General features: G+C 46.7%; 65 protein-coding genes and 1 riboswitch (2 of these 66 cut by a window edge). Of the genes, 62 read left to right on the top strand and 3 right to left on the bottom strand.

The window, feature by feature from the left end; translation table 11 throughout:
- Nucleotides 1-105, top strand: a riboswitch (FMN riboswitch); it begins 29 nt to the left of the window's first position.
- A gap of 155 nt (nucleotides 106-260) precedes the next feature.
- Complete coding sequence (locus tag ACH97_RS20110) at nucleotides 261-842, top strand: ECF transporter S component (protein WP_048350045.1); 582 nt, start codon at nucleotides 261-263, stop codon at nucleotides 840-842.
- A 139-nt stretch (nucleotides 843-981) separates the two neighbouring features.
- Here the strand turns inward: ACH97_RS20110 and ACH97_RS20105 are convergent, their stop codons facing one another.
- Nucleotides 982-1,230 (bottom strand): ferredoxin, encoded by a 249-nt coding sequence (locus ACH97_RS20105; RefSeq protein ID WP_003183064.1) that lies wholly within the window; start codon nucleotides 1,228-1,230, stop codon nucleotides 982-984.
- 263 nt (nucleotides 1,231-1,493) lie between these two features.
- On the opposite strand from ACH97_RS20105, the gene ACH97_RS20100 reads away from it, so the two are divergent.
- The 17 genes from ACH97_RS20100 (at nucleotide 1,494) to fni (ending at nucleotide 17,876) form a co-directional block, all read left to right on the top strand.
- Nucleotides 1,494-2,552: a YpbB family protein gene (locus tag ACH97_RS20100; RefSeq protein WP_035338508.1), complete on the top strand. Its 1,059-nt coding sequence runs from the start codon at nucleotides 1,494-1,496 to the stop codon at nucleotides 2,550-2,552.
- Nucleotides 2,545-4,041 (top strand): RecQ family ATP-dependent DNA helicase, encoded by a 1,497-nt coding sequence (locus tag ACH97_RS20095; RefSeq protein WP_035338510.1) that lies wholly within the window; start codon nucleotides 2,545-2,547, stop codon nucleotides 4,039-4,041. The genes ACH97_RS20100 and ACH97_RS20095 overlap by 8 nt, the downstream gene beginning before the upstream one ends.
- Complete coding sequence (locus ACH97_RS20090) at nucleotides 4,035-4,679, top strand: CPBP family intramembrane glutamic endopeptidase (RefSeq protein ID WP_020451986.1); 645 nt, start codon at nucleotides 4,035-4,037, stop codon at nucleotides 4,677-4,679. The genes ACH97_RS20095 and ACH97_RS20090 overlap by 7 nt, the downstream gene beginning before the upstream one ends.
- A gap of 1 nt (nucleotide 4,680) precedes the next feature.
- Nucleotides 4,681-5,409: a LysM peptidoglycan-binding domain-containing protein gene (locus ACH97_RS20085; RefSeq protein ID WP_025811217.1), complete on the top strand. Its 729-nt coding sequence runs from the start codon at nucleotides 4,681-4,683 to the stop codon at nucleotides 5,407-5,409.
- A 121-nt stretch (nucleotides 5,410-5,530) separates the two neighbouring features.
- Nucleotides 5,531-5,920: a YpbF family protein gene (locus ACH97_RS20080; RefSeq protein ID WP_229029999.1), complete on the top strand. Its 390-nt coding sequence runs from the start codon at nucleotides 5,531-5,533 to the stop codon at nucleotides 5,918-5,920.
- Nucleotides 5,921-6,000: 80 nt separating this feature from the next.
- Nucleotides 6,001-6,786: a metallophosphoesterase gene (locus ACH97_RS20075; protein WP_035338511.1), complete on the top strand. Its 786-nt coding sequence runs from the start codon at nucleotides 6,001-6,003 to the stop codon at nucleotides 6,784-6,786.
- Nucleotides 6,787-6,939: 153 nt separating this feature from the next.
- Nucleotides 6,940-7,524 carry a genetic competence negative regulator gene (locus tag ACH97_RS20070; RefSeq protein WP_020451981.1) on the top strand — a complete coding sequence of 195 codons (585 nt, stop codon included), beginning with the start codon at nucleotides 6,940-6,942 and terminating at the stop codon, nucleotides 7,522-7,524.
- Nucleotides 7,525-7,719: 195 nt separating this feature from the next.
- Nucleotides 7,720-8,994 carry a Glu/Leu/Phe/Val family dehydrogenase gene (locus tag ACH97_RS20065; protein WP_020451980.1) on the top strand — a complete coding sequence of 425 codons (1,275 nt, stop codon included), beginning with the start codon at nucleotides 7,720-7,722 and terminating at the stop codon, nucleotides 8,992-8,994.
- An 89-nt stretch (nucleotides 8,995-9,083) separates the two neighbouring features.
- Nucleotides 9,084-10,049: a YpdA family putative bacillithiol disulfide reductase gene (locus ACH97_RS20060; RefSeq protein WP_048350049.1), complete on the top strand. Its 966-nt coding sequence runs from the start codon at nucleotides 9,084-9,086 to the stop codon at nucleotides 10,047-10,049.
- 107 nt (nucleotides 10,050-10,156) lie between these two features.
- Nucleotides 10,157-11,125: an asparaginase gene (locus tag ACH97_RS20055; protein ID WP_048350046.1), complete on the top strand. Its 969-nt coding sequence runs from the start codon at nucleotides 10,157-10,159 to the stop codon at nucleotides 11,123-11,125.
- Nucleotides 11,126-11,204: 79 nt separating this feature from the next.
- Complete coding sequence (gene prsW, locus ACH97_RS20050; protein WP_048350047.1) at nucleotides 11,205-11,873, top strand: glutamic-type intramembrane protease PrsW; 669 nt, start codon at nucleotides 11,205-11,207, stop codon at nucleotides 11,871-11,873.
- A 185-nt stretch (nucleotides 11,874-12,058) separates the two neighbouring features.
- Complete coding sequence (sleB, locus tag ACH97_RS20045) at nucleotides 12,059-12,976, top strand: spore cortex-lytic enzyme (RefSeq protein WP_371268733.1); 918 nt, start codon at nucleotides 12,059-12,061, stop codon at nucleotides 12,974-12,976.
- A gap of 16 nt (nucleotides 12,977-12,992) precedes the next feature.
- Nucleotides 12,993-14,345: a germination protein YpeB gene (ypeB, locus tag ACH97_RS20040; RefSeq protein WP_023857463.1), complete on the top strand. Its 1,353-nt coding sequence runs from the start codon at nucleotides 12,993-12,995 to the stop codon at nucleotides 14,343-14,345.
- A gap of 162 nt (nucleotides 14,346-14,507) precedes the next feature.
- Nucleotides 14,508-14,684, top strand: coding sequence for a YpfB family protein (locus ACH97_RS23635; protein ID WP_023857462.1), 177 nt, complete (start codon nucleotides 14,508-14,510; stop codon nucleotides 14,682-14,684).
- Nucleotides 14,685-14,764: 80 nt separating this feature from the next.
- Entirely contained in the window at nucleotides 14,765-15,445 is a 681-nt protein-coding gene (gene cmk, locus ACH97_RS20035) for a (d)CMP kinase (protein ID WP_025811219.1), read from the top strand.
- 217 nt (nucleotides 15,446-15,662) lie between these two features.
- Nucleotides 15,663-16,811 (top strand): 30S ribosomal protein S1, encoded by a 1,149-nt coding sequence (gene rpsA, locus ACH97_RS20030; RefSeq protein ID WP_023857460.1) that lies wholly within the window; start codon nucleotides 15,663-15,665, stop codon nucleotides 16,809-16,811.
- Nucleotides 16,812-16,826: 15 nt separating this feature from the next.
- Nucleotides 16,827-17,876: a type 2 isopentenyl-diphosphate Delta-isomerase gene (fni, locus tag ACH97_RS20025; protein WP_173636689.1), complete on the top strand. Its 1,050-nt coding sequence runs from the start codon at nucleotides 16,827-16,829 to the stop codon at nucleotides 17,874-17,876.
- Between the two features lie 29 nt (nucleotides 17,877-17,905).
- Here fni and ACH97_RS23220 read toward each other — a convergent pair whose 3' ends face one another.
- Complete coding sequence (locus ACH97_RS23220; RefSeq protein ID WP_075213454.1) at nucleotides 17,906-18,037, bottom strand: YpzI family protein; 132 nt, start codon at nucleotides 18,035-18,037, stop codon at nucleotides 17,906-17,908.
- A gap of 72 nt (nucleotides 18,038-18,109) precedes the next feature.
- Between ACH97_RS23220 and ACH97_RS20020 the strand changes: the two genes are divergently transcribed.
- The 37 genes from ACH97_RS20020 (at nucleotide 18,110) to ypjB (ending at nucleotide 50,014) form a co-directional block, all read left to right on the top strand.
- Nucleotides 18,110-18,712, top strand: a complete 603-nt coding sequence (locus ACH97_RS20020; RefSeq protein WP_048350064.1) for a YphA family membrane protein — start codon at nucleotides 18,110-18,112, stop codon at nucleotides 18,710-18,712.
- Nucleotides 18,709-19,608 carry a YIEGIA family protein gene (locus ACH97_RS20015; protein WP_020451970.1) on the top strand — a complete coding sequence of 300 codons (900 nt, stop codon included), beginning with the start codon at nucleotides 18,709-18,711 and terminating at the stop codon, nucleotides 19,606-19,608. The genes ACH97_RS20020 and ACH97_RS20015 overlap by 4 nt, the downstream gene beginning before the upstream one ends.
- Nucleotides 19,605-19,799 (top strand): capping complex subunit for YIEGIA, encoded by a 195-nt coding sequence (locus ACH97_RS20010; protein WP_023857457.1) that lies wholly within the window; start codon nucleotides 19,605-19,607, stop codon nucleotides 19,797-19,799. The genes ACH97_RS20015 and ACH97_RS20010 overlap by 4 nt, the downstream gene beginning before the upstream one ends.
- Nucleotides 19,800-19,960: 161 nt before the next feature.
- Nucleotides 19,961-21,271 (top strand): ribosome biogenesis GTPase Der, encoded by a 1,311-nt coding sequence (gene der / locus ACH97_RS20005; protein WP_020451968.1) that lies wholly within the window; start codon nucleotides 19,961-19,963, stop codon nucleotides 21,269-21,271.
- Between the two features lie 15 nt (nucleotides 21,272-21,286).
- Nucleotides 21,287-22,327, top strand: a complete 1,041-nt coding sequence (locus ACH97_RS20000) for an NAD(P)H-dependent glycerol-3-phosphate dehydrogenase (RefSeq protein ID WP_020451967.1) — start codon at nucleotides 21,287-21,289, stop codon at nucleotides 22,325-22,327.
- A gap of 325 nt (nucleotides 22,328-22,652) precedes the next feature.
- Complete coding sequence (locus ACH97_RS19995; protein ID WP_020451966.1) at nucleotides 22,653-22,856, top strand: DUF2768 domain-containing protein; 204 nt, start codon at nucleotides 22,653-22,655, stop codon at nucleotides 22,854-22,856.
- Between the two features lie 22 nt (nucleotides 22,857-22,878).
- Nucleotides 22,879-23,595: a hypothetical protein gene (locus ACH97_RS19990; protein ID WP_020451965.1), complete on the top strand. Its 717-nt coding sequence runs from the start codon at nucleotides 22,879-22,881 to the stop codon at nucleotides 23,593-23,595.
- A 201-nt stretch (nucleotides 23,596-23,796) separates the two neighbouring features.
- Complete coding sequence (gene spoIVA / locus ACH97_RS19985) at nucleotides 23,797-25,275, top strand: stage IV sporulation protein A (protein WP_048350065.1); 1,479 nt, start codon at nucleotides 23,797-23,799, stop codon at nucleotides 25,273-25,275.
- A 417-nt stretch (nucleotides 25,276-25,692) separates the two neighbouring features.
- Nucleotides 25,693-25,971, top strand: a complete 279-nt coding sequence (hbs, locus tag ACH97_RS19980) for a non-specific DNA-binding protein Hbs (protein WP_003183006.1) — start codon at nucleotides 25,693-25,695, stop codon at nucleotides 25,969-25,971.
- Nucleotides 25,972-26,180: 209 nt separating this feature from the next.
- On the top strand, nucleotides 26,181-26,750 hold the full coding sequence (gene folE / locus ACH97_RS19975) for a GTP cyclohydrolase I FolE (RefSeq protein ID WP_020451963.1): 570 nt from the start codon (nucleotides 26,181-26,183) through the stop codon (nucleotides 26,748-26,750).
- A 27-nt stretch (nucleotides 26,751-26,777) separates the two neighbouring features.
- Complete coding sequence (gene mtrB, locus ACH97_RS19970; protein ID WP_023857455.1) at nucleotides 26,778-27,008, top strand: trp RNA-binding attenuation protein MtrB; 231 nt, start codon at nucleotides 26,778-26,780, stop codon at nucleotides 27,006-27,008.
- A 143-nt stretch (nucleotides 27,009-27,151) separates the two neighbouring features.
- Nucleotides 27,152-27,928 (top strand): heptaprenyl diphosphate synthase component 1, encoded by a 777-nt coding sequence (locus ACH97_RS19965; RefSeq protein ID WP_023857454.1) that lies wholly within the window; start codon nucleotides 27,152-27,154, stop codon nucleotides 27,926-27,928.
- A gap of 2 nt (nucleotides 27,929-27,930) precedes the next feature.
- Complete coding sequence (locus ACH97_RS19960) at nucleotides 27,931-28,629, top strand: demethylmenaquinone methyltransferase (protein ID WP_020451960.1); 699 nt, start codon at nucleotides 27,931-27,933, stop codon at nucleotides 28,627-28,629.
- Nucleotides 28,630-28,658: 29 nt separating this feature from the next.
- Nucleotides 28,659-29,621, top strand: a complete 963-nt coding sequence (hepT, locus tag ACH97_RS19955) for a heptaprenyl diphosphate synthase component II (RefSeq protein ID WP_020451959.1) — start codon at nucleotides 28,659-28,661, stop codon at nucleotides 29,619-29,621.
- Nucleotides 29,622-29,745: 124 nt separating this feature from the next.
- Nucleotides 29,746-30,192, top strand: a complete 447-nt coding sequence (gene ndk, locus ACH97_RS19950; protein ID WP_026579377.1) for a nucleoside-diphosphate kinase — start codon at nucleotides 29,746-29,748, stop codon at nucleotides 30,190-30,192.
- A 140-nt stretch (nucleotides 30,193-30,332) separates the two neighbouring features.
- A complete protein-coding gene (locus ACH97_RS19945) occupies nucleotides 30,333-31,100 on the top strand; it encodes a CheR family methyltransferase (protein WP_020451958.1) in 768 nt (255 codons plus the stop codon).
- 71 nt (nucleotides 31,101-31,171) lie between these two features.
- Complete coding sequence (gene aroC / locus ACH97_RS19940; protein WP_025811222.1) at nucleotides 31,172-32,344, top strand: chorismate synthase; 1,173 nt, start codon at nucleotides 31,172-31,174, stop codon at nucleotides 32,342-32,344.
- Complete coding sequence (aroB, locus tag ACH97_RS19935) at nucleotides 32,344-33,432, top strand: 3-dehydroquinate synthase (RefSeq protein ID WP_035338513.1); 1,089 nt, start codon at nucleotides 32,344-32,346, stop codon at nucleotides 33,430-33,432. Before aroC ends, aroB begins: the two co-directional genes overlap by 1 nt.
- Nucleotides 33,429-33,812 (top strand): chorismate mutase, encoded by a 384-nt coding sequence (gene aroH, locus ACH97_RS19930; RefSeq protein WP_023857449.1) that lies wholly within the window; start codon nucleotides 33,429-33,431, stop codon nucleotides 33,810-33,812. Before aroB ends, aroH begins: the two co-directional genes overlap by 4 nt.
- A 247-nt stretch (nucleotides 33,813-34,059) precedes the next feature.
- A complete protein-coding gene (trpE, locus tag ACH97_RS19925) occupies nucleotides 34,060-35,607 on the top strand; it encodes an anthranilate synthase component I (RefSeq protein WP_023857448.1) in 1,548 nt (515 codons plus the stop codon).
- On the top strand, nucleotides 35,579-36,595 hold the full coding sequence (trpD, locus tag ACH97_RS19920) for an anthranilate phosphoribosyltransferase (protein ID WP_035338514.1): 1,017 nt from the start codon (nucleotides 35,579-35,581) through the stop codon (nucleotides 36,593-36,595). Before trpE ends, trpD begins: the two co-directional genes overlap by 29 nt.
- The gene (gene trpC, locus ACH97_RS19915) at nucleotides 36,588-37,346 is read left to right on the top strand and encodes an indole-3-glycerol phosphate synthase TrpC (protein WP_048350066.1); all 759 of its coding nucleotides are present in this window, start codon (nucleotides 36,588-36,590) and stop codon (nucleotides 37,344-37,346) included. Before trpD ends, trpC begins: the two co-directional genes overlap by 8 nt.
- Nucleotides 37,346-38,002 carry a phosphoribosylanthranilate isomerase gene (locus ACH97_RS19910; RefSeq protein ID WP_023857445.1) on the top strand — a complete coding sequence of 219 codons (657 nt, stop codon included), beginning with the start codon at nucleotides 37,346-37,348 and terminating at the stop codon, nucleotides 38,000-38,002. Before trpC ends, ACH97_RS19910 begins: the two co-directional genes overlap by 1 nt.
- Nucleotides 37,983-39,209, top strand: coding sequence for a tryptophan synthase subunit beta (trpB, locus tag ACH97_RS19905; RefSeq protein ID WP_023857444.1), 1,227 nt, complete (start codon nucleotides 37,983-37,985; stop codon nucleotides 39,207-39,209). Before ACH97_RS19910 ends, trpB begins: the two co-directional genes overlap by 20 nt.
- Nucleotides 39,178-39,981, top strand: a complete 804-nt coding sequence (trpA, locus tag ACH97_RS19900) for a tryptophan synthase subunit alpha (protein WP_026579384.1) — start codon at nucleotides 39,178-39,180, stop codon at nucleotides 39,979-39,981. The genes trpB and trpA overlap by 32 nt, the downstream gene beginning before the upstream one ends.
- Before the next feature lie 9 nt (nucleotides 39,982-39,990).
- On the top strand, nucleotides 39,991-41,076 hold the full coding sequence (hisC, locus tag ACH97_RS19895) for a histidinol-phosphate transaminase (protein WP_020451948.1): 1,086 nt from the start codon (nucleotides 39,991-39,993) through the stop codon (nucleotides 41,074-41,076).
- A gap of 54 nt (nucleotides 41,077-41,130) precedes the next feature.
- Nucleotides 41,131-42,246, top strand: coding sequence for a prephenate dehydrogenase (locus tag ACH97_RS19890; RefSeq protein WP_020451947.1), 1,116 nt, complete (start codon nucleotides 41,131-41,133; stop codon nucleotides 42,244-42,246).
- 10 nt (nucleotides 42,247-42,256) lie between these two features.
- On the top strand, nucleotides 42,257-43,543 hold the full coding sequence (gene aroA, locus ACH97_RS19885; RefSeq protein WP_020451946.1) for a 3-phosphoshikimate 1-carboxyvinyltransferase: 1,287 nt from the start codon (nucleotides 42,257-42,259) through the stop codon (nucleotides 43,541-43,543).
- A gap of 232 nt (nucleotides 43,544-43,775) precedes the next feature.
- The gene (locus tag ACH97_RS19880; protein ID WP_020451945.1) at nucleotides 43,776-45,050 is read left to right on the top strand and encodes a tetratricopeptide repeat protein; all 1,275 of its coding nucleotides are present in this window, start codon (nucleotides 43,776-43,778) and stop codon (nucleotides 45,048-45,050) included.
- A gap of 68 nt (nucleotides 45,051-45,118) precedes the next feature.
- A complete protein-coding gene (locus ACH97_RS19875) occupies nucleotides 45,119-45,658 on the top strand; it encodes a ReoY family proteolytic degradation factor (protein ID WP_020451944.1) in 540 nt (179 codons plus the stop codon).
- Between the two features lie 82 nt (nucleotides 45,659-45,740).
- Nucleotides 45,741-46,187 carry a YpiF family protein gene (locus ACH97_RS19870; protein ID WP_020451943.1) on the top strand — a complete coding sequence of 149 codons (447 nt, stop codon included), beginning with the start codon at nucleotides 45,741-45,743 and terminating at the stop codon, nucleotides 46,185-46,187.
- 146 nt (nucleotides 46,188-46,333) lie between these two features.
- Nucleotides 46,334-46,840 carry a QcrA and Rieske domain-containing protein gene (locus ACH97_RS19865; protein WP_003182954.1) on the top strand — a complete coding sequence of 169 codons (507 nt, stop codon included), beginning with the start codon at nucleotides 46,334-46,336 and terminating at the stop codon, nucleotides 46,838-46,840.
- Nucleotides 46,841-46,842: 2 nt separating this feature from the next.
- Nucleotides 46,843-47,517: a menaquinol-cytochrome c reductase cytochrome b subunit gene (qcrB, locus tag ACH97_RS19860; protein ID WP_003182952.1), complete on the top strand. Its 675-nt coding sequence runs from the start codon at nucleotides 46,843-46,845 to the stop codon at nucleotides 47,515-47,517.
- Nucleotides 47,518-47,549: 32 nt separating this feature from the next.
- On the top strand, nucleotides 47,550-48,317 hold the full coding sequence (locus tag ACH97_RS19855; RefSeq protein WP_020451942.1) for a menaquinol-cytochrome c reductase cytochrome b/c subunit: 768 nt from the start codon (nucleotides 47,550-47,552) through the stop codon (nucleotides 48,315-48,317).
- Nucleotides 48,318-48,352: 35 nt separating this feature from the next.
- Nucleotides 48,353-48,502, top strand: a complete 150-nt coding sequence (locus ACH97_RS23865) for a hypothetical protein (RefSeq protein WP_165583466.1) — start codon at nucleotides 48,353-48,355, stop codon at nucleotides 48,500-48,502.
- Between the two features lie 52 nt (nucleotides 48,503-48,554).
- On the top strand, nucleotides 48,555-49,139 hold the full coding sequence (gene lhaT, locus ACH97_RS19850) for a lipoprotein heptaprenylglyceryl N-acetyltransferase LhaT (RefSeq protein WP_020451941.1): 585 nt from the start codon (nucleotides 48,555-48,557) through the stop codon (nucleotides 49,137-49,139).
- Nucleotides 49,140-49,213: 74 nt separating this feature from the next.
- The gene (ypjB, locus tag ACH97_RS19845; protein ID WP_020451940.1) at nucleotides 49,214-50,014 is read left to right on the top strand and encodes a sporulation protein YpjB; all 801 of its coding nucleotides are present in this window, start codon (nucleotides 49,214-49,216) and stop codon (nucleotides 50,012-50,014) included.
- A gap of 43 nt (nucleotides 50,015-50,057) precedes the next feature.
- Here the strand turns inward: ypjB and ACH97_RS19840 are convergent, their stop codons facing one another.
- Nucleotides 50,058-50,930: a YitT family protein gene (locus ACH97_RS19840; protein WP_020451939.1), complete on the bottom strand. Its 873-nt coding sequence runs from the start codon at nucleotides 50,928-50,930 to the stop codon at nucleotides 50,058-50,060.
- 138 nt (nucleotides 50,931-51,068) lie between these two features.
- On the opposite strand from ACH97_RS19840, the gene ACH97_RS19835 reads away from it, so the two are divergent.
- The 7 genes in view from ACH97_RS19835 to ACH97_RS19805 are tightly spaced (at most 19 nt apart) and all read left to right on the top strand, a layout consistent with a single transcriptional unit that may run on beyond the window.
- Entirely contained in the window at nucleotides 51,069-51,407 is a 339-nt protein-coding gene (locus ACH97_RS19835; protein WP_020451938.1) for a nucleotide pyrophosphohydrolase, read from the top strand.
- Between the two features lie 12 nt (nucleotides 51,408-51,419).
- Nucleotides 51,420-52,223 (top strand): 4-hydroxy-tetrahydrodipicolinate reductase, encoded by an 804-nt coding sequence (dapB, locus tag ACH97_RS19830; RefSeq protein WP_020451937.1) that lies wholly within the window; start codon nucleotides 51,420-51,422, stop codon nucleotides 52,221-52,223.
- Nucleotides 52,224-52,242: 19 nt separating this feature from the next.
- Complete coding sequence (mgsA, locus tag ACH97_RS19825; RefSeq protein WP_020451936.1) at nucleotides 52,243-52,656, top strand: methylglyoxal synthase; 414 nt, start codon at nucleotides 52,243-52,245, stop codon at nucleotides 52,654-52,656.
- Complete coding sequence (bshB1, locus tag ACH97_RS19820; protein WP_020451935.1) at nucleotides 52,649-53,350, top strand: bacillithiol biosynthesis deacetylase BshB1; 702 nt, start codon at nucleotides 52,649-52,651, stop codon at nucleotides 53,348-53,350. The genes mgsA and bshB1 overlap by 8 nt, the downstream gene beginning before the upstream one ends.
- Nucleotides 53,350-54,531, top strand: coding sequence for an N-acetyl-alpha-D-glucosaminyl L-malate synthase BshA (bshA, locus tag ACH97_RS19815; RefSeq protein ID WP_023857430.1), 1,182 nt, complete (start codon nucleotides 53,350-53,352; stop codon nucleotides 54,529-54,531). The genes bshB1 and bshA overlap by 1 nt, the downstream gene beginning before the upstream one ends.
- Nucleotides 54,491-55,684 carry a CCA tRNA nucleotidyltransferase gene (locus ACH97_RS19810; protein ID WP_048350231.1) on the top strand — a complete coding sequence of 398 codons (1,194 nt, stop codon included), beginning with the start codon at nucleotides 54,491-54,493 and terminating at the stop codon, nucleotides 55,682-55,684. The genes bshA and ACH97_RS19810 overlap by 41 nt, the downstream gene beginning before the upstream one ends.
- Nucleotides 55,669-55,732, top strand: partial view of a bifunctional biotin--[acetyl-CoA-carboxylase] synthetase/biotin operon repressor gene (locus ACH97_RS19805; protein ID WP_035338526.1) — the 5' portion only. It continues 920 nt past the right edge of the window; 64 of the gene's 984 nt are visible here — the first part of the coding sequence; its start codon is at nucleotides 55,669-55,671; its stop codon lies beyond the right edge, outside the window. Before ACH97_RS19810 ends, ACH97_RS19805 begins: the two co-directional genes overlap by 16 nt.

Below are 55,732 nucleotides of genomic sequence, written 5' to 3'. Positions count from 1 at the left end.
TACCGGCGGTGATGAGCAAGCGCTCTAAGCCCGCGAGCCTCTTTAGGGGCAGGATTCGGTGCGATTCCGAAGCCGACAGTATAGTCTGGATGGGAGAAGATGGAGGTTCCGTGCGTTTTGAAATGATATTTTCAAACGTTTATTTGACCTGTCTGTAAAACAGCCCCGCTTTTTCAATAAAGCGGGTTTTTTGTTTAGGGCAGGGGGAAAGAACCATTCCTCTTTTCGTGAGATGTGATCGAAAAGGAGAGAGTGACAAAATGAAACACAACAAGGTGAGACGTCTCGTCTCAATCAGCATGCTGAGCAGCATCGCATTTATTTTAATGATGCTGAGTTTTCCGATCTTGGGGGCATTCCCGTATTTAAAAATCGATTTTAGTGATATCCCGGCACTGCTCGCTGTTATTTTGTATGGTCCGGGAGCCGGAATTGCTGTTGAAGCGATCAAAAACGTGCTGAATTACTTTATTGCCGGAAGCGCCTCAGGCGTTCCGATTGATCAGGCGGCTAACTTCATTGCCGGAACATTGTTTATCCTGCCGGCGGCTGTGCTGCTTAAAAAATCAAGTTCTGCCAAAGGGTTTGTCGCAGCTCTTTTCGCAGGGACGCTTGTGATGGCCGTTTCGATGAGCATTTTAAATTATCTATTATTTCTGCCTGCCTACACTTGGTTTTTAAATGCTCCAGTGCTGTCGGGAGAAGCGCTCAAAACCACAGTTTTGGCCGGAATCCTGCCATTTAATTTCATCAAAGGCATCGCTGTGGCTCTCGTGTCCACGCCGATTTTCCTTTCGTTGAAGCCGCGGCTGAAGGAAAACGTCCGCATGGCCGCCAAATAAATAGACATGAAAAATGCCCGGCACAGTGCCGGGCATTTTCAGCTGCAGAAGGAGCCGGCTTCTTTTTGCTTGTTGGCGAAGCAGTGCTTATCTGGATAAAAAAACATCCGGCACTTTGTGCACCGGATGTTTTTTTGCTTTATTCGTGTTTAAGCGGGTCGCCTTCGAACGGCTCATCCGCAACTTTGATCGAATCTGTAGGACAGCCTTCAAATGCGTCCATCATGTCTTCTTCCAAGACGTCAGGGACTTCGACGACACCCTGATTGTCGTCAAGGGTGACAAACGCGATTCCCTCATCGTCGTAATCATAAATATCAGGAGCCGCAGCACCACAAGCTCCGCATGCGATGCACGTATCTTTGTCTACAATTGTATATTTTGGCATGAATAAAAAACCTCCCAGATTGTTCTTCGTTGGAACAAATGGTTTAACCCTCTATCTATCCGATATGAAACCTATTCCCATTCCTTATTGTAATGGTGTTAATCTTACATTTCAACTCAAAAATATTGAGAATGCTTATCACACAAGGGTTCTACTGCTAACATACCCCTTTTATATGAGTTTAAACGTCGATTTCTCCGCAAAATCTGTTAAAATAAAAAGAAGAAAAGATCGAATGTTGCCGGAAGATTGTAGGTGATGATATGCCGGTTCATTTTTTTGACGCCATTGTGCTCGACATTCTGTCATCCATGAAGGGTGAGCGTTCTTCAAGCGCGGTCTATCATTTATTAAAAGGAAAAAGGTCGTCACAGACGATACAGGACGCCGGTTTATTTGCCGTTTCAAAATACTTTGGCTTTTGTTCGGCTCTATCCAGAGAGCAGGTGACAGTCAGCGTTCAACAATTGAAACAGGAGTCTTTGGTCAGAGAAAAAGCGGAAAGCGGCGCTTACATCGTCACCGAAAAAGGAGAAGCGGAACTTGCCGGCTTTTTTGCCCTTTACCCGTGGCCCCGCCATTTTCACGGCGGCTATTATCAGGCGGCAGCCAAAATCATGTGGGCAAGGATGTCGCTTTTGATTCAGGTGCTCTCCAACAAACTTTACCGCGAACGCGTGTATTTACCGATCGTAAAAGATTATCAGATTCAGAACTGGGTTAAACAATATTTAAGAAGTCGGAATGCCGCTGAAACAGCAGCCCAGTTTCACCATGAGCTGAAAGAGAAGCTGTCTGTTTTGAACGATGATGAACAGGCCGCTATTTTTGTCCACTCCCTGACTTCCGGGGCAAAAGCGGGCTATACATTTAGACAGCTTTCCGAAAAAATGGACCTTGATGAGTGGTACATATATGCACTGTTTTGGGATGTTCTGCATTATTTTATTCAATCCGCCCAAAATGGTGAAAGTCCGCTTTTTCAAACGCTTATTCAGGACATTCCTTTGAATGATGGCTTGACACAATCGACGAGAAAAACGCTTTTTCTTATAAAAGAAGGGCATACAATAGACCGGATCGCAGACATTCGAAAGCTGAAAGCGGCGACGATCGAGGATCACATTGTGGAAATTGCCATTCATGATCCGTCTTTTTCCATCGATCAGTACGTGTCGAAAGAGGAGCAGAAAATCATTGCCGATTATGCGAAAGCGAACCAAACCAATAAAATCAGACAAATTAAAGAGGGGCTCGGCGGCCGATACAGCTATTTTAAAATCCGCCTGGCCTTGTCGAAAACGGTGATCAGGAATGGATAAACTTCATCAGGCGCTCCGCCGGTACTTTGGTTATCATACTTTTAAAAACGGCCAGGAAAAGATCATCAAAAGCGTGCTGGAGGGGCGGGACACGGTGGCGATGCTTCCGACAGGAGGCGGGAAATCGCTGTGCTACCAGCTTCCCGGATTGTTGAAAGACGGAACCGTCCTGATCGTCTCACCGCTTTTGTCTTTAATGGAAGACCAGGTGCAGCAATTAAAAATGCGCGGAGAGAAGCGGGCCGCGGCCTTGAACAGCGCTTTGACACACCAGGAAAAAAATGACGTATTAAGTCGGCTTCACAGCCTCAAATATCTGTATATTTCACCAGAAGCCCTCCAATCCGGCCAAGTGCTAAAAAAGCTTCAATTGCTCAATGTCAGCCTTTTTGTCGTTGATGAAGCTCACTGCATTTCACAATGGGGGCATGATTTCAGGCCTGATTATTCGAAGCTTGGAGACATCAAGGCGCTCCTCGGTCATCCCGTCACCCTGGCGCTTACAGCGACGGCAACCGAAGCGACATTGAAGGACATTTCTAATATGCTGGGGCTTAAAGGCGCCAATTATTTGATCCATTCCGTTGATCGCCCGAACATTGCGCTTCATATTGAAAAGTTGCGGGATACCGCTGAGAAGACGGAGCGACTGACAGGGCTGGTTCAAAAGCTACAAGGTCCCGGTCTTGTTTATTGCCCGACAAGAAAATGGGCTGAAGAACTGGCTGACAAGCTTCGTGATGAGACAAAATTGAGAACGGGATTTTATCATGGCGGGATGGAGGCAAGCGACAGGATGCTGATTCAGCAGCAGTTCATTCGCAACCAGCTTGATGTAGTCTGCTGCACGAACGCCTTCGGTATGGGAGTTGACAAGCCTGATGTCAGATATGTGATCCATTTCAGCCTCCCGCAGACGACAGAGGCGTATCTACAGGAAATCGGACGTGCGGGCAGGGATGGAAAGCAGAGCGTCAGCATTTTGCTGAAAGCTCCGGGAGACGAGGAAATCCAGGAGCAGCTCATTCAAATGGAAGCACTCTCTCAAAGTGATATCGGCTTTTTATACGAAAAGCTTGCCGGAGTGAAAGATGAGCGAAACCGGCGGGAAGTTCTACAGCAGGCCGGTTTATCGGAAACGCAAGCCCGCCATTTTCTACATCTTTATCAGAAGGTGCATCACCTTGGCGATGACGGCCGGGAGGTCATTCAGAGGGAGATGGACAGCCGCAGGGAGCTCAAGTTGAAAAAAGCGGCTGGGTTCGCCGCCGTCACCGAAAGCGAAGGGTGTTTCAGGGAAAGCTTGCTCGCTTATTTTAATGAACAAAAAGAACCGCTGGAAACGGATGACACAGCGTGCTGTACATCCTGCGGTTTAAGTCTTGAAGCATACGAAGCCAAAGGAGACCGTCCGTCTATGAACAAATTGACAGCGTGGGAAGAAGAATTAGATGCCATATTTGCCGCCAGCTGTGATCGTGTATGCTGAAAAAGCAGTCGGAAATCATACGTCGCCTGTCAGACAGGGAAATGCTGAAACAGCTCTATTTTTCCCAGATGCTGATGCTTTTTACCGCATTATTGATGGGCATCTTTTTATTTGATGATGCAGACGATTTTTTGTCGCTTTGGAATCCATCGGACTTGAGCATCTTGAAATACGGGGCGCCGCTCGCGGCTCTCGTGATTATCGCCGACCTGATGGTGATGAAATGGGCTCCGAAGCATATGTATGACGATGAAGGGATAAATGAAAAGCTTTTTCGTGAACGCTCGTACCCGCATATCGTGATTCTTACCCTTTTCATTGCATTTGCAGAGGAAATATTGTTCAGAGGCGTTATTCAGACGCATTTCGGTCTCTGGGCAGCGAGCATTATTTTCGCGATTTTGCATTTTCGTTATTTGAAAAAATGGCTGCTGTTTGTAATGGTTGTGTCCATCAGCTTTTTGCTCGGATTGAGCTTTGAATGGACAGGGAATTTATTCGTTCCTGTGACGGCACACTTTTTGATCGATGTTGTATTTGCGTGCCAGATTCGTTTTCAACACGTAAGGAGGAGTTCGCATGACGGAGATGTCAAGGATAGAGAGGAAGAAGAAGGAGCAGGAGAAGACCCGTGCTGAAATGAGCCGGGAGGCGGCCGCGGCTGTTGAACTGAAGACACCTGATGATGACATTCCTTCCAGGCAGACGTATCACAAAAAAAAGAAGCACAGCAAAAAAAAGAATAAAGACAGAAATCCGCTATTCACGTCACTTGCAGTCATGTTTGTTTTCATTCCGATCATCGTCTTCGTGGTGTTTATGTACATGCTGAACCAAGACAAAGGCGGCGATTCCAACTCTGATCAGTATGATAATGTGTTTTATGAAAACAAATCCGGTGAGACGGGAATGACGAATGAAAATCAAAACGGTGAACAAGAAGCGGATCAAAAGGCGGCTTCGCAGCATACAGCCGCCGCCCTTCAAGAAGAAAAGCTGAAAGAGAGCAAACAATCGGAAAATAAAGAGAATGAACCGTCAAAAAAAGACGAGCAAAAGGAAAAAGAGCAGCCTAAAGAGGCAAAAAAAGCTGAGGAGAAGCCTGTCGCTGCAAAGAAGCCTACCGCGCCGAAGCAGCCTGCGAAACAAGAGAAGAAAACGGCAAGCGCAGCTCAAACGCCGCCCGTTCAGCAAGCGCCGCAGCCCAAAAAGGTGCTGAAGCACACGGTTGGCGAAAAAGAGACGCTCTATCGGATTTCGATGAAATATTATAAGAACCGGTCAGGAGAGGAAAAAATCCGCAATTATAATCAATTATCAGGCAACAATGTCTACACCGGCCAGATTCTGAATATCCCGATTTATTAACAATGGCATCATTTTGCCCGCGAATACATATACATTGTACTATCAAATAGGACAAGGTGTGAGGACTGTGGGAAGCGAGCTTGAAGAGCTGAACCGTTTTACGGACGAACCGACGAAACAAATGCTCCGCGCCTTAATTAAAAGGAAGAAAAAGTACGAAAACTATGCCAGACAGACATTCAGGTGGCAGGCGCTGGCGGCGATATGCGCGGTTTCGTTTTGTTTGTTTGCAGCGTCAAAAGGGCTCGGGCAAAACGGCTTCCTTTCCGGCTTGCTGAATGACTCCGTCTACCTGCTTTGGATTTTGTCGGCCGCTTTTGCATACAGCACCGCTTACTATTTTAAAAAGAAGGAAGAAAAAGCAGAAGGGGAATTTCATAAGCTGAGATGCGAGATTATTCAGAAAAGCACGGATTTATGGCCCCAGCCTGAAGAGTGGAAATCAAGGGAAACGGTTTTTAAGATCATGAAACAGCAGTATGACATTAATCTTTATTTCGAAAGCAAATAAAAAAGACGTTTTCTTATTAAAAGAAACGTCTTTTTGCATAAAGCCGTCTTATGATAAACAAAACAGATTGGAGAATGCACATGATCTATTGGCTCAGTCTGGCTTCGGCCGTTTTCATCGGTTTTGCTGCTTTAGTGTGGAAAATGTCAGGTATCGCACGAGAAAACCGGGTATTGAAAGCCGAGTTTTTGCTCAGGCGCCTAAATAACGAATTGACCGTCTTTTTTATTTCGGATATTCATAGGCGGACAGTCAGTGAAGACATTATTCGTGAAGTGAAAGAACACGGGGTTCAGCTCGTCTTGATCGGCGGCGACTTAGCGGAGGGCGGCGTTCCTTATTCGAGAATTGAAGAAAATATCAAAAGGCTTTCAAGTTTGGGAAAAACGTATTTTGTATGGGGAAATAACGATTATGAAGTTGATCAGGAAAGGCTGCAGGAAATATTCAGGGCACACGGCGTAACGCCTTTGCGCAATGCTTCGGTTTTGCATGACCATCAAGGACAAGCCGTCAATATTTGCGGAGTGGATGACATCAGGCTCGAATTGGATGATTACCCGGCAGCGCTCAGAGGCGTGCAACAGGATTTTCCGACCATCCTTGTGTCACATAATCCGGAGATTCATCATCAAATACAGGAGACGGACGGTATTGATCTCATATTGAGCGGTCATACCCACGGAGGACAGATTCGCCTCGGCAGATTCGGGCTCTGTGAAATCGGAGGAAACGGAACCGTTCATCAGGCGCCGTACTTGATCAGCAACGGCTATGGCACATCGAAGCTTCCGCTGCGGCTGGGAGCGAGGCCGGAAACCCATCTGATTAAGCTGGTCCCGGGACCCTGCATGGACGGAAACTGATGCTTTTTCACTGAAAAGGAACGAAAAGGCGGCATTGTGCTTGTCTTCCGCCCAAACACAGTGTAAACTGGTATCAAAATTAAGAACCTATGACTCATCATCTCCATATAATAAGATATATGATGTGTGCAAGAAGAGGCAGGAGGGAACGTTATGCGGCTTGAGCGTCTAAATTATAATAAGATCAAAATCTTTCTGACACTTGACGATCTGACAGACCGGGGGCTGACGAAAGAAGACCTTTGGAAAGACTCATTTAAAGTTCAGCAGCTGTTTAAAGACATGATGAACGAAGCGAATACAGAGCTCGGGTTCGAAGCGAATGGCCCAATCGCTGTTGAAGTGTATTCTCTTCAAGCACAGGGAATGGTCATCATTGTCACAAAAAATCAAGAAACAGATGAAGACGATAATGAGTATGATGAGGACTATATTGAAATGCAAGTCAAACTTGGCGAAAGTGTTGACATTATATATGAATTTCAAACGTTTGAGCATCTGATTGAACTTTCCAAAAACCTGGACCGCATCGGTATTCAAGGCGGGACAGTCTACCACTATGAAGACAGATATTTCTTAAGTCTCGACGATTTTGACTCCCATGAGGCTGACGGCGTGATTTCGATTTTAGCCGAATATGGGAATCCGACGACTTTAACGATTTACAGGCTTCAGGAATACGGAAAGAAAATCATGGAAAACAATGCCGTTCAGACCATTCAGACATATTTCAAATAGCCCGCATTCAAAAAAGATATTCTGCTGTGTTAAACAGCAGTTTTTTTCTGCCGAAAATAAGAATATAACAAAAAAGATTTTTCTCGAATATTTTCACGAAAAATGGTTGATTGTTCTTTGCATGATTAGTGCAAGGGTGTATACTATTCTCTGAAAGGACAACATGCCAGAAAGACTTTAGGAGGTTAACTTATAATGGTAGCCGATCAAAACACCGGTCATACTGAAGAAAACACACATGACGTTTTGAAATCAACGCAAACGGTGATACATAAGGCGCTTGAAAAATTGGGGTATCCTGAAGAGGTGTATGAATTACTAAAAGAACCGATCCGTTTTTTAACGGTGAAAATTCCGGTTCGCATGGACGATGGATCTGTTAAGATTTTCACGGGCTACCGAGCCCAACACAATGATGCAGTAGGGCCGACAAAAGGCGGCATCCGTTTTCATCCGGGAGTTACAGAAAAAGAAGTTAAAGCGCTTTCTATTTGGATGAGTCTGAAATGCGGCATCATCGACCTTCCATATGGAGGCGGAAAGGGCGGGATCATCTGTGATCCGCGGGATATGTCCTTTCCTGAACTGGAACGTTTAAGCAGAGGGTACGTCCGGGCGATCAGCCAAATTGTCGGACCGACAAAAGACGTGCCGGCTCCCGATGTATTTACCAATTCTCAAATCATGGCATGGATGATGGACGAATATTCAAGAATCGACGAATTCAACTCGCCGGGCTTCATTACCGGCAAACCGCTCGTTTTAGGTGGTTCTCACGGCAGAGAATCTGCGACAGCAAAAGGGGTTACAATCTGCATTAAAGAGGCGGCGAAAAAGAAAGACATCGACATTGAGGGAGCTTCTGTCGTCGTGCAGGGGTTCGGAAACGCGGGAAGCTACCTTGCGAAATTCATGTATGACGCGGGTGCAAAAGTTGTCGGCATTTCTGATGCATACGGCGGCCTGTATGATCCTGAAGGGCTTGACATCGATTACCTGCTTGACCGCCGGGACAGCTTTGGAACGGTCACAAAGCTGTTTAATGACACCATTACAAACAAAGAACTGCTGGAGCTGGAATGCGACATTCTGGTGCCGGCTGCAATAGAAAATCAAATTACTGCGGAAAACGCCCATAACATCAAGGCGAAAATCGTTGTTGAAGCAGCCAACGGCCCGACGACGCTCGAAGCGACGAAAATTCTTTCCGACCGCGGCATTCTTCTTGTACCGGACGTGCTGGCAAGCGCCGGCGGTGTAACCGTATCCTATTTTGAGTGGGTGCAAAACAACCAGGGATTCTACTGGACTGAAGAAGAAGTTGAAGAACGTTTGGAAAAAATGATGGTCAAGTCGTTCAACAATATTTACGAAATGGCGCACAACCGCAGAATCGACATGCGGCTTGCAGCCTATATGGTGGGCGTCCGCAAGATGGCGGAAGCATCCCGCTTCAGAGGCTGGATATAGGTTCAAACATTTGCAACAACCCAAAAAATCTCCTATCATAAAATAGGAGATTTTTTGATTTGCCGGATATGACAGGAGATGAACGGAACATGAAAGAAGAAAAAGTGATCATTATCGGCGGCGGCCCCTGCGGGCTTTCAGCAGCTATTCACATGCAAGAGATCGGAATAGATGCACTCGTCATTGAAAAAGGAAACATCGTCAACAGCATTTATCAATATCCTACACACCAAACCTTTTTCAGCTCAAGCGAAAAACTGGAGATTGGCGATGTGGCTTTTATTACTGAAAATCACAAGCCGGTCAGAAATCAGGCGCTTTCTTATTACAGGGAAGTCGCCAAGCGGAAAAATTTGCGGATCAACGCGTTTGAGAAAGTTCAATCCGTAACAAAAACAGAGAATAACCAATTTATCGTGGAAACATCAAAGGATACGTATTTGTCGTCATTTTGCGTTATCGCAACGGGATATTATGACAACCCGAACTATATGAACGTCCCGGGAGAAGACCTTCCGAAAGTATTCCATTATTTTAAAGAGGCTCATCCGTATTTTGATAAAGATGTTGCGGTTATCGGCGGGAAAAATTCAAGCGTCGACGCGGCGATGGAGCTCGTTAAAGCAGGCGCAAGAGTGACCGTGCTGTACAGAGGGAACGAATATTCCTCCAGCATCAAACCGTGGATCCTTCCCGAATTCCTTTCGCTTGTTAAGCACGGAAAAATCAGAATGGAATTCCGAGCGGTCGTCAAAGAAATTACGGAAGACGAGCTGATTTTTTCTGTCGACGGAAAAGAGACCAAGATTAAAAATGATTTTGTATTCGCTATGACAGGCTATCACCCTGATCACGGCTTCCTTCAAAAAATGGGAGTCGAAATTGACGCGGATTCGGGCCGTCCTTCCTTTAATGAAGAAACGATGGAGACGAACGAAGAAGGCATCTTCATCGCCGGCGTTATTGCGGCCGGGAACAACGCAAATGAAATCTTTATTGAAAACGGACGTTTTCACGGCGGCTTAATTGCAGCTGAAATTGCTAAACGAATATAAAACCGATATTTTATGATTTGTATCAGGCAAAAGAGAGCATATTCTATATATAGATGTGCTCTCTTTTTTATCGGCACACAGATCAACACGAAAAGGGGCAGCCTGACATGGAAAAGAAAGTAGCTCTTATTACAACGGGAGGAACGATCGCCAGCCGGAAAACCGAAAGCGGCAGGCTTGCGGCAGGGGCGATCAGCGGTCCTGAATTAGCCGAAATGTGCAGCCTGCCGGAAGATGTCCAGATCGATGTCTATCCGGCGTTTCAGCTTCCGAGTATGCATATTACATTTCAGCATTTACTAGAACTCAAACAAACCGTCGAACGCGTTTTTCAGGACGGCAGCTATGACGGCGCGGTTGTGACGCATGGGACGGACACGCTTGAAGAAACCGCTTATTTTTTGGATTTAACCTTGCAGGATGAGAGGCCGGTCGTTGTCACAGGTTCACAGCGAGCCCCCGAGCAGCAAGGGACAGATGCATATACAAATATCAGACACGCCGTTTATACAGCGTGCAGCCCAGATATAAAAGGAGCCGGCACGGTCGTTGTTTTTAACGAGAGGATCTTTAACGCGCGCTACGTTAAAAAAGTGCACGCTTCGAATCTGCAGGGTTTTGACGTATTCGGCTTCGGTTACTTGGGTATTATTGACAATGATAAAGTATACGTTTATCAAAAGCCCTTAAAGCGGGATGTTCATCAGCTGCAAAGACCGCTTCCTGAAGTGGACATCGTCAAATGCTATCTAGATGGAGACGGCAAGTTTATCAGAGCCGCCGTCCGCGAGGGTGCAGCAGGGATCGTCCTTGAAGGAGTCGGAAGGGGACAGGTGCCGCCGAATATGATGGGCGATATTGAACAAGCTTTAAATCAGGGCGTTTATATCGTCATCACGACGAGTGCAGAGGAAGGCGAAGTGTATACGACCTATGACTATGCGGGCAGCAGCTATGACCTCGCGAAAAAAGGGGTCATCTTAGGCAAGGATTATGACAGTAAAAAAGCGAGAATGAAACTCGCCGTCCTTCTTGCAAGCTATGAAGAAGGCATAAAAGACAAATTCTGCTACTAGGCGGCTTGTTCTTTTTCAATTTCAAAACAATCCGAATCATGGTAGGATAGAATGAGATGAAAAGGAAAGAGGTTTCCTCATGTTCGGAATTATCTCAGCAGGCTTAGCTCCCGGAATCGCACTGTTAATGTATTTTTACTTAAAGGAAAAATATGAATCCGAGCCCATTCATATGGTCATCCGCCTTTTTATACTGGGGGTTTTGCTCGTTTTTCCGACGATGTTTATCCAGTATGTATTGGAAAAAGAACACATTTCTGAGGGCAGTTTTGTCGTTTCATTTTTAACTTCCGGCTTTTTGGAAGAATTTTTAAAATGGTTTTTGCTGATGGTCAGCACTTTTCAGCATATCGACTTTGATGAACACTATGACGGAATCGTATACGGGACAAGCCTTTCATTGGGGTTTGCGACGCTTGAAAATATATTGTATCTCATCGGGAACGGGGTGGAGTACGCTTTTATGCGCGCTTTGCTTCCGGTTTCCAGCCATGCCTTATTCGGAGTGATCATGGGCTTTTACATCGGCAAAGCCCGTTTTTCCTCAAGTAAAACAAAGATGAAATGGCTGTTCTGCTCGCTTTTTATTCCGGCTTTGCTTCACGGTCTCTACGATTATATTCTGCTTGCCTTAAAAAACTGGATTTATTTTATGCTGCCCTTTATGGCGTTTCTTTGGTGGTTCGGCTTGCGCAAAGCAAAAAAAGCCCGTTCCGTCAAAGCCGGCGGGCAGTCTCTTCAGCAATAGCCGCCTCGAGCATAGGCGGTTTTTTTCATTTTCTGTCCGGCATATTTACCTAAAGTTGAAACAGAAAGGAAAGCGTGTATAAAATCTGCCTCTCTACAAAAGATATGGGTACAAAAATGCTGGAGGAGGCTTAAAACATGAAGTCGAAAGGTTCTTTTTGTTTGAATGTCATTTTATGTACCATTATGGCAACCAGTCTTTCACTTCCATTCAGTCAAAAAAGCGCTGCCTTTTCTGAACAGGTAATACAGCGGGGGGCGACAGGGGATGATGTGATTGAACTGCAGGCAAGGCTTCAATACAACGGCTATTACAATGGCAGAATTGACGGAGTATACGGATGGGCGACATACTGGGCCGTCCGCAATTTCCAAAATCAGTTCGGCTTAAAGGATACAGACGGCCTGGTCGGGCCGAAAACAAAACGATTTTTAATCAATCATACTAAATATTACAGCGACTACGTGCACAGACAACTTCGAAAAGGAAACCAATTTACACATTACGGCGGACTGCCGCTAAAGTATCAGACGAAGCCTTCAAAAGAAGTGCAGCAGCAGGCGAGAAAAAAGGCGGAAGCAAGACAGCAGCAGGGCGCACAGCAGCAGGGCACTGCCCAAAAGCAGCCGCAGCAAAAGCAGCAGGCCGCTCCTGCACAGCCGAAAAAACAAGCGCAGCCAAAGGCTGCACCTAAACAGCAGGCGCCTAAAAAACAGGATGCCGTTGCAGCCAACATGCCGGGCGGTTTCTCGAACAACGACATTAATCTGTTGGCCCAAGCGGTTTACGGTGAAGCGCGCGGAGAACCGTATGACGGCCAGGTTGCTGTTGCAGCCGTTATTTTAAACAGGCTCGACAGCCCTACCTTCCCGAACACGGTGGCTGGTGTTATCTTTGAACCGCTTGCATTTACAGCTGTCGCGGATGGACAGATTTACATGACCCCGGATGAAACGGCGAAAAAAGCCGTTCTTGACGCCATCAATGGCTGGGATCCGTCAGAAAATGCGACTTACTACTTTAACCCTGACACGGCCACTAGCTCATGGATTTGGGGCAGACCACAAATTAAAAGGATCGGTAAACACATTTTCTGTGAATAAAAGCGAGGTGCTATAAATGATCAGAGGAATTTTAATCGCCCTTTTAGGTGTCGCCATCGTCGGAACAAGCTATTGGGGCTATAAGGAACATCAGGAGAAAGACGCCGTTTTGCTTCATGCCGAAAACAACTATCAAAGGGCATTTCACGATTTAACTTATCAGGTGGATCAGCTGCATGACAAAATCGGGAGCACACTTGCGATGAACAGCAAAAAAACCCTGTCTCCCGCCTTGGCGGAAGTATGGAAGACGACTTCTGAAGCGCATAACAATGTCAGCCAGCTGCCGCTGACCTTAATGCCGTTTAACAAGACAGAAGAATTTTTGGCAAAGGTCGGAGATTTCAGCTACAAAGCTGCCGTGCGCGACCTTGACAAAGAGCCGCTTAATAAAAAAGAGTACGCTTCTTTAAATCAGCTATATGAAAATTCAAAGGATATACAAAATGAATTGCGTAATGTCCAGCATTTGATTATAGACAAAAATCTGAGATGGATGGATGTGGAGCTTGCGCTCGCGTCCGGCCAAAAACAAAGCGACAATACGATCATTAATGGATTTAAAACCGTTGAAAAAAGCGCAAGTGCGTTTTCTGATACGGATTTAAGCGCGACAGAGATGACGAACACGAAAAAAGAGCAGCAAGGGTACGACCATTTAAAAGGCAAGAGAATAACCGAAAAAGAAGCGCGCAAGATTGCCCAAAAATTCGCTCAGGACAAAAATTACAATATCAAAGTGTCGAAAAGCGGCAAGAAAACGAACAGGGATGTATACAGCATCAGCATGCAGGACCCTGATCAAAAAGCGGATATTTATATGGACATTACCGAAAAAGGCGGATATCCGGTTTATCTGATCCAAAACAAAAAAATTAAAGATGAAAAAATCAGCCTGAACGACGCGTCGAACAAAGCCCTTCAATTTTTGAAAAAAAACGGCTATAAAACCGAAGACCTGAAGATGGATGAAAGCTCGCAATACGACGGCGTCGGCGTATTTTCGTTTGTTCCGGTCCAGGACGGCGTCTGGCTCTATCCGGACAGCATCCGCATCAAGGTCGCGCTTGACGACGGCGAAATTACCGGATTTAATGCAAAGGATTTCTTAATCTCCCATAAAAAAAGAGACTTGCCGAAGCCGAAATTAACGCTTGAAAAAGCGAAAGCAAGCCTGAATCCCAACGTAAAGGTTCAGGAGACGCGCCTTGCTTTAGTCACAAACGAGCTTTCACAAGAAGTGCTCTGCTACGAAATTCTCGGCACGATTGAAAACGATACATTCCGCATGTTTATCAATACCGAAGACGGCACGGAAGAGAAGGTCCAAAAAATGAAAAGTGCAGAACCGATATATAACGATTTGTAAAACGATAGATCAGAGGGAAAAGGCGGATACATGCCTTTTCCTTTTTAGCATTCGGAATAATTCGTCCTAAACATTTCCATACTGAACGTATGGGCGGAACGTCCGCCGGTGAAAATTGAACATGCCCGGTGCCATAAACTTTCCGGGCAGCGGAGGAATGTTATGAAAACAATTGAACGGTTATTATTTAAGATTCTTGTCGTACAGGCGGTCATATTAATCAGCGTGCAGCTTCTTTTTCATTTCTCCAAGGCTGAGCCTTATCTGTCAAAAGTTGTGCAGTATGAAGGCGTGAACAACATGAAAATCGGCGAATGGATCGAGACATTTAAGCCGTAAATTCACGCTAAAATCTCCCCTTTTTCGCCTGATACATGATACAATCCTATAAGGAGTACCAGATAGCAAGGAGAGGAATTATGGAAAAGAAATTATGCATTGCAATAGACGGCCCTGCGGCAGCCGGAAAAAGCACCGTGGCTAAAATCGTGGCCGGAAAAAAGTCGTATATTTATATCGATACGGGTGCCATGTACAGGGCGATTACGTATTTAGCGCTGAAAAAGGGCGTCGATTTAAACGACGAAGCGGCGTTGACGGCCTTGTTAAAAGAATCTGCCATCGATCTCACGGTTTCGCCTGAAGGGGAGCAGAAGGTTTATATCGCAGGCGAAGATGTAACAGAGGCGATCCGCACGGATGACGTGAGCAACCAGGTTTCAATCGTCGCCAAATACGCCGGGATCCGCGAAGAAATGACGAAAAGGCAGCAGCAGCTGGCTGAAAAAGGCGGCGTCGTCATGGACGGCCGCGACATCGGTACCCACGTTCTCCCGAATGCGGAAGTGAAAATATTTCTTTTGGCGTCCGTTGAAGAGCGGGCAAAACGCCGCTTTGAAGAAAACGTCAAAAAAGGGTACAATGTAAACTATGAAACGCTTGCAGAAGAAATCAGGCGCCGTGACAAACTCGATTCAGAGCGCGAGATTTCGCCGTTGAAAAAAGCGGACGATGCGCTTGAAATCGATACGACTTCACTGACGATCGATGAGGTGGCCGAAAAAATCCTGCAGGTTGTAGACAAAAAGGCTCAAAAATAAAAAATCCGGGCAAATTACTTATTGTCTGCATGTTTTGACTTGACAAACACAGGCTTTTATTAGAAGTTAGTAATAATAAATCATGTTTTAGAACATTCAAATATCCATTTTTGAATGGTTCTTTAATACATATCGGCTGTCCGGATCGGATATCAATTCATCCGGAATAACCGTTTTTACAAAAGCTGTGTAGGTTTGGACCAAGGAGGTTATTGAAATGACAGAGGAAATGAATCAAATTGATGTTCAAGTACCAGAGGTTGGAGATGTGGTGAAAGGTATTGTAACGAAAGTTGAGGACAAGCATGTCGATGTTGACATCCCCAACTGCAAGCAAACCGGAATTATCCCAATCAGTGAATTATCAAGTCTTCATGTTGAAAAAGCATCAGATGTCGTCAATGTAGACGATGAGCTTGAATTAAAAGTGACAAAAGTGGAAGACGATGCATTGATTTTATCAAAACGTGCTGTTGATGCAGACCGCGCTTGGGAAGACCTAGAGAAAAAGTTTGAGTCAAAAGAAGTGTTTGAAGCCGAAGTAAAAGACGTCGTCAAAGGCGGTCTGGTCGTCGATATCGGCGTGCGCGGATTCATTCCCGCATCGCTTGTAGAGGCGCATTTTGTTGAAGATTTTACAGATTATAAAGGAAAGACGCTTACTTTAATCGTCGTTGAGCTTGACAGAGATAAAAACCGCGTGATTTTATCACACCGTGCGGTTGTTGAAAAAGAGCAGTCGGAAAGAAAACAGGATTTTCTTCAAACGCTGGAAGCGGGACAGGTACTTGAAGGAAAAGTGCAGCGCCTGACAGATTTCGGTGCTTTCGTTGACATCGGCGGCATTGACGGTCTTGTTCACATCTCCCAGCTGTCGCATTCACACGTTGAAAAACCGTCAGACGTAGTCGAAGAAGGCCAGGATGTCAAAGTCAAAGTGCTGTCCGTCGACCGCGACAATGAGCGAATTTCGCTATCAATCAAAGAAACGCTTCCTGGGCCTTGGTCCAACATCGGCGAAAAAGTGAAGCCTGGAGACGTATTGGACGGAAAAGTCCAGCGCTTGGTGAGCTTCGGTGCGTTTGTCGAAGTGCTGCCTGGAGTTGAAGGCCTCGTCCACATTTCGCAAATCTCGAACAAACACATCGGAACACCTCATGAAGTCCTTGAGGAAGGCCAGGACGTTAAAGTGAAAGTTCTTGACGTCAACGAAGAGGAAGAGCGCATTTCTTTAAGCATGAAAGAGCTTGAAGAAAACACCGATAAAGCAGAGCAGGAAGATTACCGTCAATACCAGGCGAAGGAAGAGTCTTCAGGATTCCAGCTTGGTGAAATGATCGGAGACAAACTGAATAAATTAAAGTAAAATTTGGTGATGATGGTGACGCGAGCAAAAAGAAAAAAAGAACACATTGATCATGCCTTGTCCACCGGACAGAAACGTCAGACCGGGCTTGATGATATTACGTTTGTTCACGTCAGCCTTCCGGAAACGGAATTGTCACAAGTTGATACTTCAACCAAAATAGGCGAACTGTTTTTAAGTTCGCCTATTTTTATCAATGCGATGACAGGCGGGGGCGGGAAGGCGACGTTTGAGATCAACAGGGCTTTGGCGAGGGCGGCTGCACAAACGGGCATACCGGTCGCTGTCGGCTCGCAAATGTCCGCTTTGAAAGACCCTGATGAACGTCCTTCATACGAGATCGTCAGAAAAGAAAATCAGAAGGGTCTTGTATTCGCCAATTTGGGGAGCGAAGCGACGGTGGATCAGGCCAAACGGGCGGTCGACATGATTGAAGCCGACATGCTTCAAATTCACCTCAATGTGATTCAGGAAATTGTCATGCCTGAAGGCGACCGCAGCTTTACAGGTCGCCTGCACCGGATTGAAGACATCTGCCGAAATGTCAGCGTACCGGTCGCCGTAAAAGAAGTGGGCTTTGGCATGAGCAGGGACACCGCGGCCCGGCTTTTTAACGCCGGGGTCCAGGCGGTCGATGTCGGCGGTTTCGGAGGAACGAATTTTTCGAAAATCGAAAATTTGCGCAGAGATAAAGCGGTTCAGTTTTTCGATCAATGGGGCATATCGACAGCAGCCAGCCTGGCCGAAGTCAGCTCTCTGTTCGGCGATCAGTCGATTATCGCATCCGGAGGCATTCAAGATGCCCTTGATCTGGCCAAATCGATAGCGCTGGGTGCGTCTGCGGCGGGGATGGCGGGCTATTTTCTCCAAGTGCTGACAGCTTCGGGAGAAGAGGCGTTAGCCGCCGAAATCGAGAGCCTGATCGAAGATTTAAAAAGGATCATGACCGTCTTGGGGTGCCGGACGATTGAACAGTTGAAAAAAGCACCGCTCGTCATCAAGGGCGATACATATCATTGGCTGAAAGCGAGGGGTGTTGACCCCTTTGTTTACAGCAAGCGCTAAAAAAACCGGCTTCTCATGAGCCGGTTTTTTTACGGGTTTCGCTTCCGTGCGTCCTCCACACTTTCGAGAGAGGCGGCCCCATTGTAGCTGATGGACTGGTCACGGTCGGATTCGGTTCGCTTCTGCTGTTTCAGCTTCTTTTCCTGCCTGTCTTTTCCCAACGCTGTTCCCTCCTTATCGCACGTTTAAAAAATCTCAAGTCACTCCATACTGAAAATGGAGGACGAAAACATATGGAAGAATTCTATTATTATTGGTCAATGTGGTTTTTATGGGTGTTAACGACTTTTATTCTTGAGAAAAACAGCTTTCGCTTTTATGCGTCAGCATTTATTCTGCTCAACATCATGTTAAGTATGTATCAGATTCAGCTCTTTCTGCATTTTAATGCCGCCTATTTGTCGTTTTATATAGGAGCTTTCATGCTGTGCGGTTATTTAAGGCTTCATAAAAGCGTCAAGCGGCTCCTGCTTCATTTGTCGATGGTGTCCGCCTACGGTTTTTTGTTTCTGTTTGCATTATATGACCCTGTTTGGTTTATCCTAAAGGCTGAATGGCTGACCATCATTCTGTTTGTCATCATGACGACGGCTTTTGAAAGAAGCTTCGCCGCCCGTCTCGGGATGTTTGTGCTCGGTGCGTGCCAGGGGGAGCTCTTGTATACATTCGTCATCAGAAAGCTTTATGGAGACATTGCAGCCGGCGGTTATTCATGGCTGTCAATGTGCGCTGCGGGGATCGTTCTCGTTTACGGAATCTCCCAGTATGAACGGCTGATGCATCAGTTCTATCACAAATGGAAGCGATTGAATAAAGGAGCAGCAAAAATGTCATGAGCCAATATACTTATCCGATCATCTTGGGAATTATCGCCGGTATTGTTGTCAGAGTGTACATGCTCCGAACCGACTACCGCCAGTACCCTACATATCTTCATGGGAAAACAATACATATTGCGCTGGCTTTGATCGCTGCCAGCATTGGAGCGATCATTATTCCGTCGATCTTAAAATCGGATTATACAGCGATTACGTTTTTAACGCTGGCTGCAACCCAATTCAGGGATGTCCGGAATATGGAACGCGAAACATTGACGCAGCTTGACGGCTATGAACTTGTTTCAAGAGGCAGCACGTATATCGAAGGAATTGCGATCGCCTTTGAAAGCAGAAATTACATTGTCATTTTCACATCGCTCCTGACGACCCTCGCATATATTCTGTTTTCATCGGTATGGGCAGGCCTTGCTGCAGCTTTCATCTGTTTTATCTCGGGCAGGATCTTAATGTCCGGAAGCTTTATTAAGGACATCGTCGATATAGAGTATAAAAAGCCTCATTTTGAAGGAGCCGGCCTTTATGTCGACAATATTTACATTATGAATATCGGGCTTCCTGAAAAACAGAAGCTGATTTTGGAACACGGCATGGGTTTTATTTTAAAACCGAAAAATTTTAATTCCGCAGTAACCATTGCCAATCTCGGGCAAAGGCAGGCGATTTTATTCGACGTTTCCAATGTGCTCGGCGTGTATCGAGACTCCGGAGAACCCTCTCTTTCGCCGCTGGCGAAAAGGGATTTGAATGACGGGCGGGTCGCGGTTTTTGTCCTTCCGGTCATCAAGGACAAGGAGACGGCGATCAGGGTCATCGGCGATGTTCCGACGCTGGAAAACGCCATTCGCGTACCGATGGAATTTATTAAAGAAAAGCACAGCAAGGTGATAAAATGAGCGAATCAATCGAAAAATTCATCCTCGCCGTCGTCACAACAAGGCGAGAGCGAGTGATCGGAGGGACGGCTGCATTTTTCTGCGACACCCCCGAGGAAATGAACACGTACGCGAAAAACCTTGAAGCCATTCTCGACGGAATCGCCCACGGAATAGGAGATGACCTTTATTTGATTGTGAAACATTTTTAATTACAGTTGTGATCTTTTTAGAAATTGATATAATATATGAGTTAAGCCCTTCTCATGGAATAAGAAGGGTTTCTTTCTTCAAACTGATTTTTTGAAAAGAGAAATAAATGATGATTCATTTAAAGATGGAAAAGCTTTACTGAATTGAAAGGAAGGGTACTATGGGAAAACCTGTCGTAGCCATAGTTGGAAGGCCCAATGTGGGGAAGTCCACGATCTTTAACAGGATCGCTGGCGAAAGAATTTCGATTGTGGAAGATACACCTGGCGTGACGCGGGATCGAATATACAGCTCTGCCGAGTGGCTGAATCACGACTTCAACCTGATTGATACAGGCGGAATCGAAGTCGGCGATGAGCCGTTTTTGGCGCAGATTCGCCATCAGGCCGAAATCGCCATGGAAGAAGCAGATGTGATTATTTTCATGACGAACGGCCGCGAAGGCGTCACGGCTGCTGATGAAGAAGTGGCAAAAATTTTATACCGTACAAAAAAACCTGTCGTTCTGGCGGTTAATAAAGTGGATAATCCTGAAATGAGAGCAAACATTTACGATTTTTATGCCCTCGGCTTTGGCGAGCCGTACCCGATTTCAGGGACGCACGGCCTCGGTCTCGGCGATCTGCTTGACGCGGTCAGCGAACATTTTAAAAACATACCCGAAACGAAGTATGAGGATGAGGTCGTTCAATTTTGCCTCATCGGCCGGCCGAACGTCGGAAAATCCTCTCTTGTAAACGCCATGCTTGGAGAAGAGCGCGTGATCGTCAGCAATATTGCGGGAACAACGCGCGACGCCATTGACACGAGGTTTACATACAATCAAAGAGACTTTGTCATCGTTGATACAGCCGGGATGAGAAAAAAGGGAAAAGTGTATGAGGCAACTGAAAAATACAGCGTCCTCCGGGCTTTAAAGGCGATCGACCGCTCAGAAGTCGTCTGCGTCGTCTTGGACGGCGAAGAAGGCATCATCGAGCAGGACAAGCGGATTGCCGGCTATGCGCATGAAGCGGGAAAAGCCGTCGTCATCGTCGTGAATAAATGGGATGCAGTCGAAAAAGACGAGCGGACGATGAAAGAATTCGAAGAAAAGGTTAGAGATCACTTTCAATTTTTGGACTACGCGCCTGTTTTGTTTATGTCCGCTTTGACGAAAAAGCGCATCCATACGCTGATGCCTGCAGTCATGACGGCAAGCGAAAACCATTCGATGAGGGTGCAGACCAATATTCTTAATGATATCATTATGGATGCAGTGGCTATGAACCCGACGCCGACGCATAATGGCAACCGCTTAAAAATTTATTATGCGACACAAGTGGCTGTGAAGCCGCCGACATTTGTCGTATTTGTCAATGATCCTGAGCTGATGCATTTTTCTTACGAACGCTTTTTGGAAAACAGGATACGCGACGCCTTCGGATTTGAAGGAACACCAATCAAGATTTTCGCAAGAGCAAGAAAATAAAGAGGTGTAGTAAAAATGACAAAAGTATCGATTTTGGGAGCCGGAAGCTGGGGAACAGCCTTGGCGCTCGTTTTGGCGGACAACCAGTACGATGTGTGCATTTGGGGCCATCGTGAAGAACTGATTCAGCAAATCAATGAACACCATGAAAACAAAGATTATCTGCCGGGTGTCAAACTTTCTGAAAACGTGCATGCCACAACAGATCTTGAAGCTGCAGTGGCCGATGTCAAGACGATCATCGTCGCCGTTCCGACAAAAGCGATCCGCGAAGTTCTCGCACAGGCTGTTTCCTTCATCGACCAAAAGGCGATTTTTGTACATGTTTCAAAAGGAATTGAGCCTGACACGCTGCTCCGCATTTCTGAAATGATGAAAGAGGAAATTCCGGCTGAATTAAGGGAGGACATCGTCGTTCTCTCCGGGCCGAGCCATGCGGAAGAAGTCGGTTTAAGACACCCGACGACGGTAACCGTATCTGCCGACAGCAGCATTGAATCGGCACAGGCGATCCAGGATATGTTTATGAATCAGAATTTCCGCGTGTATACCAATCCGGATATGATCGGCGTAGAGATCGGCGGCGCGCTGAAAAACGTCATTGCGCTTGCCGCGGGCATTACAGACGGTTTGGGGTACGGAGATAATGCGAAAGCCGCGCTGATTACAAGGGGCTTGGCAGAGATCGCCCGACTCGGCACGAAAATGGGCGGAAACCCGCTGACATTCTCGGGGCTTACAGGAATCGGAGATTTGATCGTCACCTGCACGAGCGTCCATTCACGAAATTGGCGAGCCGGTAATATGCTGGGTAAAGGCTTCAAACTGGATGAAGTTCTGGAAGAAATGGGGATGGTCGTTGAGGGGGTCCGCACGACAAAAGCCGCTTATCAGCTTTCAAAGAAATTTGATGTGAAAATGCCGATTACCGAGGCATTGCACAAAGTATTGTTTGACGGCGAAAAAGTTGAGACGGCAGTCGAATCATTGATGGCGAGAGTCAAAACACACGAGATGGAAGATCTTGTGAACACATTTGAAAATCAAATGAAATGACCACTCCATCACCAACTGCTTTATACTCTCCTCTAAGTTCGTTTTAAAAAAACCGAAACATTTTGGAGACTTAGGCAAGAGAGGATACATTTGTCCGAAGACTTGCATAAAATAGAATCGAAGTCTGGAAGAGCTGTATCTTACCAATTGGGTTATATAGTCACAATCGTTATGCCTGAAGCAAAGCCCCCCTCTTTGCTTCAGGTTTTTTTTGCGGTTTTTTCCGTTTCGAAATATTGGAAAAGCTGTTGAACTTCTGGTTTTTCTTATATAAAATGAAATATAACGCTTACATCACAAGAAAAGGTAGAAGGAGGGCTTCAATGTGAATGTCGGTCTGTTAAAAATGTGGTTTGCCTTGGGATCAATGGGCCTGATGTTCTTAGCGGTGATTGCCATATACATAAGCAGATATAAATTTAAAAACCGTTTTTTAAAAGTGCTCACGTCGTTCGTCGCCTATACATGTATGCTCATCTCCGGCGTGATCGTCTTTTTTGTCGTCTTCAGCGGTCCCGTCAACGAATAAAGCATAAAAAAGGAAGATTCATATGAAAATCGTAAACGCACTACTTGTTACTGTATTGACCGCAATCATGCTAAGCGGCTGTTTGTACCCTGAAGAAAGAAAGGCGAAAAACAGCGTGCCGTATCAGCACCAGCTCAAAGAAGTGCAGGCGGCCGTTGATGAATTCAGGGAGGCGACGGGAGGGCTTCTGCCGATTAAGACAAGGGATATGAGCGTTCCAATCTATCAAAAATACCCTATCGATTTTAACAGGCTGTCCCCCCGGTATATGGCTGAGCCGCCGGGTACTTCCTATGAAAGCGGCGGAGAGTACTTGTACGTTCTTGTCGATGTAGAAAAAAAGCCGACGGTCAAGCTCATTGATATAAAAATGTCGGAAATGATCAGAGAGCTAAAGCTTCGGGTCGAAATGTATAAAGATCAGCACAAGTATCCACCGTATAAAAAAGTCGTATCCAATCACTTATTCATGCTTGACCATGAAAAGCTCGGACTGAAAGAGGCGCCTTCTGTCACGAGTCCGCTTTCCGGCACCTCTCTGCCGCTTCTCGTCGATGAAAAAGGCGACATTCAAGTGGATTACCGAGTGGATTTGGCCAACCTGATAAAGCGGTCGAAAAAAACGGTAAAGCCGGGTGAGGAAATTCAGGATTTGATGTGGAAAGAGACGCCTTTTGTTCCAGCGTTTTCGGTAAAGTATACAGTGAATGACAAACAGGAACCTGTTTTTCTCGAATAGAATATCGGTCAAAATGCAAGTATCAGTCATGAATCTTTCTCCTCAGCATACAATGAGGAGAAAGGTTTTTTCATGCATGCCGAAAAAATTTCCCTAAGCTGTCATATTGAAATAGGACAACGTCATACACTATAGTGTCCTGTTTTTGATTGATGAAGAAGTAAAAAATTGAAAAGGATTGGAAGTCCGGGAGGGGATCACTTGGAAAAGGTCGATATTTTCAAGGATATCGCTGAACGAACAGGAGGCGATATATACTTAGGTGTCGTAGGAGCTGTACGTACAGGAAAATCTACGTTTATCAAAAAATTTATGGAGCTAGTGGTGCTCCCGAATATCAACAATGAAGCAGACCGGGCGCGCGCACAAGATGAGCTCCCCCAAAGTGCCGCTGGCAAAACCATTATGACAACTGAACCGAAGTTTGTTCCGAATCAGGCAATGTCAGTTCATGTCAGTGACGGACTCGATGTGAATATAAGGCTTGTCGACTGTGTCGGCTATACTGTACCCGGAGCAAAGGGATACGAGGATGAAAACGGGCCGAGAATGATCAACACTCCTTGGTATGAAGAGCCGATTCCGTTTCACGAAGCTGCCGAAATCGGCACGAGAAAAGTCATCCAGGAACACTCCACCATCGGTGTTGTGATTACGACTGACGGCACGATTGGAGAAATCGCCAGACAGGATTATATCGAGGCTGAAGAACGGGTGATCGATGAATTAAAAGAGGTTGGAAAACCATTTATCATGGTCATCAATTCCGTAAGGCCGTACCATCCGGAAACGGAAGCGCTCAGGCAAGAGCTGATGGAGAAATACGACATTCCGGTGCTGGCGATGAGCGTTGAAAGCATGAGGGAAGCGGACGTTCTGAGCGTTCTCAGAGAAGCGCTTTACGAATTCCCTGTACTCGAAGTCAACGTCAATCTTCCGAGCTGGGTCATGGTATTAAAAGAGAATCATTGGCTCAGGGAAAACTATCAAGATTCCGTTAAAGAAACCGTCAAAGATATTAAAAGACTGAGAGATGTCGACCGCGTCGTCGGACACTTCAGCGAATTTGATTTTATCGAGTGCGCCAGCCTCGCCGGAATAGAAATGGGCCAGGGGATCGCCGAAATCGATTTGTACGCGCCGGATTACCTGTACGATGAAATTTTGAGGGAAGTCGTCGGCGTTGAAATCAGAGGAAAGGATCACCTCCTTCAGCTCATGCAGGATTTTGCCCATGCCAAGACCGAATATGATCAAGTATCAGATGCGTTGAAAATGGTGAAACAAACCGGTTATGGAATCGCTGCTCCCGCATTAACCGATATGAGCCTTGATGAACCGGAAATCATCAGGCAGGGGTCAAGATTCGGAGTCCGCCTGAAAGCGGTGGCGCCGTCGATTCATATGATCAAAGTCGATGTGGAGAGCGAGTTTGCGCCAATCATCGGAACAGAGAAGCAGAGCGAAGAGCTTGTCCGCTATTTAATGCAGGACTTTGAGGATGATCCGCTGTCAATCTGGAATTCCGACATTTTCGGAAGGAGCCTGAGCTCCATCGTCAGAGAAGGGATTCAGGCGAAGCTGTCCCTCATGCCTGAAAATGCAAGATATAAGCTGAAGGAGACGCTCGAGCGCATCATCAATGAAGGATCAGGCGGCTTGATTGCGATCATCTTATAAAAGGGAAGGCCTCTTATCATACGGGAGGTCTTTTTTTCATGCCTGAAACAGGATGAACAGGCGCCGTGAAAGGGATTGAGACGGCAGGGGCAAGCGGCTGGAAATATAGGAAAGATTATGATTAAAAAAGGAAAAACAGGAATATTTGTTCGTTTCATTCTGCTTAAACCTTGACGAATAAGGGATCATCGCTTTAAAATGCTTGATATGGTTATTCAGATGTGTTAATCTACATACAGAAAATCTTCACTTTACTGGACAAACGTTCCTCTCAAAGTGAAATTTTCACTGAAAGCCGTGAAATGCCTTTTCTATATTTATTTGAAATTTCTGTTCAAACAGGTATAGAAACAGGTTGAACTGTGAAGAAATGATGATAATCTATTGTTTGATACCTTTTGGGAGGAGGTGAAAGGCATGAACAAGACAGAACTAATCAATGCGGTTGCAGAAGCAAGCGAACTATCTAAAAAAGACGCTACTAAAGCAGTTGATTCTGTTTTTGATACAATTTTAGATGCACTTAAAAACGGTGAAAAAATTCAATTGATCGGTTTTGGTAACTTTGAGGTTCGTGAGCGCTCAGCTCGTAAAGGACGCAATCCTCAAACAGGTGAAGAAATCGAAATCCCTGCAAGCAAAGTACCTGCTTTCAAACCAGGTAAAGCGCTTAAAGACGCTGTAGCAGGAAAATAATTGTATGTATATATGCCGTTTTCGCGCGTAATACATACCATGTTGTTTCTTCACAGGAAAGCCCCTTTTCAAAGGGGCTTTTCATAATTTTAAGGCTTTTTTTCAGACGGAAAACATTTTGCCAGCAAAAAACCTTTCATTTTGCTTTTATAAGCTGAAGTGTGCTAGAATCTGAATTAAATGTATGCGTTTCTGGAGGATATAAAACAATGAGAGAAATCAACAAAGAACAAATTGAACAAGCTGTCCGGCAAATATTGGAGGCGATCGGAGAAGATCCGAACCGTGAAGGCCTTCTTGATACACCGAAAAGAGTCGCGAAAATGTACGCCGAAGTATTTGCAGGGTTAAACGAAGATCCGAAAGAGCATTTCAAAACGATTTTCGGCGAGGATCACGAAGAGCTTGTTCTTGTTAAAGATATTCCCTTTTATTCAATGTGTGAGCACCATTTAGTCCCTTTCTACGGGAAAGCCCATGTAGCTTATATCCCTAAAGGGGGAAAAGTGACAGGGCTCAGCAAATTGGCGAGAGCCGTTGAAGCGGTGGCAAAGCGCCCGCAGCTGCAGGAGCGGATTACGTCAACAATCGCCGACAGCATTGTTGAAACGCTGACTCCGCACGGTGTCATGGTTGTTGTTGAAGCCGAGCACATGTGCATGACGATGCGCGGCGTGAAAAAGCCGGGTTCAAAAACTGTCACTTCAGCCGTAAGAGGAACGTTTAGACAAGATGTAGCCGCTCGCTCTGAGGTGTTGGAGCTTATCAAAACATCATGATTAAAAATGAGAAGGTGTGCGATGAACATGACCAATAATCAATCGAATGATTTTGTCGTTATCAAAGCCGTCGAAGACGGCGTCAACGTGATCGGCCTGACGAGAGGCACGGACACAAGATTTCATCATTCAGAAAAGCTTGATAAAGGAGAGGTGATGATCTGCCAGTTTACCGAGCACACCTCTGCGATCAAGATCCGGGGCGAGGCCCTGATTCAGACGGCAAACGGCGAGATGAAAAGCGAGTCGAAAAAATAGATAGCCGGCCTTTTATGGCCGTTTGCGTGGCATAAGACAATATCTTTCAACATATTATGGTATAATTAAACTTTCTCCGCTCAAAAAAGATACATAATCAATCAAAAAGAAAAACTGCGAATTTTGGGACAAGGGTGATATCTTTGCAAGACATCTACGGACAATTATCTTATTTGAAAATCAAGCTGAATCAAAAGCTTTCACATCCATATTTGGCGAAGCATTTGACTGCGCCGAAAGTTGATGAGGATAAGCTGTTTCTTTTCTACGCTCTGTTTGAGGAAACGGATTTAAAAGAAGCTGACAAGGAAAGTTACATCTTAACGGCGATGCTTGTTCAAACAGCCCTTGATACCCATGATGAAGTCACGACCGCAGCTTCAATTAAGCAGGACGACTATAAAAACCGCCAGCTGACCGTATTGGCCGGTGATTATTTCAGCGGCATGTACTACTCGCTGTTATCGGGTATGAAGGATATTTATATGATTCGGACGCTCGCTGCGGCCATCAAAGAAATAAACGAACATAAAATCAGGATTTACGACCATTCCGCAAAAGATGCGGACAGCCTGAAAAAAAGCGTCAGCATAGTGGAAGCTGCACTTTTTCACCATCTCGCCGACCACTTTTACCTGCCTCACTGGAAAACAGCCGCCAATGACTTTCTTGTGTTTAAAAGGTTTGCGGCCGAAGAAAAAGCTTCAGATTCCCGGCTGCTGGAGACGATCATACAGAAAGAGTTTCCGGAAGACCAGGCTTCATGCGGACAGCTGGCTGCAGCGGCTTATGAAGAAGCCAAGCTTGCGATCAACCAGTCGCTTGCTGCAAAGCCCGCCGTCCAAAAATGGCTTCTGAAACGCCTGCAGGAAATTCGGCCTGAAAAACGAACTTATCATCAGAAAGTGGAAGAAGGGTAATCATGGTGCAGTCAAAAGAACAGCGCGTACACGGCGTGTTTGAAAAGATTTATAAAAATTACGACCAGATGAACTCCGTCATCAGCTTTAAACAGCATAAAAAATGGCGCGACAAAACGATGCAGCTCATGAACGTACCAAAAGGAGCCAAAGCGCTTGACGTCTGCTGCGGGACGGGCGACTGGACAATCGCGCTCGCTGATGCGGCCGGAGAGACAGGGGAAATCAAGGGCCTTGATTTCAGCAAAAACATGCTGAGCATCGCCGAACAAAAGACCGACAGCTACAGCCAGATCGAACTGATCCACGGCAACGCGATGGAACTGCCCTTCCCGGACAATACGTTCGACTATGTCACCATCGGCTTCGGGCTTCGCAATGTTCCCGACTATTTAACCGTATTAAAAGAGATGGCGCGCGTGGTAAAACCCGGCGGCCAGGTTGTATGCCTTGAGACGTCCCAGCCTGAAATGTTCGGGTTCAAACAGCTGTACTTCCTGTACTTCCGTTTTATTATGCCCATGTTTGGAAAGCTCTTTGCCAAAAGCTTTAAGGAGTATTCATGGCTTCAGGAATCGGCCAGGGAATTTCCTGGTATGAAAGAGCTTGCTGCATTGTTTGAAGAGGCTGGATTAGAAAATGTTCAATATCATCCGTTCACAGGCGGCGTAGCGGCTACACATGTCGGCTTGAAGCGATGATGACTACTGAAATACTCGGGTGAATCGATATGAAATTGACAACGTTTTATTCTTTTTTAAATGACGATATTGAATTAATAGAAAAAGAGCTTGAAAAGACCGTGCACTCCGACTATCCATTGCTAAGTGAAGCGAGCCTGCATTTGCTGCAGGCCGGAGGCAAGCGGATTCGTCCTGTGTTTGTCCTGCTTTCCGGCATGTTCGGTGAATACGATATCAACAAAATTAAAAATGTCGCTGTTTCATTGGAATTGATACATATGGCTTCGCTCGTACACGACGATGTCATCGATGATGCGGAGCTTAGAAGGGGACAGCCGACTATCAAAGCGAAGTGGGATAACCGGATTGCAATGTACACAGGTGATTATTTGTTCGCTCGCTCACTTGAAGCGATGACGAAAATAAACGAACCGAAAGCCCACGAAATCTTGTCCAAGGCGATTGTCGAAGTCTGTCTTGGAGAAATTGAACAAATCAAAGATAAATATAATATGGAGCAAAACCTCAGAACCTATTTGCGGAGAATCAGGCGCAAGACAGCCCTTCTGATCGCATCGAGCTGCCAGCTAGGCGCCATTGCTGCCGGCGCGGGTGAAAACATTCATAAAACGTTGTACTGGTTTGGCTATTATGTCGGCATGTCCTATCAAATTATTGATGACATCCTCGATTTCACCTCAAGCGAAAAAGAGCTTGGCAAGCCTGTGGGTAGTGATCTGCTTCAGGGGAATGTCACGCTTCCCGTATTATATGCACGGAAATCGCCTGAATTAAAAGCGCGGCTTATGCTGGTCAACAGTGAAACGACTCCGGAACAGATCAAACCAGTGATCGAAGAACTGAAGAAAACCGATGCTATCGAACAATCGTTCAGAGTCAGCGAAATGTATTTAAATAAGGCTTTCGCACTGCTTGAAACGCTCCCGAAAAACCGGGCGCGGACGGCACTGGGTCAAATTGCGAAATACATCGGTAAACGAAAGTTCTAAAAAAAGACAAATGAGTCGAAAGTATGAATATTCTCCACCCTTTATTGATTAATTGTTTGAAAAATGCTATATTTCTGTTGTAGTGTTGAAAGCCTATACATATTAGCGGGGTGGAGAATCGACTATGGAAAAAACCTTTGTGATGGTAAAACCTGACGGCGTTCAGCGTCAGCTGATCGGCGAAATTTTGTTAAGATTCGAACGTAAGGGCTTACAATTAATCGGAGCCAAGCTGATGAAGGTCTCAGAAGAGACGGCAGGCGAGCATTATAAAGAACATAACGGCAAACCGTTTTTCGGCGAGCTTGTCGACTTTATTACTTCAGGCCCGGTATTCGCCATGGTGTGGGAAGGCGAAGAAGCAATCGCGGTCGCCAGACAGCTGATCGGGAAGACGAACCCTAAGGAAGCGCTCCCAGGAACAATTCGCGGAGACTTCGGCATGTTTGTCGGAAAAAATATCATTCACGGTTCAGATTCTCCTGAAAGTGCAGCACGCGAAATCAACTTGTTTTTTAAAGAAGACGAACTTGTTGAAGACGAGAAGTTAATGAATCAATGGATTTACTAAAAATCAGCTGAAAAGCTGATTTTTTTATATAGATCAGAATGGCTGCCGCCGGGCAGGCTTTTTTCTTTTTAAAGATACAAATTTAAAAGAAAACAAGCTATAATTGTACTCATATCAGCACGACGATTAGGAGAGAAAACATGGACAATTACAGTTTCTTTGTTGATAAATGGAAAAAAATAACTGGTGTGGATTTGGCATTGTACAAAGAGGCGCAAATGAAAAGAAGGCTAACATCTCTTTATGAAAAAAAGGGGTACGGCGATTTCCGCGAATTTGCGCTTGCTTTAGAAAAGAATGAAGCTCTTCTGCAGGAAACGCTGGACAGGATGACGATTAATGTTTCAGAATTTTACAGAAACTATAAGAGGTGGGAGGTTCTCGAAAAAACCATCCTCCCACTCTTAAAGCCTGCGAAAACATTGAAAGTATGGAGTGCGGCATGTTCAACCGGTGAAGAGCCGTATACATTATCGATGATTTTAAGCAGACAGAAAGGCCTCTCAGACTATCAGATCATCGCAACAGATATCGATGACAAAGTTCTTGCGAAAGCGAAAGAAGGCGTGTATCAGGAAAGATCTCTGCAGGAAGTGCCGAAAGAGATAAAGGAACTTTATTTTACGCAAGACGGAAACCGATTTGCCGTCAAAGACGAGATCAAGAAAAACATTCGCTTTCAAAAACACAATTTACTGGCTGATGCATATGAGAAAGATTTTGATATCATCGTATGCCGCAATGTTCTCATATATTTTACAGAGGAAGCAAAAGAGAAGATCTATCATAAGTTCAGCGGCAGTTTGAAGAATAATGGAGTTTTGTTTGTCGGAAGCACGGAACAGATCTTCAATCCGGAAAAATACGGTTTTCAATCGACAGATACGTTTTTCTATCAAAAAAGTTAGCTGACTTTTTATAAAAGGTTATGTTATAGTTTTACTTAAAAGCGTTAATGTGATGAAGGGAGAACGAAAGCATGAGGTATTTAACAGCCGGTGAATCTCACGGTCCGCAGCTTACGACAATTATCGAAGGAGTCCCAGCAGGGCTTTATATCACAAAAGAAGACATTGATTACGAGCTTCAAAGACGTCAAAAAGGCCACGGCCGCGGACGCCGGATGCAAATCGAAAAAGATCAGGCACGGATCACAAGCGGTGTAAGGCACGGGCGTTCTCTTGGATCGCCGATCGCTCTCGTCGTCGAAAACAACGACTGGAAACACTGGACGAAAATCATGGGATCAGAGCCGATCACGGCTGAAGAAGAAAGCGAAATGAAACGACAGATTTCAAGGCCAAGACCGGGTCACGCTGATTTGAACGGCGCGATCAAATACGGGCACAGAGATATGCGCAACGTGCTTGAACGTTCATCTGCCAGAGAAACGACCGTCCGTGTGGCGGCAGGAGCCGTCGCCAAAAAGATCCTTTCCCAGCTCGGCATCCAAGTGGCCGGCCACGTGCTGGAGATCGGCGGAGTAAAAGCCGAAAAAACAAATTATGAATCTATCGAAGACTTGAAAAAAGTAACCGAAGAGTCTCCTGTCAGATGCTATGACGAAGAAGCGGGCAGAAAAATGATGGACGCGATCGATGAAGCAAAAGCAAATGGCGATTCGATCGGCGGAATCGTCGAGGTGATTGTTGAAGGGGTGCCGGTAGGAGTCGGCAGCTATGTCCATTACGACCGCAAACTCGACAGCAAGCTGGCTGCCGCCGTGCTGAGCATCAATGCTTTTAAAGGTGTTGAATTCGGCATCGGCTTTGAAGCTGCACGCAAAAACGGCAGTGAAGTCCATGACGAAATCATTTGGGACGAAGAAAAAGGCTATACGCGCGCTACAAACCGTCTCGGCGGCCTTGAAGGCGGGATGACAACGGGAATGCCGATTGTCGTCAGAGGCGTGATGAAGCCGATTCCAACGTTATACAAACCGCTCAAAAGCGTTGATATCGAGACGAAAGAGCCGTTTACAGCAAGCATCGAGCGTTCCGATTCCTGCGCTGTCCCTGCCGCAAGCGTAGTGGCTGAAGCGGTTGTTGCATGGGAAATCGCCAAGGCGATCGTCGAGCAGTTTGGCGTTGACCAAATGGACCGGATCGCTGAAAATGTTGAGAAAATGAGAAAGCTTGCGAGGGAGTTTTAATGAAATCACTTCAAATCGAAACCGCTTCTTTGTCCTACCCGGTGTTCATCGGGGGAGGCATTAGAAAAAACGCGGCAGAGCTCTTGTCATCCTTGAACCTTCCGATGACGAAAGTGCTATTGATCACCGACGAAGAAGTTGATAAACACTATGGAGAAGAACTGTTCGGCCTTCTCCGCAGCAAATGGCCCGTCAAAAAGGTTGCGGTGCCAAGCGGTGAACAGGCCAAATCAATCGATCTGTTTATGAAGCTCCAGACGGAAGCCATTCAATTTCACCTTGACCGTTCGTCATGCATTGTGGCGCTGGGCGGCGGCGTTGTCGGCGATCTTGCAGGGTTCGTCGCTTCAACTTTTATGAGGGGCATCGATTATGTGCAATTCCCAACGACTCTGCTGTCTCATGATAGCGCGGTCGGAGGGAAAGTTGCCATTAATCATCCGCTCGGAAAAAACTTAATCGGCGCTTTTCATCAGCCGAAGGCGGTGGTTTATGATACCGAATGCTTGAGCACGCTTTCTGAAAAAGAAATGCGTTCAGGTCTTGCGGAAGTCATTAAGCACGCATTTATCCGTGATGAATCTTTCTTGAACGAATTGCTTAAAATTGATTCAATTAAAGCGATTACGACCGGCCAGCTCAGTGAAATGGTGTACAAAGGCATTTCGATTAAAGCGGAAGTTGTCTCACAAGACGAGCGCGAACAGGGAATCAGGGCCTATCTGAATTTTGGGCACACGCTTGGCCACGCCGTTGAAGCCGAATACGGCTACGGAGAGATGACCCATGGCGACGCTGTCGCTTTAGGCATGCAATTTGCTTTGTTTGTCAGCGAGAAGGTGTTGAATTGTCCTGTTGACCGCACAAAAATCGCCGCCTGGCTGAAAAATCTCGGCTATCCGGAAAGCGTAAAACGCGAAGTTTCAACAGAAGCTCTCATCAATCGAATGATGAACGATAAAAAAACACGCAGAGGTATCATTCAGTTTGTTCTGCTGGATAAGATCGGCAGTGTGCGGCTGCACTCCTTTAAAGCCGATGAAATTGAACGATGGCTGAATATGTGGAGATTGGAGGGAGGCAAATGATGATGCGCGGAATTCGGGGAGCGACGACAGTTGACCAGGATACAGAAAAAGACATTACGGAGCGGACGAAGCAGCTGATCGGAAAAATGATCGATGAAAATCAACTCAAACCTGAGCAAGTTGTGCAGATCTTCATTTCTGCCACTTCCGATATTCACGCTGCTTTTCCCGCAAAGGTCGTCAGAACGTTTGACGGCTGGCAGCATGTGCCCGTCATGTGCATGCAGGAAATGGATGTTGAACACGCCCTTAAAAAATGCATCAGAGTGATGATGACGGTTCAGACGGATATGCGGCAGGATGAAGTCCGCCACGTTTATTTAGAAAATGCCGTAACGCTCAGACCTGATTTATCATTGACAAAAAATACTGAATTGTAATACGATTGTAGAAACCTTGAAATACACAGGAGTGTGTATGGGGTTTTAGTTTAGAAAAGCTGAGTATGAGACTAGGGTAGATTGAGAATGAGCTGAGATGAGCTGAGTTGAGACAAAACGTTTATTCATTCTACCCAAAAGACGCTGTTCTTTTGGGTTTGTTTCGTTTTCCCCTCTTCAATTCAATCATTTGTCCTCTAAAGGCCTTCTTCTCATTCTCTCCGCCTGAATAAGGAGTGAGAGATTGTTGAGTCTGCAAACCGATTTTGCCTCTTTTTCAGAGGATACTTCACACTTTAAAACAATACCGATAATTGAGAGTTTTTCCGTCGATACGCTGACGCCCGTTCAATTGGTCGAGAAGCTGCAGGAAAACATCGTGTATTTGCTGGAAAGCCAGGATGAAACCTCTGCATGGTCAAGATATTCTTTCATCGGTCTGGATCCCTTTTTGACGATCAAAGAAGAATGCGGCCGGTTTCACGCCTGCGATCAAAAGCAGAAAAAGCTTTATTCAGCTTCACAGTTAAAAGAAATTCTCGAATGGATGTCGGAGACATATTCGATCAAAGCGCCTGAGCTCGACATCCCGTTTACAGGGGGAGCGGTCGGCTATTTAAGCTATGATTTAATGCCGCTCATTGAACCGTCCGTCAAAGGGCACAGCAAAGAAACGGAGATGGAAAAATGTCTCCTGTTTGTCTGCCGGACGATGATCGCCTATGATCACGAGCTGAAAAAGCTGCATTTCATCCACTATGCAAGGCTTGAAGGCAGTGAAACAAGGGAGGAGAAACAGCGCATTTTTAAAAAGGGGAAAGAAGAGCTCAAACAGCTTACACACAGGCTGTCAGGCCGGAAAACGACGAAAGAGCTGTTTCTCCCGCAAGGACGGCACACGGCCCCCAGCTTTAAAGGGGTTCAATCAACATATGAGAAATCCCGGTTTTTGGCCGATGTCAATCGCTTGAAAGAGTACATTAAAGCGGGAGACATTTTTCAAGGCGTCCTTTCGCAAAGGTTCGATATTCCGGTGAAGGTCAGTTCTTTTGAGTTATACAGAGTGCTGAGAATGGTCAACCCATCCCCGTACATGTACTACATGAAGCTTCCTGACCGCGATCTCGTCGGAAGCTCGCCTGAACGCCTGATCCATGTTCAAAACGGTCATCTTGAAATTCATCCGATTGCCGGCACGAGGAAAAGAGGCGGTGATCAGGCTGAAGATAAGCGGCTCGAAAAAGATCTTTTGGCTGATGAGAAAGAAAAAGCGGAGCACTACATGCTCGTCGATTTGGCGAGAAATGATATCGGCAGAGTAGCTGAGTACGGATCTGTCCAAGTGCCCGAGTTTACGAAAATCGTTTCCTTTTCACACGTCATGCACATCATTTCGATCGTAACCGGCTCGTTAAAAGCGGGCGTTCATCCGGTAGACGCTTTAATGAGCGCATTTCCGGCCGGAACTTTGACCGGCGCTCCGAAAATCCGCGCGATTCAGCTTTTAAATGAACTTGAGCCCGAACCGAGGGAAACATATGGGGGATGCATTGCTTATATCGGATTTGACGGAAATATCGATTCATGCATCACGATCCGGACGATGAGCGTGAAAAACGGAGTGGCGTCCATCCAGGCCGGAGCAGGCATCGTAGCCGACTCCGTGCCTGAAAAAGAGTGGGAAGAGACCTGCAATAAAGCGGGGGCTCTGTTAAAAACGATTCAAATCGCTGAAGAAATGTTTCTCGAAAAGGGGGAGGACGGCAATGAACGAACTGCTGAAATCATGCGTTAATGGAGGAACAATGAATGAAACCGAGGCACACAGCATCATGCGTGACATGATGACCGGCTCGCTGAGCGCCGCGGAAATTGGAGGCCTCCTGTCCGTTCTCGCCTACAGGGGAGAAACGGCTGAAGAGATTGCGGGATTTGTCAAAGCCATGCGGGAGCAGGCGCAAACAATAAACGGGCCGGAAGATGTTGTTGATACGTGCGGAACCGGAGGAGACGGAAGCTCAACCTTCAACATTTCCACAGCGGCGGCGATCATCGCTTCATCAGCCGGGGCAAAAATTGCCAAACACGGTAATCGTTCCGTTTCTTCAAAAAGCGGGAGCGCTGATGTTCTCGAATATCTTGGCGTTTCAATTCAGACGTCGCCTGAAGAAACGATTCAGAGCATTGAACGCCGCAATATGGGATTCCTCTATGCGCCAAGCTATCACTCTTCCATGAAGCACGTGGCCGGCGCAAGGAAGGATTTGGCTTTTAGAACCGTATTCAATCTGCTCGGCCCGCTCAGCAATCCAATGAAAGCCAAGCGCCAGGTGATCGGCGTCTACTCGATTGAAAAAGCAAAGCTCATGGCCCGCGCACTTGAAGCGTTTGAACCGGAACACGTATTGTTTGTATCGAGCCGGGACGGTCTTGATGAACTGTCGATCACATCGCCGACAGATGTGATTGAACTGAAAGGCGGCAAAACATACGAATACACCGTTGAGCCTGGCGATGTCGGTCTGCCGTTCGGCAGGATAAGCGACATTCAGGTGGCGACGCCTGAAGAAAGCGGCCGTCTCATCGTCGATATTTTGAAAAACCGCGCTCCGGATTCGGCTGTTCATATCGCAGCGTTTAATGCCGGAGCCGCTTTATACGTCGCAGAACAGGCACCGGGTTTAAAAGAAGGCGTTGCACTCGCTTTAGAAGCTGTTGCAAGCGGTGAGGCGCTTGATCAGCTGGAACGATTAAAACAGAAAGAGGAAGAGTTGTATGCTTAATCAAATTATTGATAGAAAACGAGAAGACATTCTGAAAATCGAACTGCCGGAAGATTTGAAGCTGCCAAAGCGGTCATTTAAAAAGGCGCTTCTTTCTCCTAACCGGTTTGTCGCTTTAATTGCGGAGGTGAAAAAAGCTTCACCGTCAAAAGGTGTGATTCAGGAAAACTTTGAGCCCGTAAAAATCGCTAAACAGTACGAACAGGCTAAAGCCGACTGTTTGTCTGTTCTGACAGATACACCTTTTTTTCAAGGGAAGAACAGTTATTTGTCAGATGTGAAACGCTCGGTTTCGCTGCCAGTACTGCGCAAGGATTTTATCATTGATTCCATTCAGGTTGAAGAAGCGGACCGCATCGGAGCGGATGCGATCCTGCTGATCGGAGAAGCGCTTGAACCGCAAAAGCTGTTTGACCTCTATCAGCAAGCTGCTGAAAAAGGTATGGATGTGCTTGTCGAAGTTCATGGCGAAGAGACGCTTGAAGGTATTTTAAATGTCTTTACACCCGAAATCATCGGCGTAAACAATCGAAATCTAAAAACCTTTGAAACATCCGTCGGGCAAACGGAGCGTATGGCAAAACTCGTTCCGTCAGGTACCGTTCTTATCAGCGAAAGCGGCATCGGACAATCGGAAGACCTCGCTTTTGTAAAAGCGTGCGGAGCCCGGGCTGTGCTAGTCGGCGAATCGTTAATGAGAGAGCCGTCACAGCTGAAGGCTGTCCATGCGTTATTCGGAGAGAACGGATGATGGAGAAACCGGGCTTAAAATATTGCGGGATTCATTCATTGGAAGATTTAAAGGTGACAGCCCGCTCGAAAGCCGATTACCTCGGATTTATTTTCGCCGAAAGCAGACGGTCGGCAGACCCGGAGGATGTGAAACGCTGGTGTGGCAAAACGGATACAGCGGGTAAAAAGCTTGTCGGCGTCTTTGTTAATGAAAATATTTGCAGAATAGCAGAAATCGTAAAAGATGCCGGTTTGGACGTGATCCAGCTTCACGGAGATGAAACAGAGGCAGACATCAAGCGGCTGAAAAGCATGACAGACTGCGAGATTTGGAAGGCGCTCCACCATGGGGATGATACCGTTCAGCGCATGGCATCTTTCGCACCTTACATCGACGGGTATGTCATCGACTCGTCTGTTAAAGGGCTCAGAGGAGGAACGGGCGTTTCGTTTTCGTGGGACAGCGTTCCGATGTATAAAGATGCAGCGCAAAGAGAAAGAAAGCGACTGTTTATCGCCGGGGGCGTGAACCCGGACACAATCGTGGATCTTTTAAAGCGGCGCCCGCCGGGAATCGACCTGGCAAGCGGAATTGAAGAAAGAGGCAGGAAAAGCGAAAAGCTGATCGGCCTTTTAGAAGAAAGGATGTTCGAACATGTATTCATATCCGAATGAACAAGGCAGGTTTGGTGATTTTGGCGGGAAATTCGTGCCGGAAACACTCATGCAGCCTTTGGAAGAAATCGAAAAAGCGTTTCTTGAACTGAAAGACGACCCCTCGTTTCAAAAGGATTATCAAAAGCTTTTAAAAGACTACTCAGGCAGGCCGACGGCTTTGACGTTCGCTGACCGGCTCACAAAGCAGCTGGGCGGAGCGAAGATTTATTTAAAAAGAGAAGATTTAAACCATACAGGCGCCCACAAAATCAACAATGCCCTCGGCCAGGCTCTGTTGGCCAAGAAAATGGGGAAAACAAAGCTCATCGCTGAAACCGGCGCAGGGCAGCACGGCGTGGCTGCGGCGACTGTCGCTGCAAAGTTCGGCTTGTCATGCATTGTCTTTATGGGTGAAGAAGATGTTGCCAGACAATCGCTGAACGTGTTCCGGATGAAGCTCTTGGGAGCGGAGGTCGTTCCGGTGTCAAGCGGAAACGGGACATTAAAAGATGCTACAAACGAGGCGATCCGTTACTGGGTTCAGCATTGCCAGGATCATTTTTACATGATCGGTTCCGTCGTCGGGCCGCACCCGTATCCTTATATCGTCCGTGAATTTCAACGGATGATCGGCGAAGAGGCGAAAGCGCAGTTTTATCAATTGGAGCAAAGCCTCCCCGATAAAGTTGTCGCCTGTGTCGGAGGCGGAAGCAATGCGATCGGGATGTTCAGCGCATTCATTGAAGAAACTGTTGAACTGATCGGAGTCGAAGCTGCGGGAAAAGGTGTCGACACCCCCCTTCACGCGGCAACGATCACAAAGGGTACAAAAGGCGTTATCCACGGTTCTTTGACCTACTTGATTCAAGACGAGTACGGACAGATCATTGAGCCTTATTCCATCTCAGCAGGACTTGATTATCCGGGGGTCGGCCCCGAGCACGCTCATCTTCATCAAACAGGGCGCGTCACATATGAATCTGTCACTGATGATGAAGCGGTCTCGGCATTAAGGCTGCTGACAGAGACAGAAGGCATTTTGCCGGCTATTGAATCCGCCCATGCATTGGCAAAAGCATTTGACATCGCTAAAGAACTGCCGAGAGAGAAAAGTGTTCTCGTCTGCCTTTCAGGCAGGGGAGACAAAGACGTCCATACCTTGATGAAGGTGTTGGAAGAAGAGGTGAATCAAGATGTTCAATCTGAAAAAACAGCCGTCCGATAAGTTATTTGTTCCGTTTATTACAGCGGGAGACCCGCTGCCTGAAATCTCGATCGAGCTGGCGAAATCCCTTCAAGAGGCGGGGGCGTCCGCCCTTGAACTCGGGGTTCCGTATTCTGATCCGCTCGCTGACGGCCCGGTGATTCAGCGCGCGTCCAAAAGGGCGCTTGACAACGACATGAACATCGTAAAAGCGATCAGGCTTGGCGGTGAAATGAAAAAAAACGGCGTCCATATTCCGATTATTCTCTTTACGTATTATAATCCTGTGTTACAATTAGATACAGATCACTTTTTCGCTTTACTGCGACAAAATCGGCTAGACGGACTCCTTGTACCGGACCTTCCTTTTGAGGAAAGTGTATATTTGCAGCAGCAGTGTAAAAAACACGGGATTACCTATATTTCGCTGGTCGCGCCGACAAGCGAATCGCGCATTCAAAAAATAACGCAGCAAGCGGAAGGTTTTGTGTATTGCGTTTCTTCGCTCGGTGTGACAGGTGTGCGCAATGAATTCGAAGATTCTGTTTCTTCATTTATCAGGTCAGTTAAAGGAATGAGCTCCGTCCCGGTTGCCGTTGGGTTTGGGATTTCCAGCTCCAAACAAGTGGAGATGATGAATGAACTGGCGGACGGCGTTGTCGTGGGAAGCGCCCTTGTCAGAAAGATCGAAGAGCTGAAAGACGAACTCATCGCCCCTGAGACAAGGGAACAAGCCTTAAAGGCGTTTGAGGCATACGCTAAGACATTTAGCGGATCGTACATGGTAAAATGAGGTGACAGAATGTTGCAAATTAAAGAACAGTTAAAACAATTAACGCCTTACAAGCCGGGCAAACCGATTGAAGAGGTCAAAAAAGAATTCAACCTCGACCGGGTCGTCAAGCTCGCTTCAAATGAAAATCCTTACGGCTGTTCGGAAGCGGCAAAAGCAGCGCTCCAGACCGAAGTGCAGCAAATGGCTCTCTATCCTGACGGCTATAGTGCGGCATTAAGAACAAAGCTTGCCTCCCATCTCGGCGTAAACGAAACGAACATCATCCTTGGAAACGGAACGGACGAAGTCATTCAAATTATTTCCCGCTCTTTGTTGGATCCTGCATCAAACACTGTAATGGCGAATCCGACATTTTCACAATACAAGCACAATGCTGTCATCGAAGGAGCGGAAGTCAGGGAAATCGGCCTGCTTGAAAACGGCTGCCACGACTTGGATGCAATGCTGGAGGCGATCGATGAACAGACGAAGGTTGTCTGGGTTTGCAGTCCGAACAATCCGACCGGAACGTATGAATCCAGCCGCAACCTGATCCGTTTTCTTGAAAAAGTCCCGGAACATGTCCTTGCTGTCGTCGATGAAGCTTATTACGAATACGTAACGGCTCAAGACTACCCTGAGACCATTCCGCTTTTGGAACGCTTTTCGAACTTGATGATTCTCAGGACGTTTTCAAAAGCTTACGGTTTAGCGTCTTTGAGGGTCGGCTACGGGATTGCCTCTGAACAGCTGATTCAGGCGGTTGAGCCGGCGAGACAGCCGTTTAATACAAACCGGCTCGGCCAGGCTGCCGCGCTTGCCGCGCTGGGCGATCAGGCATTTATCGACGATTGCGTGAGAAAAAACAATGAAGGGCTCAAACAGTACTACGATTTCTGTGATGAGCACGGGCTAAATTACTATCCTTCACAAACGAACTTTGTGCTGATCGATTTTAAACGGAATGCAGACGAACTTTTCATGGAGCTGCTGAAAAAAGGCTATATCGTCAGATCGGGGAATGCGCTCGGCTTTCCGACATTCCTTAGAATATCGGTCGGTACGAAGGAACAGAACGAAGGCTTGTTGAAAACGTTAGCCGGCATGTTGTAAGAGGTGATGATTCAGTCACCTCTTTAGTCTATTGATGAACTTAGGTGATAAAAAATGACTCAACCAAATGAAACGATTTTATTGGCCGGTTTGGGCTTAATCGGCGGTTCGATCGCCCTTGCCATCAAAAAGGAACACCCCGGCAAACGGATCATCGGGTTTGACGTGTCAGAAGAGCAGGCAAGAGCTGCACAAAAGCTTGGCGTTATTGATGCTCCGGCTGTTTCTTTTTTAGAAGGGGTGAAAGAAGCATCAACCGTTTTTTTAGCGGCGCCGGTCGAACAGACGCTTCACATGCTTGATGAACTTGCCGCTTCAGGCATCAGAAAAAAGCTGCTCATTACAGATGTCGGCAGCACGAAACAAAAGGTCGTCACCTATGCCGAGAAAGTGCTGCCGGATGAATACAGGTTTATCGGGGGCCATCCGATGGCCGGATCGCATAAATCGGGCGTCGCAGCCGCCAAAGACTTCCTTTTCGAGAACGCGTTTTACATTTTGACGCCTTCCGGCTCCGCCGGCAAAGAAGCGGTTGCTTCCTTAAAAGATCTGCTCAAAGGAACAAATGCAAAGTTTGTGGAAATGTCTCCGGCTGAACACGACGCCGTTACAAGCGTGATCAGCCACTTTCCGCACGTCGTAGCGGCCAGTCTCGTCCACCAGACCGTCAAATTCGAAGATCATTATCCGCTCGTCAAGCGTTTTGCCGCAGGGGGCTTCCGCGATATTACGAGAATTGCCTCAAGCAGCCCGGCGATGTGGCGCGATATTCTTTTGCACAATAAAGATAAAATATTGGAACGGTTTGACGAATGGAAATTTGAGCTGGACAGAATCCAGTCTTTTATCGAAAATGAAGATGCAGACGGGCTGTTTGAATTTTTTCGGCAAGCCAAGGAATACCGCGACGGTCTGCCTTTGCGGCAAAAAGGCGCGATTCCTTCCTTTTACGATCTTTATGTCGATGTCCCCGACCATCCCGGGGTCATCTCGGAAATTACGGCGATTCTCGCTGACGAGAAAATCAGCATTACGAACATCCGGATTATTGAAACAAGGGAAGACATAAACGGTGTTCTCAGAATCAGCTTTCAATCCGATGAAGATCGAAAACGCGCCGAAAAATGCATTCAAACCCGTGCAAAATATGAAACATTTTATGCTGATTGAGGTGGAACACATGAAAAGAGGAAAAATCAGTTCACTAAAAGGAGAGCTTCATATTCCGGGAGATAAATCCATCTCTCATCGCTCTGTTATGTTCGGAGCCATAGCAGAAGGGAAAACGGTCATCAAAAACTTTTTGCCAGGAGCTGACTGCTTGAGCACGATCGCCTGCTTTCGGAAAATGGGTGTGGAAATCGAACAGAATGGCAGTGATGTCACCGTCCTCGGCAAAGGGCTCGATCAGCTGGCTGAACCTGCGGAACTCCTTGACGTGGGGAATTCCGGAACGACGATCAGGCTGATGCTCGGCATTTTGGCGGGACGCCCGTTTCACAGTACAGTCGCCGGCGATGAGAGCATCGCCAAAAGGCCGATGAAGCGTGTCACAGAACCGCTTCGAAAAATGGGAGCGAAAATCGACGGCCGCGCCGGAGGGGAATATACACCGCTCTCTGTCCGCGGCGGACATCTGGCAGCGATCGATTTTCAGTCGCCTGTTGCAAGTGCGCAAATCAAATCTGCCGTTTTGCTTGCAGGTCTGCAGGCCGAAGGCGCCACAACGGTGACGGAGCCTCATAAATCAAGAGACCATACGGAACGGATGCTGTCAATGTTCGGTGTCAGCCTTCAGGAAGATGAAACAAGCGTAACAATTGAGGGCGGGCAGCAGTTGAAAGCGGCCGAAGTCTTCGTGCCGGGTGATATTTCATCAGCTGCGTTTTTCCTGGCAGCGGCTTCCCTAGTTCCTGACAGTGAAGTCGTGCTTCGCAATGTCGGACTCAATCCGACCAGGACGGGAATCATCGATGTCTTGAAAGAAATGGGGGCCGATCTTGAAATCGAAGAAAAAAATGCCGGAAACGCCGAGCCGTACGGCGATCTGAGAATCAAAACGTCCTCTTTGAAAGCCGCTGAGATTTCGGGCGATTTGATCCCGCGCCTCATCGATGAAATACCGATCATCGCTCTTCTCGCTACACAAGCTCAAGGAACGACGGTCATCAAAGACGCGGCTGAGCTCAAAGTAAAAGAAACGAACCGAATCGATACCGTCGCCTCAGAGCTGAAAAAAATCGGTGCGAACATCGAGCCGACAGAAGACGGGATGAAGATTCACGGCAGGACGCCTCTTACAGGCGGCGCGAAAGTCTCAAGCCACGGGGACCACCGGATCGGAATGATGCTGGGAATCGCCGCCTGCATCTGCGAGCAGCCGATCGACATTTTACAGCCTGAAGCTGTGAGCGTCTCATATCCTTCGTTTTTTGAACATATTGAAAAGCTTGCAAAAAAAGCCTGAAGCCTTGTGCTCAGGCTTTTTCAGCCCGGAAAATCATGAAAGCCGGGCGTTTGATCATAAAACGAATGTCTCCCGCATAGCTTGTCTTAACAGAATCAATCTGCTTCATACAGGTGTGCGGGCAACATATTTGCCGGAAGCCGCCGCGTGAATTATGATAGTAAGTAACTCACCGCGATATGCCGGCTGATACGGCAGGCGATGAATTGACGAAAGAAAGGGACGTTTAGATTTGAATACTTCGATTCAAGAAGCCATAAAATTAGTTGAAGCAGGCCACCCGGAAAGCGGATTGAAAAAGCTTGCTGATATCGAGTCTGACCTTCATGATGAAGACAAAGCCATAGTAGCTCAGCTGTATTACGAATGGGGCATTGTCGATAAGGCTATCGCCATCGCGAATGATCTCCATGAACTGTATCCGGATGAAACGGAACTGACATGCTTTTATGCCGAACTCCTCATCGAAACCGATCAGGAAGAAAAAGCGCTGAGCGTGCTCGAAACGATTCCGGAAACAGATGAAGCGTACCCGCAGTGCCTGCTTTTAATGGCTGACCTCTATCAGATGCAGGGTCTGTTTGAAGTCAGCGAGCAAAAGCTGTTAAAGGCCCAAGCCATTTTGCCGGATGAGCCGGTTATCGATTTTGCTTTGGGAGAGCTGTATTTCACTCAGGGAGCTTACGGCAAAGCGGTCCGCCAATTCAAAAAAGCGGCCGAAGAAGAAGCCGTCATCGGCGGCGTCAATGTGTACCAAAGGCTGGCGGAATCATTAAGTTCATCCGGCGCGTTTGAAGAAGCGCTTGAATGGTATGAAAAAGCCGTCAAGGAGAACCCGGAGCCCAACACACTGTTCGGGTTTGGTTTTACGGCGCTGAAAGCGGGGTATCCTAAAACTGCGATTAAACAACTGACAGAGCTGAAGGAAATGGATCCTGCTTATTCTTCACTTTACAAGCCTCTGGCAAACAGCTTTGAAGCAGAAGGGCTTTATGAAGAAGCATTTGAAACGGCAAAAGAAGGAATCCGCTTCGATGAATTCAACAAAGAGCTTTATCTTTCTGCTGCAAAAGCAGCCTTAAAAACGAAAAGGCATTCGGAAGCGAAAGAGCTGCTTCGTGAAGCGCTGGCGCTGGACCCCGGATTTCTGGAAGCCGTCCATACCCTGCTTGCCCTGTTTCTTGAAGAAGACGACGATGAGAGCATTATTGAACTTGTACAGGAAGTCCGCAAATACGGAGAGGATGATCCGAAGTTCAGCTGGCATCTGGCATCGGCGTTCGCCCGGACAGAGGTGTACGACAAGGCGCGTGAGGAATATGAGAACGCATTTTTGCACTATCGGGATGACGCCGATTTCCTTTACGAATATTCAATGTTTCTGCTAGAAGAAGGACGGCGAAAAGAAGCGCTGCCTCTGCTGAAAAAACTGGCAGAGCTCGACCCGGCAAACGAGGAAGTCCAGGAGACGATTTTCAGAATCGAAGATGAAAATTCCTTTGAATAAGCAGGATATGATCGGTTTGTGTGGAATTTATAAAGTAATACACAAGATGCGATAGAGGAGGGAATAACATGCAGACCCCTGTTTCTGTCAATGAAAAAAAAGATTTTATCCGCTGGTTTCTCAACCATTATCAGCTGAAACGAAGAGAGTGTGTATGGATTCTGAATTATTTAATGAGCCATGACTCGCTGATGGAAAAAGTGCATTTTGTCGAGCAGGCCGAATTTTGTCCGAGGGGCATTATCATGTCTACCCACTGCGTTGAGGAAGTGCCTTTTCGTTTTTATAAAGAAAATGTCATGACGACCGATGCAGAAAAATCATTTCATGATATCAGGCTGAATAAGCAGCAGGATCTCTTTATCCAGCTGAACTTCCGCTCAGCCTATAATTCTCCGGAATATGCGGCGGTACTCGAAGCCAACCCCCATATTCCGAAAGACCTATATGAAAATGAAAAAGATAAAATTGTCGCTGAACAGATTTTGGAGCATTCCATTTCCACTTTTCAGAGACAAAAGCTGCTGCGGGAAATCGATGAAGCGCTTGACCGCCAAGATAAAGAGAGCTTCGAAAAACTAGCTAAACAACTGAGCCAGCTGCGATAATCCGCTGCCAATCAAGCCTTGCCGAGAGCAAGGCTTGTTCAGCTCCGGAGAAAGCGCTGTCAAAACGAGGAGGCCGGGAGCCGTGAAATGGAATACGCACGATGCGGATATTTACTTGAACGCGAAAGAATACATCGATACAGCTGTCATCCCTTTAATATCGGTTAATTTGGGAGATCAGTTTAAATCGGCCGTATCAAAAGGGGAATTTACGTCTATACTTGCAGAAGAACTTGAAAGGCAGCTGAAGGGCAGAATCTATTTGTTTCCACCCTGTACATATTTAGATGCGAATGAAAAATCGGCGCAGCATATCGCCAATTTAAAAGAAATGGCCGGAAAACATTTTCGCCACATCGTTTTTTTAACGACGGATGAACGCTGGAAGCAGGTGCTCGAAAGCGAGCAAAAGCTGCTGTGGGTTCCGGCGATTCCTCTCGAACATATGAAGGATTCGTTAAAGCAGAAGCTGCTGGAAGACCAAATTGAGCAAATATTGAACATTTTGTTACAATATTGGAACTCTTAATAAAAACACTTACATTTCCTTTGTATAATGATTTTGGGAATGTTGACCTTCCTAAAATATTGATATATTATGAGGGTGTCCTAGTTTCATGAATTTTTTTCTATTTCAGTTATATTGTAGCTGGGGACTTGAGGGGGGATATGAAGATGAGCGAAAAAAGACATCGGGTATCCAGACGTCAGTTTTTAAACTATACGCTGACCGGAGTCGGCGGCTTTATGGCGGCGGGGATGCTCATGCCTATGGTTCGCTTCGCGCTCGATCCGGTTTTAAGGCCGACTGAAGATCAGGACATGGTTCAGGTTGTCAGCGTTGATGAATTGACAAATGAACCGCAGCGCTTCGATTTTAAAATCAAACAAGTGGATGCCTGGTACGAATCGGAAGAATCGAGATCAGCGTGGGTTTTCAAAAGTGGGGACGAAATTGTAGCTTTATCACCGGTTTGTAAACATTTGGGGTGTACGGTCAACTGGAACAGCGATCCTAAAAATCCGAATAAGTTCTTTTGTCCGTGCCATTACGGACTTTATGAAAAGGATGGTACCAACGTGCCCGGAACTCCGCCGCTTGCTCCTTTGGACCGCTATGAGCAAGAGGTTAAAGACGGCTACCTTTACTTAGGGAAAGCCAAGCCGAGGAAGGATGGGTGATCATGCTAAACAAAATTTATGACTGGGTGGACGAAAGACTTGACATTACGCCGCTCTGGCGGGACATCGCCGACCATGAAGTTCCTGAACACGTGAACCCGGCTCACCATTTTTCAGCTTTCGTGTACTGCTTCGGGGGATTGACGTTTTTCGTTACGGTGATTCAGGTGCTGTCCGGCATGTTTTTGACGATGTATTACGTTCCGGATATTAAAAACGCCTGGGAATCTGTTTATTATTTGCAGAATGAAGTGGCGTTCGGACAGATTGTAAGGGGAATGCACCACTGGGGTGCAAGCTTGGTCATTGTGATGATGTTTCTTCATACGCTCAGGGTTTTCTTCCAGGGGGCCTATAAGAAGCCGAGAGAGCTGAACTGGATTGTCGGCGTTTTGATCTTCTTTGTCATGCTCGGTTTAGGTTTTACAGGCTACCTTTTGCCTTGGGATATGAAAGCTCTGTTTGCGACAAAAGTAGGTTTGCAGATTGCTGAGGCGACGCCGCTGATCGGCTCGGAAATTAAAACGCTGCTTGCCGGTCATCCGGATATTGTCGGCGCTCAGACGTTGACGCGCTTTTTTGCCATACACGTCTTTTTCCTGCCAGCCGCTCTGTTCGGACTGATGGCTGCACACTTTATCATGATTCGCAAGCAAGGAATTTCTGGGCCGCTGTAAGCGAGCGACTCAATTGAGAAGGAGGGGATGGCATGAAGAGGGGAAAAGGGATGAAGTTTGTCGGTGATTCACGGATCCCGGCGGAAAGAAAACCGAATATTCCAAAAGATTATTCCGAATTTCCAGGGAAAACGGAAGCGTTCTGGCCGAATTTCCTGTTGAAAGAATGGATGGTCGGGGCGGTTTTCCTTGTCGGTTTTCTCGTGCTGACCATCGTGCATGAGCCTCCGCTCGAGCGGATGGCAGATCCGACCGATACCGGCTACATACCTTTGCCAGACTGGTATTTTCTATTTCTTTACCAATTGCTGAAATACGAATATGCTGCCGGGCCGTATACGGTTGTCGGCGCAATTATTATCCCGACAATTGCATTCGGAGCGCTATTATTGGCACCGTTTCTTGACAGAGGCCCTGAAAGAAGGCCGTTTAAACGCCCGGTTGCCGTAGGGTTGATGCTTTTGGCAATTTCAGCGACGATTTTCTTAACATGGCAGTCCGTTGTCACCCACGACTGGGCCGCTGCTGAAGAGCAGGGTAAGATCAAGGAAGAGGCCAATATAGATACGAGTGCAGCAGGGTATAAGATTTATCAGGAGCAAGGCTGTATTTCGTGCCATGGAGACAACATGCAGGGAGGAGCGGCAGGCCCGTCTCTCGTTGACAACGGCTTGTCTCCGGAAGAGATTGCGAAAATCGCCAAGGAAGGAAAAGGCGAAATGCCTGCTGGCGTTTTTAAAGGATCTGATAAAGAGCTTAAAGAACTGTCTAAATTCATCTCCGAAACAACGGCGAAATAAAACGGTTGTCAAGTTGATGAAGGCAGGCTATACTCTTGATAGAGCTGAAGCTGACGCCAAGTCAGCCTCTCGGGCTGTCGACGATGTCGATGGCCTTTTCAATTTTGACCGCTGCTGATCGTGAACCGTACGGAAGCCGGAAATGCCGCTGCTTCTTGGCGCGCGTTTCTGCGGTCAGTCTGTGAAGCTGACTCGGCTGCGGCTTTTTTTATTTAAAGAGACTGTGAGTTGATTGCTTTGAAACTGATTTCCTACATGCTCGCTCAAAAACCGCTGCTTCTGCTGCTTTTGATAATTAATTTCTTCGGTACGGTTTACGGGTATTACTGGTACCTTCCGCAGCTGACGAATACGCCTGCGAAATTTCTGATTTTCGTTCCCGACAGCCCGACGGCGACATTGTTTTTTTTATTTGTTCTCATCGGACTTTTATTGGGAAGGAATGCTCCTCTCTTTGAGGCGCTTGCGCTTGTTACGCTCGTCAAATACGGGCTGTGGGCGGTAGTGATGAATATCCTCGTGCTTGCGGTGTCCGGAAGCCTCCATTGGACGGGCTATATGCTGATCGCGTCGCACTTCGCAATGGCTGTGCAAGGCGTGCTGTACGCCCCTCATTACCGGTTTAAAGGGTGGCATTTGGCGCTTGCGGCTGTGTGGACGTTGCATAACGATGTCATTGATTACTTGTTTGGCATGATGCCGAATTATTCAATGCTCGATCAATATATGCCGCAGATCGGCTATTTTACATTTTGGCTCAGCATCGCTTCGATCGGTTTGGCCTATTACTTGGTTTTGTCCCGGAAAGCTTTTAAGCTGTAACACGGATTCACAATCTTGGTCTAACCTTGTCCCTCTCTTCATACGCTTTAATAGAAGGAGTGGGAGGGACCGTAATGATACGAAAGGTGATCCTTTGCATGATGCTTGCGCTTGTTTTTCCTGCGGCCGGTTTAAAAGCGGAAGAATCATCGGCTTTGCAGGAATTGACGGAACTGTCAGATACGGTATTCCAGCTAACAAGGCAGTCTCAATATGAGGAAGCGGTACAAATTCTTCAATACTTTGAAAAACGGCTGAAAGCAGCGGAGAAAGGCGAAACAGAGGGTATTATGACAGGATCGGAAATCCGTCAGGTCAGTCTGGCCTACCATGATACGCTGAAAAGGCTGGAAAGCGAAGAGGTCGCACAGCAGGAAAAATTTAAAGCCGCCGCCCAGTTTAGAATGCTGATGGACGCCATAGAATCTGACCATGATCCGCTGTGGAGCAGTTTGAAAAAGCCGATCATGGATTCTTTCAGCGCTTTGAAGGCCGGGATTCAGAAAGAAGACAACCTGACATTCAGGGAAAAGTGGAATCATTTTTTATCCTTGTATGATACGATTTACCCAAGCTTAACGATTGATGTTTCGCCAAAGCAGTTAAAAAGCGTCTCCAACCATATTGCAGTCGTGGAAAACGGGGGCTTTCAGCAAATGACGGAAAGCAGCAAGCTGGAAAGGCTGACGCTTTTGGAAAAAGATTTGGAAGATGTGTTTAATCAAGTAGAAGAAGATGATGCAGACCCTTCACTGTTATGGGTCATCCTGACGACGGGAAGCATTATCCTCTCGACGCTGACATATGTCGGATTCAGAAAGTATAAAGCCGAAGAGGACAGGCGCAGAAAAAGAGAAAAAGATTGGCCGAAATAAGAAGCTCCGCTGATCGCGAGCTTCTTTTTTTGCTGACCTTCAATCAGCGTGTGATGGGATTTTTGTTCTCATCAAGCGTAAACCCTTCTCCCAGAACGTCGTGTACGTCGCTTACGGCTACAAAAGCGTGCGGGTCGACCGAGGTAATCACGTTTTTCAGCTGGAAAACCTCATTTTTCGGGACGACGCAGTATAGAACGTCCCGCTCTGTTTTCGTATATGACCCCTGACCTTTTAAAACCGTGACGCCTCTTTCCATTTCTTCTATGATTTTGCGCTGGATCTGGTCGTTCTTTTCAGAGATGATGGTGGCGCCTTTTGCGGCATAACCGCCTTCCTGCATAAAATCGATGACTTTTGACGCGACAAATACGGCAACAAGCGTGTACATCGCTTCCTTATAGGAGAGGTAAAAAATAAGGGATAATGTAATGACGCAGGCGTCAAACACAAACATGGCTTTGCCCATCGGCACTTGAAAATATTTGTTGATCAGCCGCACAATAATATCGACGCCGCCCGTCGTTCCGCCGTATCTGAAAATAATGCCCAATCCGGTACCGATAAACACGCCTGCAAAAAGAGCCGCGAGCGCAAGATCGTTTTGTAGCGGCATATGAATCTGGAAGCGCTGAAAAATCCATAAAAACACCGACAGACTGACTGTGCCGAGAATGGTATATGAGAAGACCGTTCTGCCGAGGAGCTTCCAGCCGACGAAGAAGACGGGGATGTTCAGCACCAGATTGGATATGGAAGGATCGATATTAAACAGGAAATAAAGCAGCAGGGTAATGCCGGTAAAACCGCCTTCCGACAAGTTGTTCTGCATATTAAAATGAACGAGTCCAAAGGAAAAAACTGCAGCGCCTGCTAAAATAAACAGGACGTTCTTCATTCTGATGTCTCCGAACATAAAAAAAACTCCTTTCCTTCCATAAGCTGGCGTTAATATTATAGTGTATCCGTTTTAAAACAGCAAACCCGTCTTAAACATTTGTCAAACTTGTTTGAATTCGCTAACATGTAAGAGATGACAGGAGGTTTTGTCAGCATGACGAAAGAAAAAACGATGAAAGATATACAGCGTGAGGTTGACGAATATATCGGCCAGTTTAAAGAAGGCTATTTCAGTCCGCTTGCCATGATGGCCAGGCTGACGGAAGAGCTTGGCGAACTGGCGAGGGAAATCAACCATCATTACGGTGAAAAACCGAAGAAAAAAACCGAATCGGAAAAAAAGATCGATGAAGAAATCGGCGACGTATTGTTCGTTTTAGTTTGTCTTGCGAATTCGCTTCATATATCATTGGATGAAGCGCATGATATGGTCATGGAGAAGTTCAACACCCGTGACAAAGACCGCTGGACAAGAATAGAAGAAGGAAAGTAGAGGAGAATCAAGATGCAAAAGGAGACCATTAAAATCGCAATAGCAGGACCGCGCGGAAGAATGGGAAGCGAAGCGGTCAAACTTGTTGAAGATACCGCACATTTTGAGCTTGTCGGTGCAATCGACCGTACATATAACCGTGAAAAGCTGTCAGACGTGATGATATCAAGTTCAGAAGCCGTCATTTACACTGATATTACCGAATGCTTTTCAGAAACGGCTCCGGACGTTCTGATTGATTTGACAACGCCGGAAATCGGCAAGCTACATACAAAAATCGCGCTGGAGCACGGCGTCCGTCCTGTTGTGGGAACGACAGGATTTTCTGAGAGTGACTTGAACGAGCTTATGGAACTGACCGACGAGAAGGGGATCGGAGCCATCATCGCGCCAAACTTCGCGCTCGGAGCCGTGCTGATGATGAAGTTTTCGCAAATGGCTGCCAACTATTTTACCGATGTCGAAATCATTGAACAGCACCATGATCAAAAGCTTGACGCACCAAGCGGAACGGCCTTGAAAACGGCGGAAATGATTTCGGCTGTTCGCGAAGCGAAAATGCAGGGGCATCCGGATGAAAAAGAAATTCTGCCGGGAGCAAGAGGAGCCGATCAAAACGGAATCCGTCTCCACAGCGTTCGTCTGCCGGGATTGATCGCCCATCAGGAAGTGATGTTCGGCGGAGACGGCCAAACCTTGAAAATCCGTCATGATTCATACAACCGCGCATCTTTTATGTCTGGTGTGAAACTGGCTGTTGAACAAGTGATGAAAATCGATCAGCTTGTCTACGGCCTTGAAAATATCATAGAGTAACAAGAAGGGGGAAATCGCTTTGAAAATCGCCTTAATTGCCCATGACCGAAAAAAACAGGACATGATTCAGCTGACGACCGCTTATAAAGATATTTTAAAAAAGCACGAGCTGTTTGCGACAGGGACGACCGGTTTAAAAATCACCGAAGCGACAGGGCTGCCCGTCGTGCGTTTTCAATCGGGACCGCTTGGCGGAGACCAGCAGATCGGTGCTTTAATCGCGAAAAATGACATCGACCTTGTGATTTTTCTGAGAGACCCGCTGACGGCCCAGCCGCACGAACCTGATGTGTCAGCTCTTATCCGCTTGTCTGACGTTTATGCCATTCCGCTCGCCACCAATATGGGAACGGCGGAAATCTTGATCCGATCTGTCGAGGAAGGCGCGTTTGAATTCAGAAACATTGTCCACGGCGGGGATCGAGATGCTTGATATACTGGCTTTCGGCGCGCACAGCGATGATGTAGAAATCGGCATGGGAGGAACCATTGCCAAATATACTAAAAAAGGCTTTCAAATTGGCATCTGCGATTTAACCCAGGCTGAACTGTCTTCAAACGGAACAGTCGAAACGAGAAAAAGCGAAGCGGCGCAGGCGGCCGACATTCTCGGCGCCAGCGCGCGGATTTCCCTCACGCTGCCGGACAGGGGGCTGTTTCCCAGCCAGGAGGCGATCAGGGAAGCGGTTGCCGTCATTCGAAAACATAAGCCGAAGCTTGTCTTTGTCCCTTATCCGAAGGACCGGCATCCCGATCACGGGCATGCAGCGGAAATCGTCGAAGAAGCGGTCTTTTCCGCTGGAATACATAAATACGAAGATGCAGAAAAACAGCCGGCCCATAAAGTCCAAAACGTGTACTACTATATGATCAACGGTTTTCACAAACCCGAATTTGTCATCGACATTTCCGAAACGATCAATCAAAAAAAGGAAAGCCTTGCTGCTTATCAGAGCCAGTTCACCCGTTCCCGGCAGTCGGTTGAAACACCGCTGACGAACGGATATATTGAAACGGTCGAAGCAAGGGAAAAGCTTTTGGGAAAAGAGGTCGGCGTCGCATACGCGGAAGGGTTTTTTTCAAAGCGGACTCTTCTGTTAAACAACGATTTATTTGGGGGCGGATGATGAAACAGTTAAAAATCGGAATCACATGTTATCCGAGTGTCGGAGGATCAGGAATTATCGCTACCGAACTCGGCAAGCTCCTTGCGGAAAAAGGACATGAAATTCATTTTATTACATCAAGTGTTCCGTACAGGCTCAATAAAGTGTATTCCAACATCTATTTTCACGAAGTCGAAGTCAATCAATATGCCGTGTTTAAGCACCCGCCGTATGATTTGGCTTTGGCCAGCAAAATGGCGGAGGTGGCGAAGCGGGAACAGCTTGATGTTCTGCATGCCCACTACGCGGTGCCTCACGCGATTTCCGCTTTTTTAGCGAAGCAAATGCTGAACGGAAACATTAAAACGGTCACAACGCTGCACGGCACAGATATAACCGTTCTCGGCTATGATCCGTCTTTAAAAGATCTGATCAAGTTTGCGATCGAGTCGTCTGACCGCGTAACAGCGGTTTCTTCAGCTCTTGCCGCGCAAACGTACGATTTGATCAAACCGAACAAAAAAATCGAAACGATCTATAATTTTGTGGATGAGCGCGTGTATTTAAAAAAGCAGGAGCATCATTCGCTGAAAGAGCAGTACGGCATCGCCCCTGATGAAAAAGTGATCATCCACGTATCCAATTTCAGACAGGTGAAGCGCGTGCAGGACGTCATCCATGTCTTCAGCAGCATTGTCAAACGAATGAAGTCGAAGCTGATTCTCGTCGGCGACGGGCCGGAGATGACCGTGATCTGCCAGCTTGTCAGACAGCTCGGACTAAAAGATGATGTTCTTTTCCTGGGCAAACAGGACAGCGTAGAAGAGCTTTACGCCATCAGCGATTTAAAGCTGCTTTTGTCCGAGAAGGAAAGCTTCGGTTTAGTGCTGCTGGAGGCGATGGCCTGCGGCGTTCCGTGCATCGGCACCAATATCGGAGGGATTCCCGAGGTGATCAAAAACGGTAAATCCGGTTACTTGGTCGATGTAGGAGATATTGAAGGCGCAGCTCGTAAAGCGCTCCATTTGCTGACTGATGAAAGCCTGCAGCGCCAGTTTGCGGAAGCGGCGCTAGAAAGCATCAAGGAGCGCTTTTCTTCCAGTAAAATCATCGCGCAATATGAAGAAATTTATCAACAATTAACAGACGGGGAGTGTGACAATGGAGGATCTCTTTTTGAAGGCTCTTCCTCTCCTTCGTGAGCTGAAAAAACACGGCCGGCAGGCCTACTTTGTAGGCGGATCTGTCAGGGATGCCCAAATGAACCGGGATATCGGTGATATTGACATCGCTACAGATGCATCCCCGGAAGAAATTGAAGCCATTTTTCCGAAAACCGTTGATGTCGGAAAGGAACACGGAACCATCATCGTCCTCTTTGAGGGAGAATCCTATGAGGTGACGACCTTTCGCGCAGAGCTTGAGTACGAGGATTACAGAAGGCCGAGCGGCGTTCAGTTTATCAAATCGCTGAAAGAAGACCTGAAGAGGCGGGACTTGACGATTAATGCCATGGCGATGGATGAACAGGGGAGACTGATCGACTATTTCGGCGGACTCCGCGACATACGGGAAAAATTGATTCAAACGGTCGGCGACCCGGCGGAGCGTTTTCACGAAGATGCGCTACGCATGCTGCGGGCGCTCCGTTTTATGAGTCAGCTCGAGTTTGAGCTTTCTCCAAATACAAAAAAAGCGATTTGCGAAAACCGTCTGCTCTTGGCTCATATTTCTACAGAGCGGAAAACGGTTGAATTTGAAAAGCTTTTAAAAGGAAAAGCGGCGGACAGGGCTTTGGAAGCGGCGGCTGAAACAGGGCTTTACAAGGAGCTTCCGGGGCTGGACGGCAAAAAGGAGCGCGTTCTGGCTGCCCGTGCTTTTCCTTTTTACCAACTTCAAAAAAGAGCGGATATATGGGCGGCTTTCATTCACATGATATCACTCGATTCCGCTGAGGCTCACCAGTTTTTAAAAGGGTGGAAGCTTCCGGGGAAAGTCATAAAACAGGCGCTCCTGACGGCTGAACGAATCGATCAAAAATGGGATGCCGTCTCGATGTATGAGGCGGGGGAAGAGACGCTGCTGTCCGCTTCCGCCATCCGCAGCTTAAGGGACAAGCAGGCAATCGATGAAAAGCGGCTGGCTGAAATCAGACAGTCGTACCGCGCGCTTCCGATTAAAAGCCTGAAAGACCTGGCGGTGTCTGGAAGCGATTTGTTGAATTTCAGAAAGAAGCCGGCCGGGAAATGGGTGTCCGATGATTTGAAACGGATTGAGCGGGCCGTGTTAAACGGGGAGCTTGCCAATCAAAAAAAAGCCATAGAGGAGTGGCTGGATTCATGCAGTCAAATTTAAGAAAGAAACTCATTCAATTGTTTACAGAGGCCGACGGCGAATTCATTT

The organism is Bacillus paralicheniformis, assembly GCF_001042485.2.
Classification (GTDB): domain Bacteria; phylum Bacillota; class Bacilli; order Bacillales; family Bacillaceae; genus Bacillus; species Bacillus paralicheniformis.
This window is presented reverse-complemented; position numbering and strand designations above follow the sequence as displayed.

Bases quoted from the DNA above. Each gene is read 5' to 3' on its own strand.
- rpsA (WP_023857460.1), top strand. From the start codon at position 15,663: ATGACAGAGGAAATGAATCAAATTGATGTTCAAGTACCAGAGGTTGGA.
- ACH97_RS19890 (WP_020451947.1), top strand. From the start codon at position 41,131: ATGACTCAACCAAATGAAACGATTTTATTGGCCGGTTTGGGCTTAATC.
- folE (WP_020451963.1), top strand. From the start codon at position 26,181: ATGAGAGAAATCAACAAAGAACAAATTGAACAAGCTGTCCGGCAAATA.
- ACH97_RS20010 (WP_023857457.1), top strand. From the start codon at position 19,605: ATGAGCGAATCAATCGAAAAATTCATCCTCGCCGTCGTCACAACAAGG.
- ACH97_RS20080 (WP_229029999.1), top strand. From the start codon at position 5,531: ATGCTCCGCGCCTTAATTAAAAGGAAGAAAAAGTACGAAAACTATGCC.
- trpA (WP_026579384.1), top strand. From the start codon at position 39,178: ATGTTCAATCTGAAAAAACAGCCGTCCGATAAGTTATTTGTTCCGTTT.
- ACH97_RS20020 (WP_048350064.1), top strand. From the start codon at position 18,110: ATGGAAGAATTCTATTATTATTGGTCAATGTGGTTTTTATGGGTGTTA.
- aroH (WP_023857449.1), top strand. From the start codon at position 33,429: ATGATGATGCGCGGAATTCGGGGAGCGACGACAGTTGACCAGGATACA.
- ACH97_RS20000 (WP_020451967.1), top strand. From the start codon at position 21,287: ATGACAAAAGTATCGATTTTGGGAGCCGGAAGCTGGGGAACAGCCTTG.
- ACH97_RS19840 (WP_020451939.1), bottom strand. From the start codon at position 50,930: ATGTTCGGAGACATCAGAATGAAGAACGTCCTGTTTATTTTAGCAGGC.
- ACH97_RS20065 (WP_020451980.1), top strand. From the start codon at position 7,720: ATGGTAGCCGATCAAAACACCGGTCATACTGAAGAAAACACACATGAC.
- ACH97_RS20085 (WP_025811217.1), top strand. From the start codon at position 4,681: ATGAGCCGGGAGGCGGCCGCGGCTGTTGAACTGAAGACACCTGATGAT.
- sleB (WP_371268733.1), top strand. From the start codon at position 12,059: ATGGCAACCAGTCTTTCACTTCCATTCAGTCAAAAAAGCGCTGCCTTT.
- ACH97_RS20105 (WP_003183064.1), bottom strand. From the start codon at position 1,230: ATGCCAAAATATACAATTGTAGACAAAGATACGTGCATCGCATGCGGA.
- ACH97_RS19835 (WP_020451938.1), top strand. From the start codon at position 51,069: ATGACGAAAGAAAAAACGATGAAAGATATACAGCGTGAGGTTGACGAA.
- ACH97_RS20100 (WP_035338508.1), top strand. From the start codon at position 1,494: ATGCCGGTTCATTTTTTTGACGCCATTGTGCTCGACATTCTGTCATCC.
- dapB (WP_020451937.1), top strand. From the start codon at position 51,420: ATGCAAAAGGAGACCATTAAAATCGCAATAGCAGGACCGCGCGGAAGA.
- bshB1 (WP_020451935.1), top strand. From the start codon at position 52,649: ATGCTTGATATACTGGCTTTCGGCGCGCACAGCGATGATGTAGAAATC.
- bshA (WP_023857430.1), top strand. From the start codon at position 53,350: ATGAAACAGTTAAAAATCGGAATCACATGTTATCCGAGTGTCGGAGGA.
- ACH97_RS20075 (WP_035338511.1), top strand. From the start codon at position 6,001: ATGATCTATTGGCTCAGTCTGGCTTCGGCCGTTTTCATCGGTTTTGCT.
- trpC (WP_048350066.1), top strand. From the start codon at position 36,588: ATGCTTAATCAAATTATTGATAGAAAACGAGAAGACATTCTGAAAATC.
- ypjB (WP_020451940.1), top strand. From the start codon at position 49,214: ATGATACGAAAGGTGATCCTTTGCATGATGCTTGCGCTTGTTTTTCCT.
- ACH97_RS20055 (WP_048350046.1), top strand. From the start codon at position 10,157: ATGGAAAAGAAAGTAGCTCTTATTACAACGGGAGGAACGATCGCCAGC.
- aroC (WP_025811222.1), top strand. From the start codon at position 31,172: ATGAGGTATTTAACAGCCGGTGAATCTCACGGTCCGCAGCTTACGACA.
- ACH97_RS20015 (WP_020451970.1), top strand. From the start codon at position 18,709: ATGAGCCAATATACTTATCCGATCATCTTGGGAATTATCGCCGGTATT.
- ACH97_RS20095 (WP_035338510.1), top strand. From the start codon at position 2,545: ATGGATAAACTTCATCAGGCGCTCCGCCGGTACTTTGGTTATCATACT.
- ACH97_RS19855 (WP_020451942.1), top strand. From the start codon at position 47,550: ATGAAGAGGGGAAAAGGGATGAAGTTTGTCGGTGATTCACGGATCCCG.
- ACH97_RS23635 (WP_023857462.1), top strand. From the start codon at position 14,508: ATGAAAACAATTGAACGGTTATTATTTAAGATTCTTGTCGTACAGGCG.
- prsW (WP_048350047.1), top strand. From the start codon at position 11,205: ATGTTCGGAATTATCTCAGCAGGCTTAGCTCCCGGAATCGCACTGTTA.
- cmk (WP_025811219.1), top strand. From the start codon at position 14,765: ATGGAAAAGAAATTATGCATTGCAATAGACGGCCCTGCGGCAGCCGGA.
- ACH97_RS19865 (WP_003182954.1), top strand. From the start codon at position 46,334: ATGAGCGAAAAAAGACATCGGGTATCCAGACGTCAGTTTTTAAACTAT.
- ACH97_RS20090 (WP_020451986.1), top strand. From the start codon at position 4,035: ATGCTGAAAAAGCAGTCGGAAATCATACGTCGCCTGTCAGACAGGGAA.
- qcrB (WP_003182952.1), top strand. From the start codon at position 46,843: ATGCTAAACAAAATTTATGACTGGGTGGACGAAAGACTTGACATTACG.
- ACH97_RS19960 (WP_020451960.1), top strand. From the start codon at position 27,931: ATGGTGCAGTCAAAAGAACAGCGCGTACACGGCGTGTTTGAAAAGATT.
- trpB (WP_023857444.1), top strand. From the start codon at position 37,983: ATGTATTCATATCCGAATGAACAAGGCAGGTTTGGTGATTTTGGCGGG.
- ACH97_RS20110 (WP_048350045.1), top strand. From the start codon at position 261: ATGAAACACAACAAGGTGAGACGTCTCGTCTCAATCAGCATGCTGAGC.
- ACH97_RS19910 (WP_023857445.1), top strand. From the start codon at position 37,346: ATGGAGAAACCGGGCTTAAAATATTGCGGGATTCATTCATTGGAAGAT.
- der (WP_020451968.1), top strand. From the start codon at position 19,961: ATGGGAAAACCTGTCGTAGCCATAGTTGGAAGGCCCAATGTGGGGAAG.
- hisC (WP_020451948.1), top strand. From the start codon at position 39,991: ATGTTGCAAATTAAAGAACAGTTAAAACAATTAACGCCTTACAAGCCG.
- ACH97_RS19990 (WP_020451965.1), top strand. From the start codon at position 22,879: ATGAAAATCGTAAACGCACTACTTGTTACTGTATTGACCGCAATCATG.
- ACH97_RS19875 (WP_020451944.1), top strand. From the start codon at position 45,119: ATGCAGACCCCTGTTTCTGTCAATGAAAAAAAAGATTTTATCCGCTGG.
- hbs (WP_003183006.1), top strand. From the start codon at position 25,693: ATGAACAAGACAGAACTAATCAATGCGGTTGCAGAAGCAAGCGAACTA.
- ndk (WP_026579377.1), top strand. From the start codon at position 29,746: ATGGAAAAAACCTTTGTGATGGTAAAACCTGACGGCGTTCAGCGTCAG.
- mtrB (WP_023857455.1), top strand. From the start codon at position 26,778: ATGACCAATAATCAATCGAATGATTTTGTCGTTATCAAAGCCGTCGAA.
- ACH97_RS20060 (WP_048350049.1), top strand. From the start codon at position 9,084: ATGAAAGAAGAAAAAGTGATCATTATCGGCGGCGGCCCCTGCGGGCTT.
- trpD (WP_035338514.1), top strand. From the start codon at position 35,579: ATGAACGAACTGCTGAAATCATGCGTTAATGGAGGAACAATGAATGAA.
- hepT (WP_020451959.1), top strand. From the start codon at position 28,659: ATGAAATTGACAACGTTTTATTCTTTTTTAAATGACGATATTGAATTA.
- aroB (WP_035338513.1), top strand. From the start codon at position 32,344: ATGAAATCACTTCAAATCGAAACCGCTTCTTTGTCCTACCCGGTGTTC.
- aroA (WP_020451946.1), top strand. From the start codon at position 42,257: ATGAAAAGAGGAAAAATCAGTTCACTAAAAGGAGAGCTTCATATTCCG.
- ACH97_RS20070 (WP_020451981.1), top strand. From the start codon at position 6,940: ATGCGGCTTGAGCGTCTAAATTATAATAAGATCAAAATCTTTCTGACA.
- ypeB (WP_023857463.1), top strand. From the start codon at position 12,993: ATGATCAGAGGAATTTTAATCGCCCTTTTAGGTGTCGCCATCGTCGGA.
- ACH97_RS19810 (WP_048350231.1), top strand. From the start codon at position 54,491: ATGGAGGATCTCTTTTTGAAGGCTCTTCCTCTCCTTCGTGAGCTGAAA.
- ACH97_RS19945 (WP_020451958.1), top strand. From the start codon at position 30,333: ATGGACAATTACAGTTTCTTTGTTGATAAATGGAAAAAAATAACTGGT.